Annotated in this window: 54 protein-coding genes and 4 pseudogenes; 7 read left to right on the top strand and 51 right to left on the bottom strand. The window is 41.7% G+C overall.

Annotation, left to right across the window (positions count from 1 at the left end):
• Nucleotides 1-22: 22 nt before the first annotated feature.
• From glyQ to HMPREF1125_RS07170, 3 genes and pseudogenes are all read right to left on the bottom strand, one after another.
• Complete coding sequence (gene glyQ / locus HMPREF1125_RS07180) at nt 23-940, bottom strand: glycine--tRNA ligase subunit alpha (protein ID WP_000038733.1); 918 nt, start codon at nt 938-940, stop codon at nt 23-25.
• Nucleotides 941-1,261: 321 nt separating this feature from the next.
• A complete protein-coding gene (locus HMPREF1125_RS07175; RefSeq protein WP_000375927.1) occupies nt 1,262-5,773 on the bottom strand; it encodes a S8 family serine peptidase in 4,512 nt (1,503 codons plus the stop codon).
• Between the two features lie 234 nt (nt 5,774-6,007).
• Nucleotides 6,008-6,990 (bottom strand): annotated as a pseudogene (locus HMPREF1125_RS07170) (IS30 family transposase).
• A gap of 129 nt (nt 6,991-7,119) precedes the next feature.
• Between HMPREF1125_RS07170 and HMPREF1125_RS07160 the strand changes: the two are divergent.
• Nucleotides 7,120-8,249: pseudogene (locus tag HMPREF1125_RS07160) on the top strand (IS3 family transposase).
• Nucleotides 8,250-8,498: 249 nt separating this feature from the next.
• Here the strand turns inward: HMPREF1125_RS07160 and rpsR are convergent.
• From rpsR to HMPREF1125_RS0102290, 7 genes are all read right to left on the bottom strand, one after another.
• Nucleotides 8,499-8,738: a 30S ribosomal protein S18 gene (gene rpsR / locus HMPREF1125_RS07155; protein ID WP_000068664.1), complete on the bottom strand. Its 240-nt coding sequence runs from the start codon at nt 8,736-8,738 to the stop codon at nt 8,499-8,501.
• A gap of 31 nt (nt 8,739-8,769) precedes the next feature.
• A complete protein-coding gene (gene ssbA / locus HMPREF1125_RS07150; protein WP_000609592.1) occupies nt 8,770-9,240 on the bottom strand; it encodes a single-stranded DNA-binding protein SsbA in 471 nt (156 codons plus the stop codon).
• A gap of 11 nt (nt 9,241-9,251) precedes the next feature.
• Nucleotides 9,252-9,542 carry a 30S ribosomal protein S6 gene (rpsF, locus tag HMPREF1125_RS07145; protein WP_001151782.1) on the bottom strand — a complete coding sequence of 97 codons (291 nt, stop codon included), beginning with the start codon at nt 9,540-9,542 and terminating at the stop codon, nt 9,252-9,254.
• Nucleotides 9,543-9,677: 135 nt separating this feature from the next.
• Nucleotides 9,678-10,883, bottom strand: coding sequence for an MFS transporter (locus HMPREF1125_RS07140; protein ID WP_000476805.1), 1,206 nt, complete (start codon nt 10,881-10,883; stop codon nt 9,678-9,680).
• A 125-nt stretch (nt 10,884-11,008) separates the two neighbouring features.
• Nucleotides 11,009-12,352 carry an asparagine--tRNA ligase gene (gene asnS, locus HMPREF1125_RS07135; protein WP_000167172.1) on the bottom strand — a complete coding sequence of 448 codons (1,344 nt, stop codon included), beginning with the start codon at nt 12,350-12,352 and terminating at the stop codon, nt 11,009-11,011.
• Between the two features lie 152 nt (nt 12,353-12,504).
• On the bottom strand, nt 12,505-13,683 hold the full coding sequence (locus HMPREF1125_RS07130) for a pyridoxal phosphate-dependent aminotransferase (RefSeq protein WP_000777442.1): 1,179 nt from the start codon (nt 13,681-13,683) through the stop codon (nt 12,505-12,507).
• Nucleotides 13,684-13,692: 9 nt separating this feature from the next.
• Nucleotides 13,693-14,169, bottom strand: coding sequence for a DUF5590 domain-containing protein (locus HMPREF1125_RS0102290; protein WP_025172344.1), 477 nt, complete (start codon nt 14,167-14,169; stop codon nt 13,693-13,695).
• Nucleotides 14,170-14,287: 118 nt separating this feature from the next.
• Here HMPREF1125_RS0102290 and HMPREF1125_RS07125 point away from each other — a divergent pair, with 118 nt between their 5' ends.
• Nucleotides 14,288-14,734, top strand: a complete 447-nt coding sequence (locus HMPREF1125_RS07125) for a MarR family winged helix-turn-helix transcriptional regulator (RefSeq protein ID WP_000816322.1) — start codon at nt 14,288-14,290, stop codon at nt 14,732-14,734.
• A 91-nt stretch (nt 14,735-14,825) separates the two neighbouring features.
• Nucleotides 14,826-15,374 carry an NADPH-dependent FMN reductase gene (locus HMPREF1125_RS07120; RefSeq protein ID WP_000039642.1) on the top strand — a complete coding sequence of 183 codons (549 nt, stop codon included), beginning with the start codon at nt 14,826-14,828 and terminating at the stop codon, nt 15,372-15,374.
• A 31-nt stretch (nt 15,375-15,405) separates the two neighbouring features.
• Here the strand turns inward: HMPREF1125_RS07120 and yaaA are convergent, their stop codons facing one another.
• The 4 genes from yaaA to HMPREF1125_RS07100 form a co-directional block, all read right to left on the bottom strand.
• On the bottom strand, nt 15,406-16,134 hold the full coding sequence (gene yaaA / locus HMPREF1125_RS07115; protein WP_000697803.1) for a peroxide stress protein YaaA: 729 nt from the start codon (nt 16,132-16,134) through the stop codon (nt 15,406-15,408).
• Between the two features lie 76 nt (nt 16,135-16,210).
• Nucleotides 16,211-17,806 (bottom strand): hypothetical protein, encoded by a 1,596-nt coding sequence (locus HMPREF1125_RS07110; protein ID WP_000821465.1) that lies wholly within the window; start codon nt 17,804-17,806, stop codon nt 16,211-16,213.
• A gap of 11 nt (nt 17,807-17,817) precedes the next feature.
• The gene (locus HMPREF1125_RS07105; RefSeq protein WP_000412248.1) at nt 17,818-18,228 is read right to left on the bottom strand and encodes a peptide deformylase; all 411 of its coding nucleotides are present in this window, start codon (nt 18,226-18,228) and stop codon (nt 17,818-17,820) included.
• A 103-nt stretch (nt 18,229-18,331) separates the two neighbouring features.
• On the bottom strand, nt 18,332-21,028 hold the full coding sequence (locus HMPREF1125_RS07100; RefSeq protein ID WP_000032441.1) for a cation-translocating P-type ATPase: 2,697 nt from the start codon (nt 21,026-21,028) through the stop codon (nt 18,332-18,334).
• A 307-nt stretch (nt 21,029-21,335) separates the two neighbouring features.
• Here HMPREF1125_RS07100 and mntE point away from each other — a divergent pair, with 307 nt between their 5' ends.
• Entirely contained in the window at nt 21,336-22,523 is a 1,188-nt protein-coding gene (gene mntE / locus HMPREF1125_RS07095; protein WP_000813905.1) for a CDF family manganese efflux transporter MntE, read from the top strand.
• Between the two features lie 37 nt (nt 22,524-22,560).
• Here mntE and HMPREF1125_RS07090 read toward each other — a convergent pair whose 3' ends face one another.
• The 8 genes from HMPREF1125_RS07090 to cdaA all read right to left on the bottom strand — a co-directional run bounded on the left by HMPREF1125_RS07090 (nt 22,561) and on the right by cdaA (nt 30,961).
• Nucleotides 22,561-24,432, bottom strand: coding sequence for an ABC-F family ATP-binding cassette domain-containing protein (locus tag HMPREF1125_RS07090; RefSeq protein WP_001279088.1), 1,872 nt, complete (start codon nt 24,430-24,432; stop codon nt 22,561-22,563).
• Entirely contained in the window at nt 24,429-25,628 is a 1,200-nt protein-coding gene (locus HMPREF1125_RS07085) for a CCA tRNA nucleotidyltransferase (RefSeq protein WP_080585603.1), read from the bottom strand. Before HMPREF1125_RS07085 ends, HMPREF1125_RS07090 begins: the two co-directional genes overlap by 4 nt.
• A complete protein-coding gene (gene dapB, locus HMPREF1125_RS07080) occupies nt 25,625-26,392 on the bottom strand; it encodes a 4-hydroxy-tetrahydrodipicolinate reductase (protein ID WP_000027864.1) in 768 nt (255 codons plus the stop codon). Before dapB ends, HMPREF1125_RS07085 begins: the two co-directional genes overlap by 4 nt.
• 262 nt (nt 26,393-26,654) lie before the next feature.
• Nucleotides 26,655-27,503, bottom strand: a complete 849-nt coding sequence (locus HMPREF1125_RS07075; RefSeq protein ID WP_000762157.1) for a DegV family protein — start codon at nt 27,501-27,503, stop codon at nt 26,655-26,657.
• Between the two features lie 2 nt (nt 27,504-27,505).
• Entirely contained in the window at nt 27,506-27,880 is a 375-nt protein-coding gene (locus HMPREF1125_RS07070; protein WP_001050095.1) for a DUF1149 family protein, read from the bottom strand.
• Between the two features lie 73 nt (nt 27,881-27,953).
• Nucleotides 27,954-29,306, bottom strand: a complete 1,353-nt coding sequence (glmM, locus tag HMPREF1125_RS07065) for a phosphoglucosamine mutase (protein ID WP_000521460.1) — start codon at nt 29,304-29,306, stop codon at nt 27,954-27,956.
• A gap of 28 nt (nt 29,307-29,334) precedes the next feature.
• Nucleotides 29,335-30,117, bottom strand: coding sequence for a YbbR-like domain-containing protein (locus HMPREF1125_RS07060; RefSeq protein WP_001230923.1), 783 nt, complete (start codon nt 30,115-30,117; stop codon nt 29,335-29,337).
• Nucleotides 30,104-30,961 (bottom strand): diadenylate cyclase CdaA, encoded by an 858-nt coding sequence (cdaA, locus tag HMPREF1125_RS07055; RefSeq protein WP_001011079.1) that lies wholly within the window; start codon nt 30,959-30,961, stop codon nt 30,104-30,106. Before cdaA ends, HMPREF1125_RS07060 begins: the two co-directional genes overlap by 14 nt.
• Nucleotides 30,962-31,097: 136 nt before the next feature.
• Between cdaA and HMPREF1125_RS07045 the strand changes: the two genes are divergently transcribed.
• Nucleotides 31,098-32,066, top strand: a complete 969-nt coding sequence (locus tag HMPREF1125_RS07045) for an NAD(P)/FAD-dependent oxidoreductase (RefSeq protein ID WP_000081031.1) — start codon at nt 31,098-31,100, stop codon at nt 32,064-32,066.
• A gap of 91 nt (nt 32,067-32,157) precedes the next feature.
• Here the strand turns inward: HMPREF1125_RS07045 and HMPREF1125_RS07040 are convergent, their stop codons facing one another.
• The 13 genes from HMPREF1125_RS07040 to HMPREF1125_RS06975 all read right to left on the bottom strand — a co-directional run bounded on the left by HMPREF1125_RS07040 (nt 32,158) and on the right by HMPREF1125_RS06975 (nt 41,683).
• Nucleotides 32,158-32,469 carry a hypothetical protein gene (locus tag HMPREF1125_RS07040; protein WP_000024398.1) on the bottom strand — a complete coding sequence of 104 codons (312 nt, stop codon included), beginning with the start codon at nt 32,467-32,469 and terminating at the stop codon, nt 32,158-32,160.
• 5 nt (nt 32,470-32,474) lie between these two features.
• Nucleotides 32,475-32,861: a hypothetical protein gene (locus HMPREF1125_RS07035; RefSeq protein WP_000568688.1), complete on the bottom strand. Its 387-nt coding sequence runs from the start codon at nt 32,859-32,861 to the stop codon at nt 32,475-32,477.
• Nucleotides 32,858-34,102 carry a lipase family alpha/beta hydrolase gene (locus HMPREF1125_RS07030; protein WP_001234138.1) on the bottom strand — a complete coding sequence of 415 codons (1,245 nt, stop codon included), beginning with the start codon at nt 34,100-34,102 and terminating at the stop codon, nt 32,858-32,860. The genes HMPREF1125_RS07035 and HMPREF1125_RS07030 overlap by 4 nt, the downstream gene beginning before the upstream one ends.
• Nucleotides 34,099-34,494 carry a DUF1310 family protein gene (locus tag HMPREF1125_RS07025; protein WP_000858120.1) on the bottom strand — a complete coding sequence of 132 codons (396 nt, stop codon included), beginning with the start codon at nt 34,492-34,494 and terminating at the stop codon, nt 34,099-34,101. Before HMPREF1125_RS07025 ends, HMPREF1125_RS07030 begins: the two co-directional genes overlap by 4 nt.
• Nucleotides 34,495-34,623: 129 nt before the next feature.
• Entirely contained in the window at nt 34,624-35,535 is a 912-nt protein-coding gene (gene whiA / locus HMPREF1125_RS07020) for a DNA-binding protein WhiA (RefSeq protein ID WP_000011272.1), read from the bottom strand.
• Entirely contained in the window at nt 35,532-36,509 is a 978-nt protein-coding gene (locus tag HMPREF1125_RS07015) for a YvcK family protein (protein ID WP_001231054.1), read from the bottom strand. Before HMPREF1125_RS07015 ends, whiA begins: the two co-directional genes overlap by 4 nt.
• The gene (gene rapZ / locus HMPREF1125_RS07010) at nt 36,506-37,396 is read right to left on the bottom strand and encodes an RNase adapter RapZ (protein WP_000163044.1); all 891 of its coding nucleotides are present in this window, start codon (nt 37,394-37,396) and stop codon (nt 36,506-36,508) included. The genes HMPREF1125_RS07015 and rapZ overlap by 4 nt, the downstream gene beginning before the upstream one ends.
• Before the next feature lie 51 nt (nt 37,397-37,447).
• Nucleotides 37,448-37,828: a RidA family protein gene (locus tag HMPREF1125_RS07005; RefSeq protein WP_001140420.1), complete on the bottom strand. Its 381-nt coding sequence runs from the start codon at nt 37,826-37,828 to the stop codon at nt 37,448-37,450.
• 9 nt (nt 37,829-37,837) lie between these two features.
• Complete coding sequence (yihA, locus tag HMPREF1125_RS07000) at nt 37,838-38,425, bottom strand: ribosome biogenesis GTP-binding protein YihA/YsxC (protein ID WP_000422602.1); 588 nt, start codon at nt 38,423-38,425, stop codon at nt 37,838-37,840.
• Nucleotides 38,426-38,433: 8 nt separating this feature from the next.
• On the bottom strand, nt 38,434-39,666 hold the full coding sequence (gene clpX / locus HMPREF1125_RS06995) for an ATP-dependent Clp protease ATP-binding subunit ClpX (RefSeq protein WP_025172342.1): 1,233 nt from the start codon (nt 39,664-39,666) through the stop codon (nt 38,434-38,436).
• 201 nt (nt 39,667-39,867) lie between these two features.
• Complete coding sequence (locus tag HMPREF1125_RS06985; protein ID WP_000162307.1) at nt 39,868-40,374, bottom strand: dihydrofolate reductase; 507 nt, start codon at nt 40,372-40,374, stop codon at nt 39,868-39,870.
• A gap of 118 nt (nt 40,375-40,492) precedes the next feature.
• On the bottom strand, nt 40,493-41,167 hold the full coding sequence (gene cmk / locus HMPREF1125_RS06980; protein WP_000849409.1) for a (d)CMP kinase: 675 nt from the start codon (nt 41,165-41,167) through the stop codon (nt 40,493-40,495).
• Nucleotides 41,168-41,176: 9 nt separating this feature from the next.
• Entirely contained in the window at nt 41,177-41,683 is a 507-nt protein-coding gene (locus HMPREF1125_RS06975; protein WP_001040923.1) for an SAG1386/EF1546 family surface-associated protein, read from the bottom strand.
• A 45-nt stretch (nt 41,684-41,728) separates the two neighbouring features.
• Here HMPREF1125_RS06975 and HMPREF1125_RS12575 point away from each other — a divergent pair, with 45 nt between their 5' ends.
• Nucleotides 41,729-41,932, top strand: a complete 204-nt coding sequence (locus HMPREF1125_RS12575; protein ID WP_007517026.1) for a ferredoxin — start codon at nt 41,729-41,731, stop codon at nt 41,930-41,932.
• An 82-nt stretch (nt 41,933-42,014) separates the two neighbouring features.
• On the opposite strand, the gene HMPREF1125_RS06970 is transcribed toward HMPREF1125_RS12575, so the two are convergent.
• The 7 genes from HMPREF1125_RS06970 to HMPREF1125_RS06945 form a co-directional block, all read right to left on the bottom strand.
• A complete protein-coding gene (locus HMPREF1125_RS06970) occupies nt 42,015-42,998 on the bottom strand; it encodes a glycosyltransferase family 2 protein (RefSeq protein WP_000364632.1) in 984 nt (327 codons plus the stop codon).
• Entirely contained in the window at nt 42,982-44,001 is a 1,020-nt protein-coding gene (galE, locus tag HMPREF1125_RS06965) for a UDP-glucose 4-epimerase GalE (RefSeq protein WP_001156520.1), read from the bottom strand. The genes HMPREF1125_RS06970 and galE overlap by 17 nt, the downstream gene beginning before the upstream one ends.
• Nucleotides 43,980-44,294, bottom strand: coding sequence for a hypothetical protein (locus tag HMPREF1125_RS12570; protein WP_000693205.1), 315 nt, complete (start codon nt 44,292-44,294; stop codon nt 43,980-43,982). Before HMPREF1125_RS12570 ends, galE begins: the two co-directional genes overlap by 22 nt.
• Before the next feature lie 6 nt (nt 44,295-44,300).
• Complete coding sequence (locus HMPREF1125_RS06960) at nt 44,301-45,404, bottom strand: NAD(P)/FAD-dependent oxidoreductase (RefSeq protein ID WP_000754625.1); 1,104 nt, start codon at nt 45,402-45,404, stop codon at nt 44,301-44,303.
• A 16-nt stretch (nt 45,405-45,420) separates the two neighbouring features.
• Nucleotides 45,421-46,218 carry a Nif3-like dinuclear metal center hexameric protein gene (locus tag HMPREF1125_RS06955; protein ID WP_000881134.1) on the bottom strand — a complete coding sequence of 266 codons (798 nt, stop codon included), beginning with the start codon at nt 46,216-46,218 and terminating at the stop codon, nt 45,421-45,423.
• Nucleotides 46,205-46,882: a tRNA (adenine(22)-N(1))-methyltransferase gene (locus HMPREF1125_RS06950; protein ID WP_000624079.1), complete on the bottom strand. Its 678-nt coding sequence runs from the start codon at nt 46,880-46,882 to the stop codon at nt 46,205-46,207. The genes HMPREF1125_RS06955 and HMPREF1125_RS06950 overlap by 14 nt, the downstream gene beginning before the upstream one ends.
• 101 nt (nt 46,883-46,983) lie before the next feature.
• Nucleotides 46,984-49,320, bottom strand: coding sequence for a cation-translocating P-type ATPase (locus tag HMPREF1125_RS06945; RefSeq protein ID WP_002883187.1), 2,337 nt, complete (start codon nt 49,318-49,320; stop codon nt 46,984-46,986).
• Between the two features lie 133 nt (nt 49,321-49,453).
• On the opposite strand from HMPREF1125_RS06945, the gene HMPREF1125_RS06940 reads away from it, so the two are divergent.
• On the top strand, nt 49,454-50,203 hold the full coding sequence (locus HMPREF1125_RS06940; RefSeq protein WP_000500166.1) for a lysophospholipid acyltransferase family protein: 750 nt from the start codon (nt 49,454-49,456) through the stop codon (nt 50,201-50,203).
• A gap of 42 nt (nt 50,204-50,245) precedes the next feature.
• On the opposite strand, the gene HMPREF1125_RS06935 is transcribed toward HMPREF1125_RS06940, so the two are convergent.
• The 9 genes and pseudogenes from HMPREF1125_RS06935 to HMPREF1125_RS06900 all read right to left on the bottom strand — a co-directional run bounded on the left by HMPREF1125_RS06935 (nt 50,246) and on the right by HMPREF1125_RS06900 (nt 57,354).
• A complete protein-coding gene (locus tag HMPREF1125_RS06935) occupies nt 50,246-50,938 on the bottom strand; it encodes an alpha/beta hydrolase (protein WP_000175770.1) in 693 nt (230 codons plus the stop codon).
• Nucleotides 50,919-51,929 (bottom strand): ABC transporter substrate-binding protein, encoded by a 1,011-nt coding sequence (locus tag HMPREF1125_RS06930; protein ID WP_000753263.1) that lies wholly within the window; start codon nt 51,927-51,929, stop codon nt 50,919-50,921. Before HMPREF1125_RS06930 ends, HMPREF1125_RS06935 begins: the two co-directional genes overlap by 20 nt.
• Before the next feature lie 19 nt (nt 51,930-51,948).
• Nucleotides 51,949-52,704 (bottom strand): ABC transporter ATP-binding protein, encoded by a 756-nt coding sequence (locus HMPREF1125_RS06925; protein WP_000364123.1) that lies wholly within the window; start codon nt 52,702-52,704, stop codon nt 51,949-51,951.
• Between the two features lies 1 nt (nt 52,705).
• Entirely contained in the window at nt 52,706-53,752 is a 1,047-nt protein-coding gene (locus tag HMPREF1125_RS06920; RefSeq protein ID WP_000949323.1) for a FecCD family ABC transporter permease, read from the bottom strand.
• Between the two features lie 154 nt (nt 53,753-53,906).
• A pseudogene (locus HMPREF1125_RS12755) lies at nt 53,907-54,038 on the bottom strand (TipC family immunity protein); the annotation flags it as partial.
• A gap of 135 nt (nt 54,039-54,173) precedes the next feature.
• The gene (locus HMPREF1125_RS06915) at nt 54,174-55,394 is read right to left on the bottom strand and encodes a hypothetical protein (protein WP_230454489.1); all 1,221 of its coding nucleotides are present in this window, start codon (nt 55,392-55,394) and stop codon (nt 54,174-54,176) included.
• A 264-nt stretch (nt 55,395-55,658) separates the two neighbouring features.
• The gene (locus tag HMPREF1125_RS06910) at nt 55,659-56,270 is read right to left on the bottom strand and encodes a TipC family immunity protein (RefSeq protein ID WP_000739857.1); all 612 of its coding nucleotides are present in this window, start codon (nt 56,268-56,270) and stop codon (nt 55,659-55,661) included.
• A 12-nt stretch (nt 56,271-56,282) separates the two neighbouring features.
• Nucleotides 56,283-56,750, bottom strand: coding sequence for a hypothetical protein (locus tag HMPREF1125_RS06905; protein WP_002883193.1), 468 nt, complete (start codon nt 56,748-56,750; stop codon nt 56,283-56,285).
• Nucleotides 56,747-57,354 (bottom strand): annotated as a pseudogene (locus HMPREF1125_RS06900) (TipC family immunity protein). The gene HMPREF1125_RS06905 and the pseudogene HMPREF1125_RS06900 overlap by 4 nt, the downstream one beginning before the upstream one ends.
• Nucleotide 57,355 lies beyond the last annotated feature (1 nt).

The raw sequence follows: 57,355 nt of genomic DNA, 5'->3' as shown, positions 1-57,355 counted from the left end.
TTTTCGTAATTTGTCACTCTCTTTATTCTGCGTCTTCTGCTAAGAGTTTAGCTCGTGTCGCCTCATCCAAAAGTGGGTAGCCTAGGCGTTTGCGTTCCGCAACAAAGGTTTTAGCTACGACACGGGCCAAGTTACGGATACGAGCGATATAGCCCGCACGCTCGGTTACAGATACGGCACCACGCGCGTCAAGCAGGTTAAAAGTGTGTGAACATTTGAGAACATAGTCATAGGCAGGATGAACCAAGCCCTCTTCCAAGGCACGACCAGCTTCCTTTTCAAACTTATCAAAGTTTTCAAGCAACATTTCTTGATCCGAAATTTCAAATGAATATTTTGAGTGCTCGTACTCAGGCTGGATGAAGATTTCTCCATATTTTACGCCATCGGCCCACTCGATATCATAGACAGAGTCCACTTCTTGAATGTAAGAAGCCAAACGTTCCAAACCATAGGTAACTTCCGCAGTCACAGGGCCAGTTGCCAATCCACCAACTTGTTGGAAATAAGTGAACTGAGTGATTTCCATCCCATCAAGCCAAACTTCCCATCCAAGACCAGCTGAACCAGTCGATGGATTTTCCCAGTTATCCTCAACGAAACGAATATCGTGTTCCAAAGGATTGATTCCCAATTTTTCCAAAGACTCAAGGTAAAGTTCCTGAATATTTGATGGAGATGGCTTCATAACCACCTGGAATTGGTGGTGTTGGTAAAGACGGTTAGGATTTTCTCCATAACGACCGTCAGCAGGACGGCGTGATGGCTCCACATAAGCCGCATTCCATGGCTCAGGACCGATAGCACGAAGGAAAGTGTAAGGACTCATTGTTCCCGCACCTTTTTCATTATCATAAGCCTGCATAAGCATACAACCTTGGTCATTCCAAAATTGTTGCAAAGTAAGGATGATTTCCTGGAAAGTCAATTTTTTAGACATTATTTACTCCTTTTTATAAATTCTTGTGACTTTGGATACAAAAAGAACCGTGTCTTTACTCCTAAGTCTGTGACCTAGGGGCGTCAGAAACGCGGTTCCACCCTAATTTATTACTTCATTGTTTTTTAAAATACGACAGAAAGCGCCAGTTTCTTACCTTGTCCTACTTGGCTCCCACTATCCCAAGCTCGCTTGAAGAACGCCATAAGACTTTCTTTCCTAGCTAGTATTATAGCAGATTTCCTAGCTAGTGTAAACCAAAAATGAGTCTGAAAACAAAGTTTCAGACTCATTTATCAGTAAAGCTTCAGAAACTCCTGTTTAAGGATGTCTTCTTGCTTTTGGTTTTTTGCCATGCAGATTTCTCTTGGCTTGTTTCAAGACTGTAATGGCATCTTTGACATCTTCTTGGCTCGCTCCTGGATCATTAAGGAGTTCCTGAGCTTCTTTAAAGGCTAAAAGATAAGCTGCTTTTTCTTTCTTGTCTGCATAGATAAATCTCGCATTCTTTTCTTGGAAAAGACGTTCATCCTTGACCAGTTTCTTCAGACTAGAGAAGTCAGTAGCTTTGCCATTCAGTTTACTTTTAGCTGTTGCAAGGGCAATGAGAGATTGGTCAATTTGATCCTGTTTGACTTTAGGATCCACAGCAAGTAAGGCGATTTCTTGGAAGGCACGATCATAAGCTCGACGTACTTTTTCCTTGGAATTAGCATATCGTCCAGTTTTAGTCGTTGCATAGTAAGCTTTCATGGCTTCTTTCAAGGCTGCCACGTTCGAATCTTTTCCATCCAAAGCCTTACCAGCAGCTTCAAGACTAGCGAGAACTCCATCAATCAATTCTTGCTTCAACTTACTTGACAAGGCTGACCTCGCCACTTGGAAAGCTTGGTCATAAGCTTTTCTCTTATCTGCACTACTATTAAAGTAACGAGACGTTTCTACCAGTTCTTTTTGTTGATTTACCGCAGCAATCAAGGCCAACTTAGACACAACAGATAGGCGCAAAGCATTATTTCGACCTGGATGAACGAGCAAGGAAACGAGATTTTCAAGGAGTTCATATCCAGTCGGTAAGCCGATCTCTACAGTATAACGACCTATAGCAACTTTCTTACCGAAGGCGTATTGACCGTATTTTTCAGCAGGAAGAGTGATACTTGTCCCATCTTCTCCTTTCAGAACTACTGTAGTTGTCTTTGGAACTGCTTGATTGAAGGAAACAGATACTGGTGCATACTCTAGGAGTTTTGCTAGGAAGGTAATGGTTTGGAAACTATTTTCTTCCGTCAGGTCAAACTCTTGGGACAAGGCACTGATAAATTTCAATTCTGTTCGGTCATAACTGAAAATTTCTGCTGTATAATGACCAAATTGTAAGAAATGAATCGCTTTTGTCTTGTCAACATCAACATATTGCCCCTTGCTATTTTTGATTCGATAGACGTAGAGGGTATCAATATCCTGGTTTGTTTTTGCATCCTTCAAGGCAATTTTCACTCGACCACTATTTTGATCGCGCACAAGTTCAGCAAGTGAGATATAGTCTACATTTCCTGCATAGTCCTCTACAAGATAGTAAATATTAGCCTTGTCAACATCCTTAGGAAGTGTATAACTACCGTCAGCATTGGCCTTAATCAGATGGGTGTTCTCAAGCGCACGCGTTCCAGACTGGTCCTTTCCAGTTAGAACCATGGTCCCTTTCTTGTCAAATGGTGTGATATAGAAAACTTTTTCTGAAAGAATACCACCTTGACCAACATCTTTTGGTTTGCGAGCTACGAATTCTTGATTTCCATCTTTAAAGCGAATATAACCGCTCGTGATGACAGGTTTTTGAGTATCAATTTGAATTTTAAAGGTCGTGTATTGTTCTTTGGCACCTGGAACGTCTGGTGTATAACTGATAACATAGTCATATAAACCATCCGCTACGGTATTGCCATTAAAATCCTGACCTCTCCAAGCAGTATTATCTAGAATATAACTCTTCAGATTTCTACTGTCTCCATCAAAATAATTCTTACGGAGATCCTTTGCATCGCCCTCCCAAATAGGATGTTCATGTTTGGTATCCGTAGCCGCATAAACTGTAGCCCGAAGATTTACAAGATTTCTCAAAGCAACCGTTTTGTATTCAACTAGGTCTTTGTTTCCATCATCGTTTGGAGAAATAGCAATACGGACATTCCCTTTTTCGTCCAACTGAAGAACATGCTTACCTTCAGCATTTTGTTCGATTCCAAGAACGGTAATTCTGCGTCCTTGGCGTTGGCCTTGAGAAACAAGAAGGTCATTTTGCAAGGTTGCTAGATAGGTCGCATCATTAGAGTAGTTAACTGCAGGATTTTCCTTGTCTACTTCTGTGTAAAATCCATTTTTTCCTTCTCGGACAAGATTGTAAATTGGTTTTTCGACAGCGGGGAGATTTTGGAACTCTCCACGGAAGCCCATAAATGCAAGACTCACAATATCCCCATCATCTGCTGGATCTACAAATCGAACAAAACCTTCAAGGAAATAGCCATTTGGCATTTGTTTGCTGAGTTCAGCAGCAAATTTTCGAACATCCACTTTAACAGTGACTGTTTGACTGCTGTGGGCTTTGACCGTCACTTCAGGCCAGACTGTCTCCGTTAGTTTTCGAGGTCGAAGGGGGAATTTTCCATCCTGGACTTCGTCTGTATTGGTATTCACTACCATCTTGAGAGTACGGTCAGTATCTGAAATATTGTGTACAGTGACCTTAAAAGTAAATTGATCTCCCACATTTCCTAAAGTCACACTTGGATAACCATTTTCACCCGTTACATAGAGATCTGTTGACACTGCAGCAGCTGTATCCACAATACCAGAACCCTGCTGACGAGGAGAGGTATAAGTGCCTGTATCCTTATTAACATGTGGTTTTGCAGTTGACATGATCAAGGCCTTGACAGTCTCTGATACTTGCTCAGGAGTCAATTCTGGATGGTGTTTTTGAAGGTATTCCTTAACCAGAACTGCAACACCCGTAACGTGAGGAGCCGCCATACTGGTTCCGCTGATACTACCGTAGGTATTGTCATTAAAGGATGAGTAGATATTGCCGCCAGGAGCTGTCACGTCTGGTTTCAATTGTCCATCAGTAGTCACTCCCCAACTTGAAAAGTCAGATAACTGATTGGCTACATCAGAAGGGCGATTATCCATCTTGTCATTAAAAACAATCTTATATTTTCCTGATTTTAAGGCTTCACCATACTGTTTAGAAATAAATACAGAAGGAATTTTCTTTGCTTCATCATCAATAGACATATTGATGTTTGCGCCTTCTACATTATTGTAGATCAAAGCACCAACTGCACCGTGTTTTCGTGCATTTTTGATCTTCTCTGAAAAGTTCATGGCTCCACGCTGAATGAGGGCAAGTTTCCCAGTTAAATCCAACTTCGCAAAGTCTTCTTCACGACCTAACCCTGCTTCGACGTATTCGTACTCTTTTCCCTTTTCAAAATCCTTATCTGACTCAGGTTGATTATAATCAAATTTTCCGTTATGAAGGCCGGCATTTCCCTCTAGACCTTTGACTTCAAAAACCGCTGTTGTCAATGTTTTGTTGTTGACAGAAGCAACTGAAATTGAGTCTTCAACAGTGGATGGATTTCCAACCAAGCCATAGTCTGGGTTTTCGGCTAGCGGTTTTGAATAACCATTTCCGAATGTATTGCTATTTCCTGCTGAGATAAGAACAGAAACTCCCTTGGCACGAGCCCGTTTGATGGCATCCACGATATCGGAACCAGCATCCACCATAGAACCTGTGCTAGATCCCAAACTCATATTAATGGCATCTGCTCCCAAGGCAACTGCGTCATCAATCGCCTTTACATAAAGGGCAGAACTGGTCGTTTTTTGGCGGTCTGAAAAGACACGCATAAACATAACTTGAGCTTCTGGCGCCACACCATAGACCTTTTCACCATTTGGTGCTTCTTTATCAGGGTTTCCAGCAGCAATCCCTGTTACGTGCATCCCATGAGAAGTTCTTTCTGCTTCTTTGATTTTATCCGTTCCGTCAAAGTAATCATAGGCATAGACAACCTTATCACTATACCATTTACCGTAGTCGATTCCAGCAGCCTTTTTAGCTGCTTCGATGGCTTCCTTGTTTTTAAATTTTGCTTTTGATGGATCCGAAATTCGAAGAACCTCATGATTCAAATCAAGTCCAGAGTCAATAATGGCAACAACGGTCCCTGTTCCCTTGTAACCAGCCTTCCAAGTTTTCGGCACTGTGATGATATCATTGCTTGAAAGACTATTGGGTTTTGCAGACTCAGCTTTTTCTTGTTCTTTTTCAGTAGTTGCTGTTTGTCCAGTAGTTTTAAGAACTGTCGTTGCTTGAGCCTCTTTGTTCTCTATGTTAGAAGCCTTCTCAGTGGCAGGCGCTGGACTGGTAGCGACTGTTGTTTCTTTTTGGACGACACCTTGATTTTCTTCTTTTGCAACTGCGCTATCTTTTCCTGATTCTTGAGATTCGACAGTTTTATCAACTGGGGCTTCTACCCTAGCATCTTGTTTACTAGCATCCTCTTTAGAAGTTTCAACTTCCTGTTTCTCTCCAGCTACTGGAGCTATCACATTAGTATTGGTTTGGTCAGTTGAAGAGCTTGAGTGTTTATCGTCTTTTAGCCCTGTCTTGATTTCCTGAGTTTGAGCTTGATTTTCACCTGTACTCTGCTCATTGGCATTAACTTGACTTGCTCCAAAAACCAAAGCAGTCCCCAGCAAAACTGAAGCAAGACCAAATTTGTATTTCCGTAATGAAAAACGTTGTCGTCTATCCATAAATAATCTCCTTTTTCTTTAAAGTATACCCATTATAACGCAAATAATCAAAAATTTTCATAAAAATCTGAATTGTCACAAAAATGTAATATTTGCGTATGTAATGTTCTTATTTAGTTTTATTGTTCGTGTTATTTGCTATATCAAACCGATATTTTCTGGATTCATTCATTTATTTCAACTTCTGAAACTATTTTATTATACAAATAATTTGGATTTTTCTACCTTGAATTATCAAATTAAGTGCACATTTTCTTCATAGAAGACTTCATAAGGAGTTTTCCAGTTAAGACATTTGCGTGGCCTATTATTAAGTTTGTTCTCCCACAGCTGAATGGTGTGCTCATCAACGAATGTTAAATCACTTCCTTTTGGAAAATATTCTCTTAGTAGCCCATTCGTATTCTCATTAGTCACTAGTTGCCAAGGTGCATGAGGGTCAGGAAAATAGGCCTATACCTTTAATTTGTCAGCCAAGTCTTGATGATTCGTGAATTCTTTTCCTCTATCTGGAGTGACGGTTTCTTCCGGTAAGGGCTCCAACATTTGTACCATAGCCTCTATGACAAGTTTGCTTTTCTTGACAGCTACCTTCTGAATTTTTAGAAAACGAGAATAGCGATCCGTTAGAGTCACTAAGCAAGCTTTTCCAGTTTTACCTGTAACCGTATCTACTTCCCAATCACCGACCCTAGCTCGCTTGTTTGCTTCTTCGGGTTTTTCGTGAATGGTATGAGAAATAGAAATTCGCCCTCTTTTTCGACATAACCTTTTGTATGACGTGTTTTCCCACGATGGCGGAGCTTGCGAAGGACACCACGAGCACCATGTGAAAGCCTGTTGTCAAAGTGACCGCGATAGATGGCTCTATAGATTGTTTGATAACTAATAACAGCTTTTCCATACTCTAATCGTAACCGACCTTCTATTTCTTAAGGATGCCATTGATAATCGAGAAATAGATGTTTGATGGTATTACTCAAATTGTGGTCTATTTCAAGCATCCGTTTCCGCCCACAGTGTGATTTAGCAATATGGTAAGATTCCTGTGCTTGATTGGGAGAATAACTTCCTGATTTTGTATGTCGTTTCCACTCGCAACTAATACTAGACGGATGACGATGAAGCAACTTAGCAATTTGAGAAAAATTTAGGCCTTGCATACGGTAAATGAGAATACTCTCACGCTCATCTATGGTAAAATGATGGTAGCTCATAAGATTTCCTTTCGTAACTAGTTCGTTCAATTCTATTTTACTAGAAAATCGGCACTACCCCCGTAAAATGAGACACAAGAAAAACACTCCTGTTGAAATCTGGTAAACTAGAAACAGGAGTGTTTTGTTATGGTCAAAAAAGCCTATTCAGTAGAAACTAAGTTAGCCTGTATCGAAATGAAGAAGATAGGTAAATCAAATAAGGTTATCATGGATACCCTCGGTATTAAAAATGTCAGTCAGGTGAAGACTTGGTGGAGATGGTATCAGAATGATGAATTGTACCGTTTCTACCAACCTGTGGGGAAACAATATACTTACGGTAAAGGGATGAAACAGTTATCTGAAGTCGAACAGTTACGTTTGCAGGTAGAATTACTAAAAAAGTATCTGATCTTGGTAAGAGAATCGACAAAGTAAGTCTTATCAAGCTAGTGGAAGAGTATCAGAAAACCTACCCTGTATCTCTTATTTTAGAGTATTTCAGCGTCAAACGCTCAACCTTTTATCGCTGGAAACAGGAGCGTAAGAATTCTCAAAAAAGAGACGAAATAGCAGATAAAATCGAAAAACTCTGTATGGAAAATCACTTTATTTACGGCTATCGAATCATCACTCGCTTGCTCAAGAAAGTTTATAACCTCGTCGTAAATCGCAAGAAAATCTATCGTATCATGAAGGAAAAAGGCTGTCTCTGCCGTGTACGGCCCAAGAAGGGGACTGAATTAGGAAAGCCTTACCATGTAACAAACAATAAGTTGGATCGTGATTTTCAGGCAGACAAGCCTATGGAGAAGCTGGTAACGGATATCTCCTACCTCTACTTTGGCAACTGTAGGCTCTATCTATCCTCTATCATGGAACTCTATAATCGTGAAATTGTGGCTTATACCATCTCAGATTGCCAGGATACGGATTTTGTGCTTGACACGCTTCATCAACTCGAATTACCTCAAAGGACACTCTTACACAGTGATCAGGGGGTCTGTCTACACCTCCAAAGCATACTATCAGGCTTGTACTGAAAAAGGCATCACCCGCTCCATGTCCCGTAAAGGAACGCCAGCAGCTAATGCCTATATCGAATGATTCCATTTTGTTCTCAAGTCTGAAACCTTCTATCTCCATAAGTGGAGAAACTTAACCAAAGATAGTATAACAGATATTGTCAAAAATTACATCCTATTTATAATGAAACTAGAATTCAACAGAAATTAAATGACCAGTCTCCTGTAGAGTACAGAAAACTGGTCGCATAAGAGGAGTTTTCTCTTGTCCCAGTACGGAGTGCAGTGCCGGTTTTTTTCGCTCTCTCATTTCCATGCTCGTAAAAAAAGACCCGTAAGGGTCTTAATTCGCTTTCTTGTTTCCGAGCTCATGAAAAAGAGGTCCACTGGACCCAACTCGCTCCCTCGTTTCAAAGCTCGTGAAAAAAAGACCCGTTGGGGTCTTAATTCGCTTTCTAGTTTTCAAGCTCATGAAAAAGAGGTCCACCCGGACCCCTTTTTTTAATCTTCGTTTACGAAAGGCATCAAAGCCATTACGCGAGCGCGTTTGATAGCTGTTGTTACTTTACGTTGGTTTTTAGCTGAAGTTCCTGTTACACGACGAGGAAGGATTTTCCCACGTTCTGAAACGAAACGGCTAAGAAGCTCAGTATCTTTGTAATCAACATATTCAATTTTGTTTGCTGCGATGTAATCAACTTTTTTACGGCGTTTGAATCCGCCACGACGTTGTTGAGCCATGTTTTTTCTCCTTTATAGTATTAATTGTCCATTAGAATGGTAAATCATCATCTGAAATGTCCAATGGATTTGTTGCTCCAAATGGATTTTCAGAACGTGAAAAGTCTGGTACTGGGTTTGCAGGTGCTGATTGACCAGCAGTTGGTGCAGAATAAGCTCCACCTGAATGTCCTTCACGCACTCCGCGGCTTTCCAACATTTGGAAATTATCCGCCACGACTTCTGTTACGTAGACACGTTGTCCTTGCTGGTTATCGTAACTACGAGTCTGGATACGACCAGTGATCCCGATAAGAGAGCCTTTTTTAGCCCAGTTAGCAAGATTTTCAGCCTGTTGGCGCCACATAACGACATTGATGAAATCAGCCTCACGTTCGCCATTTTGACTCTTGAATGTACGGTTTACTGCAAGAGTAAAAGTCGCAACTGCTACATTTGATGGGGTATAACGCAACTCAGCGTCACGTGTCATACGCCCTACAAGTACAACATTGTTAATCATAATTTACCTTCTTACGCGTCAAGTTTGACGATCATGTGACGAAGAATGTCAGCGTTGATTTTTGAAAGACGGTCAAACTCTTTAAGAGCTGCGTCGTCGTTAGCTTCAACGTTAACGATGTGGTAAAGTCCTTCGCGGAAATCTTGGATTTCGTATGCAAGACGACGTTTTTCCCATGATTTTGATTCAACAACAGTTGCACCGTTGTCAGTCAAGATAGAGTCAAAACGTGCTACCAAAGCGTTTTTCGCTTCTTCTTCAATGTTTGGACGAATGATATAAAGAATTTCGTATTTAGCCATTGATATGTTCCTCCTTTTGGTCTAATGACCCCCAGTCTTTGCAAGGGGTAAGTGAGGTTTGCTCACAATAAACCATTATACTAGAAAAACTGATAGATAGCAAGTAAAAAAGATAAAAGTGAAAAAATAACTTTATTACTTAGAAATAACGTCCTCTTTGAGCTCCAAAGCTCTGGCCATCTCTTTCAAAATGAAAAATAGCAAAAAGCTGGCTAGCACTAAAACGAGCCCTAAGCAAAGGAAGGCTACTACAAATCCTAGATAGTCAATCAACCATCCCGTCAGAGGAAAAATGATGATCATACTTAGGCTGAACATCATAGAGTAGACACTTAGCATGGTTGCCCGTACCTCGCTTGGGAGTCGCTTTTGTAAATCATTATCAAAAATCGGCTGAAAGAGAGCATATAAGGCGTTACTGAGCCAATAAATCAAAATGTAAATCAGTGGCGTACCAAAATAGGAAAGCAAATAAGTTCCTCCCGTCAAGAGTACAAGAATTGGAAAGAGTTTTAAGGCTGAATACCTCTTTCCAATCTTACTTGCTAGATAAACTGCACAGATATTCAAAACACTGCCGATCAGCATGACTATCGAAATCTGCCACCCTTCTAAGTCAGGCAGTTGATTTTGATAGTAAAAATAAAACATGCACATCAGTGTCCCGATGATTTGGGAAAGAATCATCCAACTAAAAAGACTGGGGTTTCTCCGCAACTCCTCTTTGACAGTCCAGATTATTTTTTTCATTGTCAGACGCTCAGATTTTTGTGCTTTAACACTAGGCTCTTTTAGCATCCAAGTTAGGAAAAGAACGATTATCGAAGTAACAATCATGATATAGTAGGTCAAGTGCAATTGACCATGGACAAAAAATCCCGCTAAAACAGTCCCCAAAGACCGAGTTCCTTCTGCTACTCCTGACGTAAAACTGGAGATAGACAAGTAGCGCTCTTTTAATCCAGCCTCCACGGCCGAATCATAAACCATAGCTGCACTCGTCCCCGAATCAAAATTATAAGACAAGGCACTCACCACCATAGCGAGTGCGTAAATCCAAAAATTACCTTGTCCTAGTAACATGAGAATAGACGACGCGATTCCAGCTATTCGACTTAAATATAGATTGGTTTTATAGGAATAGCGGTCAGCTAACATTCCAGAGGGAATTTCACAGATGACACTGGTGGCATGAAAAATACTTTCCAATAAGCCAATCTGCCAAAGCGACATCCCGTTTTGACTGAGAAATAGAATCCAAAAGCTGGTAATGCCCAGAAAGGCAAAAAATTCCACACCAGCCATGAGACCGATATTCTTCCGGTAATTTCGTTTAAACATAGTTTCTCCTTTAACAAGTGTATTTGTATCTTTGTGTTTATCACTTGTTAAACTGTGCTTTACATGTTCTCCACCTCTTCTTTCTTCTACTTTGAAAAAACGCCCCTAGGGCGTTTTGATTTATTTTATGGTTTGATACGGTGCAACATACGTGGGAATGGAATAGCTTCACGGATGTGTTTAGTTCCTGCTGCGAAAGTTACCATACGCTCGATACCAATCCCAAATCCACCGTGTGGAACAGTACCGTATTTACGAAGGTCAAGGTAGAATTCATACTCTGTACGGTCCATTCCAAGTTCTTCCATCTTAGCGACAAGGGCATCGTAATCTTCCTCACGCATAGAACCACCGATGATTTCTCCATAGCCTTCCGGTGCCAGCAAGTCTGCACAAAGCACGCGTTCTGGATTTCCAGGAACTGGTTTCATGTAGAAGGCCTTGATAGCTGCTGGGTAGTTCATGACAAATGTTGGCACACCAAAGTGGTTTGAAATCCAGGTTTCATGTGGTGAACCGAAGTCATCTCCATGCTCCAAATGCTCGTAGTCAGCATCTTCATCGTTTTCATGCTCTTGCAAGAGGTCAATGGCTTGATCGTAAGTGATACGTTTAAATGGCTCAGCAATGTAGCGTTTCAAAAGTTCTGTATCACGCTCCAATGTTTCCAAGGCTTGGGGAGCACGGTCCAATACACCTTGGAGCAAAGCTTTTACATAAGCTTCTTGCAAGTCAAGTGACTCATCATGTGTCAAGTAGGAGTACTCAGCATCCATCATCCAGAACTCTGTCAAGTGACGGCGTGTTTTTGATTTTTCAGCACGGAATACTGGACCAAAGTCAAAGACACGACCAAGAGCCATAGCTCCCGCTTCTAGGTAAAGCTGACCTGATTGACTCAAGTAGGCTGGCGTTCCGAAGTAATCTGTTTCAAAAAGTTCTGTAGAATCTTCTGCTGCGTTTCCTGAAAGAATTGGGCTATCAAACTTCATAAAACCGTTCTTGTCAAAGAACTCATAAGTTGCATAAATGATAGCGTTACGGATTTGCATAACAGCCACTTGCTTACGAGAACGAAGCCACAAGTGACGGTTGTCCATCAAAAAGTCTGTTCCGTGTTCTTTTGGTGTGATTGGATAATCTTGAGATTCACCGATGACTTCGATATCTGTGATATCGAGCTCATAACCAAACTTAGAACGTTCGTCTTCTTTGACAATTCCTGTCACATAAACAGACGTTTCTTGGCTCAAGTGTTTGATCGTTTCAAATTTTTCAAGACCTACCTCTTCACCAAATTTTTCAATAAAGTTTGGTTTGAAGGCGACTCCTTGGAAAAAGGCTGTTCCGTCACGCAATTGTAAGAAGGCAATTTTCCCTTTTCCTGATTTATTGGCAACCCAGGATCCGATGGTCACTTCTTGACCAACGTAGTCTTTTACTTCGATGATTGTTACACGTTTTGTCATAATCTATCTTCCTTTTTTCGTTTAACTTGTCCGAAGACGTCATTACCCACTATTTTACCATAAATAGACTGCGATAGCTAGGTTCGACTAGAGAAAATTCGCGAGATTTTCGTTACAAAAAATCTTCGCCAAAAAGGCGAAGACTTTGAGTTTTAGTTTTCCATAAATTGATGCAAACGGCGAATAGCTTCTTTCAAGGTATCCAAGTCAGTTGCATAACTGAGACGAACATTTTCTGGTGCTCCAAATCCAGCTCCTGTAATCAAGGCAAGACCGACTTCTTCGAGAATAGCCGTTGTAAACTCTGTCACATCGGTATAACCCTTCATCTCCATCGCTTTTTTAACATTTGGGAAAAGATAGAAGGCTCCTTGGGGCTTGACAACTTCAAATCCTGGCACTTGGCACAAGAGAGGATAAATGGTATTCAAACGTTCCTCAAATGCTTGGCGCATGGTTTCGACAGAGTCCTGAGGTCCAGTTAGGGCTTCAATGGTAGCATATTGTGATACGGCAGTCAAGTTAGAAGTTGTTTGTCCTGTCAATTTGCTCATAGCAGCGATAATTTCAGGATTTCCCACCGCATAACCTACCCGCCAACCAGTCATGGCATAGGCCTTAGATACACCGTTAATCACGATGGTTTGCTTGCGAATGGCTTCTGACAGACTAGAGATTGGAACAAATTCATTTCCGTTATAGACCAGACGTCCGTAGATATCATCTGCTAGGATGAGGACATCATGTTCAACTGCCCAATTTCCGATAGCCATCAATTCCTCACGAGTGTAAATCATACCGGTCGGATTCGATGGCGAATTGAGAACCAAGACCTTGGTCTTATCTGTTCGGGCCGCTTCTAGCTGCTCGACTGTCACCTTAAAGTGATTGTCTTCCTTGGCTTGGACAAAGACTGGCACACCTTCTGCCATCTTGACTTGGTCTCCATAACTGACCCAGTATGGTGTAGGGATGATGACCTCATCACCTGGATTGACCACGGCCATAAAGAAGGTGTAGAGAGAAAACTTGGCACCAGTGGCAAAGGTAACCTCATTGGCTGCTACAGAATAGCCATAATAGCGTTCAAAGTAGGTATTAACCGCAGCCTTTAAGTCTGGCAAACCTGAAGCAACTGTATAGAAGGAAGCACGTCCATCACGAATCGCTTCTACCGCTGCATCCTGAATGTTTTCAGGAGTATGAAAATCTGGCTGTCCCAAGGTTAAGAAAAGAACATCTTTTCCTTGAGCTTTTAACGCTTTGGCTCTCGCATCACTGGCTAGAGTGACACTCTCTTCCATTTCTAGTACACGCTTGGATAGTTTCATATGCCCTCCTTATTGGATCACTGCTCCAGTTTCAAAATCTATCAGATAGTAGTGGTTTCCTGACTTAACTTCCCAAATCGGCTTGTCCTGATAGCGACCAAAGGTGACTTTGTCAATATCGCTAGCTCCTTTTTCCCTCGAAATCGTCGCTGCCTTGTCTTGAGAAATCCCCTTATCTAGCTGATAAACGTAAATCTTGTGGTCATTCTTTTCAATCAGTACGGCAATGGCCTCTTGCTTTTTATTATGCCCCAGAAGGCTGTAATAAGCTTCCGAACCATTAAAAAAATCAACCTGATCTGCCTTCTCCAATTCTGCATACTGCTTGGCCAGTTTTTCTCCTTCAACCCTAGCATCTTGATAGGGTTTCATGCTGAGTGATATCAGATAAAGGAACGAAGTCGTCATGACTAGCAGTACCAGAGAAATGCCGATTCCATATTGTATAAGTAGCTTGTTTTTTGCTTTTTTCTGTCTTAGTTTCACTTGTCTATTTTACCATCTCTCCTCCTTTATTACAAGTGATGACAGAAACATTCTGAGAATCATTTCCTATAAAATATAAGTTCTTGTTTTTCTCTCTCATTATTGATAAAATATCCTTATGAAACAGTATTTAAAAGAGCAAATTTCCGATAATCAATTAGACTTAAAAACGGCTATCGTCCTCAATAAGGCCATACGAACTTTTAAACCCTATGAAGCCAAGGCAGCTAAAGAACACGGATTAACACCAACTCAATTTTCTGTTCTGGAAACTCTCTATAGCAAGGGAGAACTGCGCATTCAGGATTTGATTGAAAAAATGTTGGCCACTTCTGGAAACATGACTGTTGTTATTCGAAATATGGTTCGAGATGGATGGATTTCTAGAACCTGTGATCCCAAGGATCGCCGTTCCTTTTTCCTGAAATTAACACCTGCAGGCCGCAGAAAAATTGAAGAGGTTCTTCCTGATCATATTAACTCTGTTGTAGATGCTTTTAGTATCTTGGAAGATGGAGAAAAGGAAGACTTAATCCGCATTTTAAAAAAATTTAAAAATTTGTGAGCAAAATTGTTGCTAATTAGTATCACTTGTTGTAACATAGATGGTAACAAAAGGGTTCGCTCTTTGAATTTTAAACTAAAGGAGACACATCATGTCTAAAAAAGTACTATTTATCGTCGGTTCACTTCGCCAAGGTTCTTTCAACCACCAAATGGCCCTCGAAGCTGAAAAAGCACTTGCCGGAAAAGCGGAAGTCAGCTATCTTGATTACTCAACTGTTCCTCTCTTCAGCCAAGATTTGGAAGTTCCAACTCATCCAGCTGTAGCTGCTGCTCGTGAAGCAGTCCTTGCTGCAGATGCCATCTGGATCTTCTCTCCAGTCTACAACTTCTCTATCCCTGGAACCGTGAAGAACTTACTGGACTGGCTCTCTCGTGCCCTTGACTTGTCTGATACACGTAGCGCTTCTGCCCTCCAAGACAAGTCTGTCACAGTATCATCTGTAGCCAATGCAGGTCACGATCAACTCTTCGCTATTTACAAAGATCTCTTGCCATTTATCCGTACACAAGTGGTTGGTGATTTCACTGCTGCACGTGTTAATGACTCTGCTTGGGCAGACGGAAAATTGGTGTTAGAAGAAGCAACTGCTTCATCACTTGAAAAACAAGCTGACAACCTTCTTGCAGCCATCAACTAATCCAGCAAAAACCAGCTCGAATGAGCTGGTTTTATGCTTGTTTCACAAAGACGAGTTCTAAGTCACTTGATAAATCAGTTCGGTAGTCAAAGCCTGCGAAGCGGAGCTTGCGAGCTTGTTCGACTGTTTGGACTTGCCCTTCTATCAAGGCTGTCAAAAAGGCCCCACGCGCTTTCTTTGAAATAGTTGAGTGTATTTTCAACTGACCACGCTTGTCCTCCATAAATTTGAAGGTCACCATCTTTTCTCTGATTTCCTTAGAAAATACTGTTTCAAACTCTGATGACAAGAGAGAAAATATCAAGTCCTCATCCTCTAGCGCCTCATCGTAGGCTGACTTCCAATGACTCTTTAAAGTCTTACCAGTGACTTTTAACTTCATCAAGAAGTCCAAACGGTGAGGAGCTATTGGAGATAGGGCTGGAACTACGCCATACAAAGCTGATGTAATTAAAACATGATCTTCAAGATAGGTTTGTTCAGCCTCGGTCAACTCATCTCGTTTAATATGGCGATACATGAGACCATCAAAAAGTTTCAAGGCTGGATAATTCTTAGCGCTCTGATCTTTTAGAGCTTGAATATGAGCGTACTCTTCTTCTGCTTTCTCGGCAGATACCTTATAAAAACTTTCTAATTCACTAGCTGAGTAGTGTGCCAGTGAGTCAAGGACTGCCTGACTTTCTTCCCTCAAAGGGAGCGCTTCGACAAGAGGAAGGTTTGTGTTCATTTCTTTGGCTGTTGGGATTAAAATTTTCATATTGTTAGTGTAGCATATTTTTCAATCACGACCAAGAATTTCATCTGAAAAACCTCGGTTAATACCGAGGTTTCTTTTACTTGACTTTAAAGGTCTTGAGATAGTTATCTTTTCCAACTTGACCTTCAAAGGATTGGCCATTTTCGAGGTAAGGAAGGTCGTCTGACACTGAAGCCTTGACCTTATATATCTTGCCGTCAACTTTAAAGAAGTAGACGGTGTCACCCTTGATAACAGCTGATTTAAGGTCTGAGACGATACCTTTAATGTTTTCTACCGTTTCATTATCCAGCTCTAGGTCATTTTTATTGGCATATTTGCCGAGGAGTTCATCTACCGTAGTTGCTACGATAACGTTTTGGTACTCCACGGCATCGACCAATGCATACTCCTTGACCAATCCTGCGTTGTCCTTCAAGCCCATGATATAGAGTGGTTTGTCATTGAGATTAACAAGGATAGGGAAGGTAGCCTTGTAGGCCTTCTCCTGAACGGCTCCTTCAGCTGAAGCACGGGCAGATTCTTCGGTTGCTGAAGCTAGGTTGTACTTGGTGATTTCACCAGTGCGCATGTTTTCAAGGATAAATCCTAGATTACTTTCGTCAGCATTTGCTGAAGTCACACCCGTGTAGAGATAAATGTCATTTCCGATAGAAAGATAGTTATAGCCCTCTGTCGTTTGGGTAACATTTTTCTTAGAAATCAAGGCATTCCAGAAGCCATCTTTATATTTGCCGTTGTAGTTGATTTGCTCGATGGTTTCTTCGGCTGGATATACACGATCCACCCATTCTGGCACTTCATCCAAGCTGTATTCCTTAGTTTCTCCATTGGTGGCGTCTAAGATAATAACAGATGAAGGACGAGGCACTCCTAGACCAAACTGTTTTTGATAAACGGTTGCTACATAGAAGGGATTGCCTTCATCATCCACCTCAAAGGATGGCGTTTTAAAAATCTTGGTCGGATACTTGATCCGAAGATGGCGTTTGACGTCTCGGTTAAAATACTCGGAGTCTGAATACTTCATCGGTGTTTTTAAATCTACCAATTCCGCATTTCCTGTCACCATATCAACCTTGATATACTCGCCAATCCCCTTGGACTGATTATTAAACCATTTAATCGGGTCGGCATATTCCAAAGGTGTCACCCGATAGGGCTTGCCATCAACTGTCAGCTGGGTATAAGTATCTGCTGCTACGTACTGGGAGACCTTATCCGTCAGAGACCCCAGGTAACGGTCACCAATCTTTTCTGCAGTGCTCCGATCTAGGATTGGAACCTTACTGGTATCACTCTTAGGAAAATCTTTAAAGTCTTTTTCTGTGATGGACACCACATTAGCATAATTTTTTGCTTGGAAAAAGCTAGAAGTTACTAGGCTTACCAGACCAGCAAGGGCAAAGATGAGTCCCGCGGCCAGCAACAATCCTCCACCTAGTCTATTAAAATGAATCCCTTCTAGATTGAGTTCGTTGGCAACCTTGCCATGACGTAGGTGAACTGTCTTGAGAAGATTGGTATCCTTGCGGAAGCTAAACAAAATTCCCATCACCACCAAATGTCCGCATAGGAAAAAGATAAATTCCCAACTCGTAAGATTAAGTGGTGGTAAAAAGATATACCAGGTCGTTGCGATAAAAACAAGTTCAAAGAGTATGCGTTTCATCTGAGTTCCTCCTAAATAATTCGTCCTTCCAAATGATCCAGTTCATGTTGGCAGATCTGAGCTGGAAAACCTGTCAGCGTAATGGTCTGTTCCTGCCACTTGCTATCGCGATAGGAAACCGTAATCGTTTCATAGCGAGTCGTTGACCGTACCCCAGTCAAAGACAAACAACCTTCCTCTGTCTCGTAAGGATCTTCAGAGGAAAGGAGAATGGGGTTAAACATAACTATGGGAACCAAGCCAAGATTAAAGATAATCACGCGCTTCTGCACCCCAATCATATTTGCCGCCAGACCAACACAGGTCTCGCGATTGGCTAGCAGGGTATCCTGTAAATCTCTAACCAGATAAAGGTCTTCCTGACTTGCAGCTTTCGAAACTTGCGACAGGAATAAGACATCTCGGACAATTTTCTTTTCCATTTCTTTCGCTCCTTGCCATTTTACTTTATTATAGCATAAAAGTGGATAACTCCTAACTATTCTCCTCAAATGCAAAAAAAGCCATCCGAAGATGACTTTCTTTTTAAATCGCGTTCTTATCAAAACCAAGCTTGCGTTGAACAAACTTAACGATTTCGACAATAAGTATCATTGAGAAGCTTCCGCCCATAACGATTCCCCATTGTGATAAGTCTAGTTTGGTTACGTGGAAGATGCTTTCTAATGGGTCGATAACAATAGTTGATGCTAGTAAAATAAATGAAACCAAGATTGACCAGTTGAAAGTTTTAGATTTAAATGGACCAACAGTCAAAATAGACTGGTAAACAGATTTTACATTGTAGGCATGGAAGAGCTGGATCAAACCAAGTGTTGCAAAGGCCATAGTAAGAGCATCAGCGTGGATAGCTTGATTGTCACCCACATGAACTGGGTAAAGAAGGGCAAGACCATAAACGGACAGAACAAGGGCGCCTTGAAGGAGACCTTGATAGATAATGGAACTCATGACCCCACCTGAGAAGAAGCTTGACTTGCGTCCACGTGGTTTGTGGGTCATAACACCTGGCTCAGCTGGCTCAACGCCAAGAGCGATAGCTGGGAAGGTATCCGTTACCAGGTTAATCCACAAGAGATGAACTGGCTGTAGGACATCCCAACCAAACAAGGTTGACAGGAAGATGGTTAATACTTCAGCCGTATTGGCAGAAAGAAGGTACTGAATAGTCTTTTGAATGTTTGAGAAGACCTTACGTCCTTCTTCAACTGCGACGATAATAGTCGCAAAGTTATCATCTGCAAGAATCATATCAGAAGCCCCCTTAGAAACCTCTGTACCAGTGATTCCCATACCGATACCGATATCAGCTGTTTTCAGAGCTGGCGCATCATTAACACCATCACCTGTCATGGCAACGACCTTACCTTGATTTTGCCAAGCTTTCACGATACGAACCTTGTGTTCTGGAGATACACGCGCGTAAACAGAGTATTGACCAACGACTTTTTCAAATTCTTCATCAGAAAGTTCGTTCAATTCCGCACCTGTCAGAACATGGTCCGCCGTATCTTTTTCATCAATGATTCCCAGACGTTTGGCAATGGCTTCCGCTGTGTCTTGGTGGTCACCAGTGATCATGATTGGACGGATTCCTGCTTCTTTAGCCACACGAACGGCTTCTGCTGCTTCGGCACGTTCAGGGTCAATCATCCCAATCAAACCAGTAAAGATCAAGTTGTTTTCAAGCTCTTCAGAAATGAGGTTTTCTGGAATGCTGTCTACAATCTTATAAGCACCTGCAAGGACACGCAAAGCTTGGTGAGCCATGTCAGAGTTGTTTGTATGGATTAATTCAGTGACTTTCTCATCGATCGGAGCGACATCACCAGCTTTATCACGAGCAACACAACGTTTCAAAAGTTGATCTGGAGCCCCTTTGACTGCTACGAGGAATTTACCATCTGGCAATGGATGAACCGTTGACATGAGTTTACGATCTGAGTCAAACGGCAATTCAGCTACACGAGGATATTTCTCTAAAAATCCTTTAACATCATAGCCCTTGTCCAAGGCATACTGGATGAAGGCTGTTTCGGTTGGGTCACCAATCAGGTTTCCCTCAGCATCAATCTTGGTATCATTAGCCAATACAACTGAACGAAGTAGTGGCATGTCCAAGCCAAGTTCAATGTCATCAGCAGAATCATGTAGGACTGCATCGTAGAAGACTTTTTCGACTGTCATCTTGTTCATAGTAAGCGTACCAGTCTTATCAGAAGCGATGATCTCAGTCGAACCAAGCGTTTCAACTGCTGGCAACTTACGAACGATAGAGTTTCGTTTTGCCAAAACTTGAGTACCAAGGGCAAGAACAATGGTCACGATAGCAGGAAGTCCTTCTGGGATGGCTGCAACAGCAAGCGCAACAGAGGTCATCAACTCACCAAGTGGATCTTTGCCTTGGATGAAGACTCCCACTACAAAAGTAACAAGGGCAATGACCAAAATTGCATAGGTCAAGACCTTAGAAAGGTTGTTCAAGTTTTGTTTAAGAGGTGTATCCGTCTCATCAGCATCTTGGAGCATGCCAGCGATATGACCTACTTCAGTATACATACCTGTATTGACAACAACACCAAGACCACGACCATAAGTCACGTTTGAGTTTTGGAAGGCCATGTTGACACGGTCACCAATACCAGCATCTGCAGCGAGTTCTACGGTCAAATCTTTTTCAACTGGCACAGACTCACCTGTTAGAGCTGCTTCTTCAATTTTAAGAGAATTGGCTTCTAGCAAACGTAGGTCTGCTGGTACTACATCGCCAGCTTCAAGGGCAACGATATCTCCTGGCACCAATTCTTTGGAATCAATCTCTGCCATGTGCCCATCACGAATAACGCGAGCAGCTGGACTGGACATAGACTTGAGGGCCTTGATAGCTTCTTCTGCTTTTCCTTCTTGGTAAACACCAAAGGCAGCGTTGATGATAACCACGGCTAGGATAATGATGGCATCTGCGATATCTTCCCCACCAGAAGTTATGACTGATAAGATAGCTGCAGCAATTAGGATGATAATCATCAAATCCTTAAACTGTTCAATGAATTTAACCAAGAGAGATTTTTTCTCACCCTCTTCCAGTTCATTGCGTCCATATTCAGCTAGGCGTTTTTGCACTTCGCTTGACGAAAGGCCTTGCTCAGTTGCTTCAACTGACTTCAAGACCTCTTCAGGACTTTGAGTATAAAACGCTTGGCGTTTTTGTTCTTTTGACATGCGTCTCCTCCTTGACATTGTGTGCAAAACAAGTTCTCTTTTTGTTTTATGACAAACAAAAAGAGACTTGTTAATCATAACAAGTCTCGCTGTTTAAGATAGGGCCGGAAGGTATACTTTGCAGTACACAATTCGGAATGACGACACTATCACAGGTTTCTGCCAGCTACTCCCTTGAGTAGTACTATTATATCAAAATTTGAAAAGTTTTCAATCATTAAAATTCGATGAAGGTGGACTAAATTTGAATTTTCCCGCAAAAACCAGTATAATGAAAGAATATTACTTATACTGAAAAGGAAGTTTGATGAAACAATCAATCTCAAATCTCAAGTTAGCTGAGCGTGGTGCCATTATCAGTATCTCGACCTACTTATTCTTGTCTGCGGCAAAATTAGCAACTGGTCATCTACTTCATTCATCCAGTTTGGTAGCGGATGGTTTCAATAACGTATCCGATATTATCGGAAATGTTGCTCTTCTGATTGGCATTCGGATGGCTCGCCAGCCTGCAGACCGTGACCACCGCTTTGGACACTGGAAGATTGAAGATTTAGCTAGTTTGATCACTTCCATCATCATGTTCTACGTTGGCTTTGATGTGCTTCGGGATACCATTCAGAAAATTCTCAGTCGGGAACAAACGATTATCGATCCTCTGGGAGCATTTCTAGGAATCATTTCTGCAGCGGTTATGTTTGTCGTTTATCTCTATAACACACGCCTCAGTAAGAAATCCAAATCCAAAGCTCTAAAGGCAGCAGCTAAAGATAATCTTTCCGATGCAGTCACCTCGCTTGGTACTTCCATTGCTATCCTAGCCAGCAGTTTTAATTATCCGATTGTGGATAAATTAGTCGCTATCATCATCACTTTCTTTATCTTAAAGACAGCCTATGATATCTTTATCGAATCGTCCTTCAGTCTTTCAGATGGTTTTGATGATCAGCTACTAGAAGACTACCAAAAGGCCATAATGGAAATTCCAAAGATTAGTAAGGTCAAGTCCCAAAGAGGGCGTACCTATGGTAGCAATATCTACCTTGATATCACGCTGGAGATGAATCCTGATTTATCAGTCTATGAAAGTCACGAAATTGCAGACCAGGTCGAATCCATGCTAGAAGAGCGTTTTGGAGTATTTGACACCGATGTCCATATCGAACCTGCTCCTATACCTGAAGATGAAATTTTAGACAATGTCTACAAAAAACTACTCATGCGCGAGCAATTGATTGACCAAGGAAACCAACTAGAAGAACTCCTTGCTGAGGACTTTATCTATATCCGTCAAGATGGAGAGCAGATGGATAAAGAGGCCTATAAGGCTGAAAAAGAACTTAAAGCTGCAATTAAGGACATTCAGATTACCTCCATTAGTCAGAAAACCAAGCTCATTTGCTATAAGCTAGATGGCATCGTCCACACCAGTATCTGGCGTCGCCATGAGACTTGGCAAAATATCTTTCATCAAGAGACTAAAAAAGAAGAATAGAAAAATCCTGTCGTAATAACAGGATTTTTCTATTCACCTAACTATCAAAGTCACTTAGGTATTCATAGCGTTCGTATTTTTCAAGGAGTTCTTCGTTTTTCTCGTCTAGCTCTTTCTGAAGCGTCGCCAGTTTGCCAAAGTCAGAGCCATTTGCCTGCATCTCTTCTTCAATAGCAGCGATACGATTTTCCAAGGCTTCAATATCCCCTTCAATGCTTGCCCACTCCTGCTTTTCTTGGTAGGTCATGCGTTTCTTGTCTTCACGGACTTTGACTACTTTTTCCTTTTCAGCCTTTTGAACTTGATTGACCATCTCTGTTTCAAAGGCTTTTTCATCAAGGTAGTCAGTGTAATGACCAAAGAAGGGACGAATCTTGCCATCCTCAAAGGCGAGAATCTTAGTCGCTACCTTATCCAGGAAATAACGGTCGTGGCTAACTGTCAAGACAGGGCCTGCAAAGCTCTGCAAGAAATTCTCCAAAACTGTCAAAGTTGCAATGTCCAAGTCATTTGTCGGCTCATCCAATAGAAGAACATTTGGTTTTTCCAAGAGCAATTTGAGAAGATAGAGGCGTTTTTTCTCGCCACCAGACAATTTCTCAATCAAGGTTCCATGCGTCGAACGCGGAAAGAGGAACTGCTCCAGCAACTCAGCGATGGAAGTCGTGGAACCACCACTAGTCTTAACCTCCTCTGCCACTTCCTGCAGGTAATTGATAACGCGCTTGCTTTCATCCAGGCCATCAATTTGTTGAGAGAAATAGGCGATACGAATGGTTTCCCCTCTCACAACTTGCCCTGCTGTCGGCTCAAGACTTCCTGCGATGAGGTTAAGCAGGGTTGACTTCCCAACACCGTTGTCCCCAACGATACCGATACGGTCTTTAGCTTGCACCAAAAGGTTAAAATCTTGCAAAATAGGCTTGTTCTCATAGGCGAAGGAAACATTCTGAAACTCGATAACTTTTTTCCCAATCCGACTGGTTTCAAAGTTCATGGTCAAGTCTGCCTCAGCAACGCCGCCTGAAACTTCTTTTTTCAAGTCATGGAAACGATTGATACGAGCCTGCTGCTTGGTCGCACGCGCTTGCGGTTGTCTGCGCATCCAGGCTAATTCTTGCTTATAGAGTTGTTCTTTTTTGTGGAGCATAGCTGCGTCACGCTCATCCTGCTCTGCTTTGAGGCGAACATAGTCCTGATAATTTCCCTGATATTCCGTCAAACTAGCTTGGCCCAACTCGAAAATCCGCGTTGACAGTGCATCTAGGAAATAGCGATCATGTGTGATAAAGAGAACGGTCTTCTTGGAATTTTTCAAAAAGAGGGTCAGCCACTCAATAGTCGCAATATCTAAGTGGTTGGTTGGCTCATCCAGTAGCAAGAGATCGTGGTCTCCAAGAAGAACTTGCGCCAACTGAACCCGTCTTCTCAGACCACCTGACAATTCACCAACTGGAGTCGACAAGTCCTGAATACCCAACTTGCTGAGAACCGTCTTGACCTGACTCTCGATTTCCCAAGCTTGGAGAGAGTCCATCTCTGCCATGACCCGTTCCAAACGAGCCTGCTTGTCCTCGCTGTAGTTGAGCATGATCAACTCATACTCACGAATCAGCTGAATTTCCTTGAAGTCGCTGGAAAGAACCGTATCCAAGACCGTCTGGCTATCATCAAAGTCTGGATTCTGGGTCAAGTAACCAATCTTATAATCATTCTTAGCTGAAAAGGGGCTAACGTCCCCATCAAAGCCAGAAGTGCCAGAAAGGACGTCCAAAAGGGTTGTCTTACCCGTTCCATTAACACCAATCAGACCAATTCTATCCAAATCATGGATAATAAAGGAAATATCCTTAAAAACGGTCTTGTCTCCGACGGATTTGCTTAGTTTTTCAACGATAAAATCACTCATTCTTTCTCCCTCAGGTAAGCATGGATGGCTTGACGATCATTTTCCAACTCTCCATCGACAATGGCATACTCAATCTCTGTTAAAATTTCTCCCAAGTCTGGACCTGGCTGATAGCCATATTCTTTGATCAGAATACCACCGTTGATTTGCATCTCTTTCTTATCATGAATGGTCAAACTATGGTAAGTTTCTTTGATGGCTTGTGGGTTGACTTCTTTCCCTTGAGCCTGACGAAGACTTTCAGCTTGTAGAAGGGAATCCAAGTCAAAGCGGTAACAATCGCGCTTGCTCAGCTCTCCTTCTTCTCGCAAAGCCAAAATAGTCAGCAAATCCTGTACTTGATTGGCAAACTGGCGTGAGGTTTTCCAAGCTTTCAAAAATGGCTGTGCATCTTTAATCTCCAAAGCCCACAACAGAGCTGCCCAGGCTTGTTCAGAAGATTCAAAAGTGAAATCAGTCTCCAAAACAAACAGTCTGTTGAGCCTGTCTTGGCTTCCTCCCATATCTGGAAGATAGTCATAAGCTTGACTCTCAATCATGGAAGACAAGCCAACACGCCAGAAAGGTGCAAGCAAGAGTTTATCAAACTCAACGAAGGTTCGCTCCACAGAAATTTTCTCCAAGAGTGGTGTCAAAGTCTTCATCGCCACAAAAGTTTCTGGCTCAAGTTTAAAACCAAGACTGGCCTGAAAACGGAAACCACGCATAATACGTAGAGCATCTTCATTGAAACGTTCACTAGCCACTCCAACTGCTCGCAAGACTTGGTTTTTCAAATCTTCTAAACCATGGAACAAATCAATGATTTCGCCTGTTTCATCCAAGGCAAAAGCATTAACTGTAAAATCACGACGCTTGAGGTCCTCTTCTAGCGAACGCACAAAGGAAACCGCACTGGGTCTACGATAGTCCACATAGACATCCTCTGTTCGAAAGGTTGTTACCTCATACTCCTCGTCCCCATCTAGGACCAAGACCGTTCCGTGCTCGATTCCGATATCGGCTGTTCGCGGAAAAATCTGCTTGGTTTCTTCTGGATAAGAAGATGTCGCAATATCCACATCATGGATAGGGCGATTGAGAAGGGCATCTCGAACAGAACCCCCAACAAAATAGGCCTCAAAACCTGCTTCTTTAATTTTTTCTAATACTGGTAAAGCCTTCTGAAATTCAGAAGGCATTTGCGTTAATCTCATAATAAGTGTTCTAATCCATAGACAAGCTCATGACGCTTGACAACTTCTTTGATTCCCAAATTGACCCCTGTCATGAAGGAGCTGCGATCATAGGAGTCATGACGAAGGGTCAATCCTTCCCCCTGATTGCCAAAGATGACTTCCTGATGGGCTACCAAGCCTGGTAGACGGACTGAGTGTATGCGCATGCCATCAAAGTTAGCACCACGAGCACCTGCAATCAATTCTTCCTCATCAGGCGCACCTTGCTGAATAGACTCTCGAACTTCCGCCATTAACTCGGCAGTTTTGATAGCTGTTCCACTCGGAGCATCCTTTTTCTTGTCATGATGGAGCTCGATAATCTCCACATTTGGGAAATATTTGGCAGCCTGCGCTACAAATTGCATCAGCAAGACAGCTCCCAAGGCAAAGTTAGGGGCAATCAAGCCACCCAAATCTTGTTCACGGGAAAATGCTTTGAGTTCTGCAATTTCTTCACTGGTGAATCCTGTTGTTCCTACGACTGGAGCAAAGCCATTTTCAAGAGCAAAGCGTGTATTTTCGTAAGCAACGGCTGGTGTAGTAAAATCTACCCAGACATCTGCTTCAAAACCAGCCAAGTCAACCTTATCATTGAAGACAGGAATTCCCTGCCACTCTGACGCAGACTCAAACGGATCCAAAACCGCTACTAGGTCCAGATCTGGATCAGCCAAGACCATCTGACAAGCAGCTTGGCCCATCTTTCCCTTAAACCCGGCAATAATTACTCGAATACTCATCTCTACTCCTGTCTAAGATACAAAACCTGTAAGAACATAAAGTGAAAATAGGAGTTCTGATCAAGGAGTGTCTACTCCTTGGAAGAACTATCTTTTTCACACAGGGTTCTAGGCATGTTCAATTATCAAGATACAAAGGGCGTTAGTTGCCCATGAAAAATGGGGAATGACGCTGACTTTCCACGAAAGGCAAGACAGGCATCTTTTTCAAGAGGCAATAGTCCGTGTTCAATTACTAAGATATAAAGCTTGTAAGAACAATCTAGACGATTGGTGTATAGCTCAATGCGATACTACCTTCTCCAAGGTGGGTTCCAATGACACTACCAAAGGTTGCAATTGGAATCTCAGAAGTCACACCACTCTCCATCAAAAGCTGACGTAAGTCCGCTGCCTTTTGAGGAGCATTGCCATGTATGACTGTGATACGGTAATTCCCATCTTTTGTCAACTCTTTGATGATTTCCACCAAACGTTTGATTGCCTTCTTTTCTGTACGAACTTTTTCGTAAACTTCAATCACACCCTGGTCATTGAAGTAAAGAATAGGCTTGATACTAAGGAGATTCCCTAGGATGGCTGCCCCATTTGACAGACGTCCCCCCTTAACCAAGTGGTCGAGGTCATCTACTATGATAAAGGCTGAATTATCAGCAATTTGAAGAGCTAATTTCTCCTGAATCTGAGCAAAATCATCGCCCTGTTCTGCCCATTCAAAGGCACTCTCTACCATAAATCCTAGAGGGGAGCTTGTGATATGGGTATCAGGAAAGGCAATGGTCAAACCTTCATACTCGTCTAACATATATTGGATATTCTGATAAAAACCTGAAATCCCTGACGAAAGAAAGAGTCCCAAGACATGGCTATAGCCCTCTTCTTTCAAGGAACTTAGAATCTCATCCAATTTGGCAATACTTGGTTGACTGGTTTTAGGCAATTCTGCAGACTGAGCCATTTTTTGATAAAATTCCTCAGCAGTCAGATTGACACCTTCAACATACTCCTCCCCATCAATATTGACAGGAATATCCAAGATAAATAGATTCTCTCTTTGCAGCGTCTTCTCCTCTAAATAGGCTGAAGAATCTGTAATGACAGCTAATTTCATGACTAAAACTCCAAATTGATCCCTGGAAGATCCAAGGCGATTTCTGTTACTTCATACGTCAAACGGTTGAGCATGTTCAAGCATGGACGTGCCAAGGTTTCAACTTCTTCTTGGTTAAATTCACTTGGTTCGTTAACAATACGACCTTCCACATGGTTAACTTGAGAAATCGTTCCACTGATAACAAATTTGTCAAAGACAATCATAAAGCTCAAGATAACAACTAGCGAGGTTACTTGGTTTTCTTGGTCGTATTGGAGCAACTGGAAATTCACGTCTACCTTAGTTTCAGGAGCCCCATTTTCATTTTCCCATTCAAAGTTACGAGCATCAAAGTGATACTGGCTAACAAATTCTTGTTCTCGTTTAAGATTCATTTCTCTCTCCCATTGCTACAATTTACTATGCAATTGTACCACATTTTTATCATTTCATCTAGTTTTCTAGGCTTTAGTCAATACCGATCTCATCTTTAACAACAGTAGCAATCGTATCTACATAGTAATTGACTTCTTCTATTGTAGGTGCCTCTGCCATAACTCGCAAGAGAGGTTCGGTACCACTTGGGCGGACAAGGATACGGCCGTTCCCTGCCATCTCTTCTTCCATCTTTTCGATGATTGTCTTGATGGCTGGTACTTCCATGGCCTTTTCTTTCATGGAATTTTCCACTCGGATATTGACCAGTTTTTGTGGGTAAATCGTCACTTCTGATGCTAGTTGAGACAAGGTTTTACCGGTTTCCCGTATAACTTTTGTTAATTGAACGGCAGTTAACTGTCCATCACCTGTCGTATTGTAATCCATCAAGATAACGTGACCAGACTGTTCACCACCAAGGTTATAGCCTGATTTTCTCATTTCTTCGACGACATAGCGGTCACCAACTGCAGTGACAACCTTGTTGATACCTTCACGGTCCAAAGCCTTGTGGAAGCCGAGATTAGACATAACGGTTGTCACGATGGTGTTTTGAGCTAACTGGCCTTTTTCAGAAAGGTATTTCCCGATGATGTACATGATCTTATCACCATCAACAATGTCGCCATTTTCATCAACAGCAATCAAACGGTCACTGTCTCCGTCAAAAGCCAAACCGATAGCTGATTGGCTTTCTTTGACTACTTCTTGAAGAGCTTCTGGGTGAGTTGAACCAACATTCAAGTTGATATTAAGACCATCTGGTGTCTCACCGATAACTGTCAACTGAGCACCAAGATCAGCGAAAATCTGGCGAGCACTTGTAGACGCTGCACCGTTCGCTGTGTCCAAAGTCACTTTCATTCCCTCAAGAGGCGTTCCAGTTGAAACAAGGTAGCCTTCATACTTACGCAAACCTTCTGGATAGTCCACCAAGGTTCCTAAACCTTCTGCACTTGGACGAGGAAGAGTATCTTCGGTAGCATCTAGCAGGGCTTCGATTTCAGCTTCTTTTTCATCATCAAGTTTGAAACCATCCCCACCAAAGAACTTAATTCCATTATCAAGGGCTGGGTTGTGGCTAGCGGAAATCATGACACCTGCACTGGCTCCCTCGGTTTTGACTAAGTAAGCTACTGCTGGTGTTGCAAGGACACCAAGTTTGTAGACGTGAATCCCTACAGAGAGAAGACCTGCCACCAAGGCTGATTCTAACATTTCTCCTGAGATACGTGTATCACGTCCTACAAAGACTTTAGGGGCTTCTGTTTCGTGTTGGCTAAGAACATATCCACCAAAACGTCCCAGTTTAAAGGCCAATTCTGGTGTCAGTTCTACGTTTGCTTCTCCACGGACTCCATCGGTCCCAAAATATTTACCCATTTTATTTATCATCCTTTTCTATTATTTATTATTGTTTAGACGAATCTGATTTTGTTTCTGAACTCGTTGAAGACGAACTGCCTTCTGAGGAACTTGTTGACGAGTTACTTGAACTAGACGTTGCTGTTTTTGTTGTAATTTTCATAGTTGTGTCAAACGGCATAATGACGCTTGGTAAGACATTTCCATTTTTATCGACTGCTTGTAGAGGAACAGAGGACGAGTAGTTTCTAGTTATCCGTTCACTCGTCGGTAAGATGGCAATGACACGATCTACTTTGGAGAGGGTTTCCTCATCACTAATAACCGTTACTTTTTCATCTGATACAGTAACTGTATCGATTTTCACGCGAGAATCAATCTGACTAGGGTCAATCTCCGGCACAACAATGACATTGTCTCGTTTTGCTTTTTTACCGACCTTGACTGTTATCTTTTGCGGAGTTGCAACAGCCGTCAACCCACTCGGTAAATTTTCAATGGTTAGAGGAACTTCGATGGTTCCTACACTGGCATCAGAAAGATCAGCCGTCACCTTAAATTTGCGGGTACTTTCCTGCATCTCACTCGCCAAAGCAACTCTGTTTGACCCTGTTAGAAAGACCGTCACCTCAGATGTAAAACCACTGATAAAATACTGATCGCTGTCATACTGAATATCAATTGGGACATTAAGAACTGTGTTTGTATAAGTCTCCGTCCGCACCTGTCTGGCACTGTTGCTATTCTGATAGTTTGTCAATGTTGCATAGATAAAGAGAATGCAGGCGAAAAAGAAGGAAGAAATGATGTATAGACTATTTTTTCTCATGTTTCAATCCTCCTAGCAAGCGCTCTTTCAGACCTTGCTTTTTCTCTGATGTTGGAAGTAAGATTCTTCTCAATTCAGCTTCAAACTCTTCCAAGGTCAAATCATGCTTAAAGACTCCATTATAGGTGATGGAGATTCCGCCTGTTTCCTCCGAAACCACAAAGGTAAGAGCATCTGATACTTCCGACAAACCAATCGCCGCCCTGTGACGCGTTCCAAACTCCTTGGAAATCCCAGTATCTTCAGTCAGGGGTAGATAGGCTGAAGTTACGGCAATCCGGTCTTCCTTGATAATGACAGCACCATCATGCAAGGGAGTATTGGGAATGAAAATATTGATAAGCAATTCAGCCGAAATTTTAGCATCTAAAGGGATCCCTGTCGAGATGTATTCCTGCAAGGTTCTCACTCTCTGAACTACTACAAGCGCCCCAATCTTACGAGGACTCATGTATTCAACTGATTTCACAAATGCACGAACCATTTGCTCTTCCGCACTGACTGGGGCATTGGAGAAGAAATCAGTAGCCCGGCCCAATCGCTCCAAACCAGTTCGAATCTCTGGTGAAAAGATAACCACCGCTGCAATCACCCCGTAGGTGATGATCTGATTGATCAACCAGGAAATAGTCGTTAAACCAATCATATTGGAAAGAATCTGGGCTAGAATAAAAACTAAGACTCCACGGACCAATATCATAATCTTGGTGCCTGCAATAGCTTTAGTAAAATGATATAAAATATAAGTCACAATGAGAATATCAATCAGATTGGTGACTATACTCCAAGGACTTGAAAACAAACTCGTCCAGTATTGTAAATTGGATAATTGTTGAAAATTCATCCTTGGCCTCCTCCCTGTCAAAACACTTTACTTATCATTATACCATTTTTTGCCCATTTTTTCCCTGTCCTACCTCATTTTAAATTAAGCAAAAATATGATAAAATAAACTGACTAGAAAAAACAAAGGAGAAATCATGTCTCAACTCTATGATATTACCATTGTAGGTGGCGGTCCTGTCGGGCTCTTTGCTGCCTTTTACGCCCACCTACGCCAAGCCAAAGTCCAAATCATCGACTCTCTTCCCCAGCTCGGTGGTCAACCAGCCATCCTCTACCCTGAAAAGCAAATCCTTGATGTGCCAGGTTTTCCAAACTTAACCGGAGAAGAGTTGACCAATCGCTTGATTGAACAGCTAAACGGATTTGAAACACCTGTTCACCTCAACGAAACCGTTCTTGAAATTGAGAAACAAGATCAAGGATTTACCATCACAACCAACAAAGGTAGCCACCTGACTAAAACAGTTATCATTGCCATGGGTGGTGGTGCCTTCAAACCACGTCCGCTCGAATTGGAAAACGTTGAAGACTATGAAAATATCCACTACCACGTTTCCAATATCCAACAATACGCTGGCAAGAAAGTAACCATCCTTGGTGGGGGAGACTCAGCTGTGGACTGGGCTCTAGCTTTTGAAAAGATTGCCCCAACTACTCTCGTTCACCGCAGAGATAATTTCCGCGCCTTGGAACATAGTGTGCAAGCCCTGCAAGAATCATCTGTAACCATCAAGACACCGTTCGTTCCTAGCCAACTTATCGGAGATGGAAAAACACTCGACAAACTAGAAATCAGCAAAGTCAAATCAGATGAAGCCGAAACTATCGAAGTAGACCATCTCTTTGTCAACTATGGTTTTAAATCATCTGTCGGCAATCTTAAAAATTGGGGTCTAGACCTCAACCGTCACAAGATTATCGTCAACAGCAAGCAAGAATCCAGCCAAGAGGGTATCTATGCCATTGGGGACTGCTGCTACTATGAAGGTAAGATTGATTTAATCGCTACAGGACTGGGTGAAGCTCCAACTGCTATTAACAATGCCATCAATTACATCGACCCTGACCAAAAAGTGCAACCAAAACACTCAACAAGTTTATAAGAAAAGAACCACGGATTGAACAATCCGTGGTTTTATAGTTCATCTGCTATAAAAAGCAACTTACTGGAGTTTTACTTTAAAAAGCAAAAGTCTACTTTGTACCATTTAAAGCTTTTGGATATTCTTTACTTTTCGTTTCTATAGTTTCAACTACTTTTGTAGAAAATTCTCCCTTCATCGAACTATCAATGTTTTTCGAAACTTCTTTCAAACTTTCTTGAGCACTTAATAGAGAAATCTTCATATATTTTTCTGTATCTTTTTCTATAGTGGAAATACGAGCTTTTTTTGCTGGAGCCAAGATGTTTTTTATAAATGATCGTTCCAGCTCTTTTTCTATATTTCTTAGAGCTTCCTCTCCCCCTGCGAAAAAATCATTAATGTAATCAAATACATTCGCCATGGTCCTTAACCTCGTTCTTCTAAGCGTCTTTTTTGCTCCTGAGCTCTGGCAAGCTCATCTTCTAAGAGACGATGTTGACGCTTGTAATCCTGTTCGAGCTTCAATTCTTCTTGTTCGAGTTGTCCTTGTCTATTTCTATACGCCATCTCGATTTGCTGACTAAAGTTGGATGCTAGTCGATTGGATTGATAACGCCATTCAGTTGTGTCTCCGCCTAGTTGGTCTAAGGAATGAGAAATAATTTGATGCTTTTCTTCAATCATATGACGCAACTGTTGAAACTTATAGTTTGCTTCTTCGTACTGATCTTCGATTTTTTTGAAAGAACGTCGATAGTCATCCTCACATTCTTCAATACGCTGCCGCTTTTTCCTAATTTCATCCTCTATCATATCAAACTCTCCCATTGCTTAAATTCATTAGCCAATTCTTCATCTTCATCTAATTTTTTCTGAATACCGTCTTTGATTTGCTTTTCTAAATCTGTAAAATCTTTCTCTAATTGTTTCGCAGTATCAAGAACTGGAGTAAACCTCTTTTGAATGACACCAACAGTTGTTTCATAAGTCACTCCTCCATCAGAATAGGCAACCTCTGTTTCGTACGGACTTAGGATAAAACCCCAAGGAATATTACTGCAAGATACAAGCACTTCACTCGCATCTTGAACACCTTCATTATATATTTTTTTGAGAACATCTAGTTCTTCTGTTACAATATGGCAAATACCTGACGCCGTAAGCTTAGCTTGTTCAGAGTCTAGAAAGATTCGCTCATCAGATGTAAAACCATCAGAAGATAGACTCTTCTTAAGCCTTTTGAAACTCTCCATTTTAATCAGAAAGCTATTATATGCGACTGTACTGGTATTGGAGAGAATTTTTATTTTCCCATCCTTATCCAAGCGATAACCATAGGTCATATGCTGATTTACAAAATCTTCTTGTTCACTATCTACATAATAAACCATACCTACAGAACCGATACTACCCTTGGCGGGATCTCTACCAACCATGCTAATCTTATCTTTAGGGTCAGCATAGTTGTAGATACGTCCTTTAATCTGATCGACAATTTTTCTCTGTTCAGGGCTAAGGATTCGGTAGACATCAGGGCCGTTGTAAATATAAGCCTGTTGGATTCGCTCAATTTGGGCCGCGTCTAGGTCAGCCATAGCATACTGAGCATCCATAGATCCAAGAGAATGCCCATAGATGTTAATCTTGGCATTTGGATATTTTTCCATGACATCTTTTAAAGCTCTGGCAGAAGCCTTTAGCTGCTCGGTAGAATTGTCTCGGTCGCTGGGATTGCTTTGCATTACAATTCTCTTGGCTATAACTGCATCATTTTCAGCCCAGTCATTCCAGACATCTGCTGTTTCTTTCAAAAAATGATCTGGGCCCGTAGAACCACGAAAAAGGACCGTTACTTCTTGTACATCCTCAGCTTTTTCATCAGGATTTTTTACAACTGCATAAACCTGCTCGCCCGCTCCTGTGGTATTGTCGTAGACTTGGGTGACAGTCCCAACGCTTCTATCATATTGGTCCTTAACCTCACGATTAATTGAGTTATCGTTATATTCAGTCATTGCAATCTGAAGATTTGAATCATCGACATATTTTCTCATTTTTTAGATTCCTTTAACATAGATGATAATTTAGGTGATACAGTATATCCATAAGATTCATAATTCCCTGAATTATCTTTTATTAAGCCAAAGTGAAAATCTAATTCCTTATCATTATTAAAATATATCCTTACCATTAGTCCTCCCATTGGATTATACTCTAAAGTTTCTGTATCAATATCATATGATTTAATGATTCCATCTTCTGTTAATGCTTTAGGATCATTTGCCCTCATATGATTTTCATAAACCTTCTTTGCCTCATCGCTTGTCGCGATGGCAATCATTTCTTGTTTCTTTTGGTATTGGTGCATGCTACAACCTCCTATTGTGATTCCAATTACTGCTAAAATACTGAATAAAATAATCATACTTTTTTTAGATGTTTTCATATTTCCTCCTTTATGCTACAGTATAACTTATCAATAGTATACCATAGATTATGGAGTTGGCTTCCTTTAAAATTCTTCTCATATATTTATTAACTTCAAGAAAAAACCACGGATCAACAATCCGTGGTTTTATAGTTCATCTGCAATTTTATTGATTTTTCGGAGTCTGTGGTTGACGCCACTTTTGGTTAGGGAATTGCTCAGGCTATCTGCCAACTGCTGGATAGAGTAATCTGGGTGCTGGATTCGCAACTGAGCCACCTCTTGCAAATCCACGGGTAAATTTTCCAAGCCCATTCTATCTTTGATTTTACTGATATTATTGATGGTTTTCATGCTGGCAGAAACCGTTCGAGCAATATTGGCTGTTTCAGCGTTATTGGCTCGATTGAGGTCGTTACGGGTTTCACGCAAAATCTTGACGCGCTCAAAGTTATCACGCGCCTGCATGGCCCCAATCACGATCAAGAAATCCATGATGTCTTCTGCACGCTGGAGATAGGTAACCGCACCTTTCTTTCGCTCAATGACCTTGGCATCCAGTAAAAATTGCTGGAGGAGAGAGGCCAGTCCTTGGGCGTGGTCCAGATAAACGGAACTGATTTCCAACTGGTATTTGCCAGACTCAGGATCTCGAATACTGCCATTTGCCAGAAAGGCCCCACATAAGTAGGCACGACCTGCTTCTTCATCTGCTAAAATATCAGGATCGATGCCCGTCTCCAAACCAAAGAAAGAATCCGCAAGCCGCAAATCAGCTAAAAGCTCCTGCACTCTCTCTTCAGTATAGACCGTATAGACACGGTTCTTGCGAAGATTACTCCTCTGATGGTGGCGAATCTCCGACTTGATATCATAAAAATGGAGAAAGGACTCATAGAGGTGCCGAGCCAACTTGGCATTTTCAGTCACAACAGACAAGGTCAAGCCCGAAGTCGAGAGACCAATACTACCAGACATCTTGATAATTGCCGACAGCTCATGACGACTGAGATGATGTTGACCAAGAATTTCCTCTTTTACTGCAACTGTAAAACTCATTTTCTCACCTGTATAATGCGCATCAATTCATCTACAATCAAATCGCCATCATGGAAGGCTCCTCCATTTTCCAAACGAAGGAAGTTGGATGAAATCACACGAGGAACCTGTTTGCAAAGACCAGCAAAGTCATGCTCTACCTGAACCAAATACTCATCAAAACGGTTGGTATCCATGTATTCTCTAGGTACCTTTTCGATATTGACCAAGACCGTATCAATAAAAGGCCGACCTAAGTGTCGATGGAGGACTTCTACGTGGTCACTGTCTGAAAAGTGCTCTGTTTCCCCACGCTGGGTCATGATATTGCAGACATAGGCTATCTCTGCCTTGGTCTCCAAGAGAGCCTGCCCAATCTCCTTAATGACAATATTTGGCAAAATTGATGTAAAGAGTGAACCAGGCCCCAAGACGATCATGTCACTCTCGAGAATAGTATTGACTACTCGACGGCTGGCTTGGGGTGTTTCATCATCCAAGGTATTGGTCACATAGACATGGTCGATCATGCCTGGATGATCAGCAATGTGGCTCTCACCTGCCACCTCAGAACCGTCTTTAAAGACTGCATGCAGTGTCAAAGGCTGATCGCTTGATGGATAAATTTTTCCTGTTGTGTGGAAAAAGAGACTTAGCAGCTGCATGGCATTATAAGTGGACCCTTGCATTTCAGAGAGTCCTGCTATGATGATATTTCCTAGTGGATGACCCGCAAAAGCACCAGCGTCTTCTGAGAATCGGTACTGAAAAACCTTCTCATAAAATTTAGGCATATCTGACATGGCTACCAGAACATTACGAAGATCACCTGGTGGTGTCAGCTGTTGGATATTCTTTCTGAGCTCACCAGAAGAACCACCATCATCAGCTACCGTTACGATGGCTGCGATATCAACATCCTTTTCCCGCAAGCTTTTCAAAATGACGGGGATACCTGTTCCTCCACCAATCACCGTTATTTTTGGTTTTCTCATGAACGGTTTACCGTTTCCTTTCTTCGGTCTTTGTCACGATGGCTTTCATTGACAGGCCAGTTTTTAGCAAGGTCCTCAGCAATTCGTTTGGCAAAGGCAACACTACGGTGTTGTCCACCTGTACATCCTACTGCAATAGTTAAAACAGACTTGCCTTCTTTTTTGTAACTTGGCAAAATGGGTTCAATCAAGGCGAGTAAGTGCTGATAGAAACTTTCAGACTCTTCATGATTCATCACATAGTCATAAACTGCTTGATCCTCACCTGTCTGATTACGGAGTTCAGGGAGGTAGTATGGATTTGGCAAGAAACGGACATCAAAGACCAAGTCTGCATCAATAGGGATACCATACTTGAATCCAAAAGACATGACTTCGATACGAAAAGACTGGGCTTGCTCTTGGTCTGAAAATTGCTGAGCAATGGTTTTACGAAGTTCACGCGGAGTGAGTTCGGTCGTATCCACCACATTTTGGCTCATGTTTTTCAAAGGTGCCAAGAGTTCACGTTCCAGCTTGATGCCATCTAAAATCCGACCATCTGCTGCTAGAGGGTGACTTCGTCTGGTTTCCTTGTAACGAGCGACCAATTCCTTATCTGCTGCGTCTAAAAAGAGAATTTTGAAATCCAAATCATCTTGGTTTTCCAATTCATCCAAGACAGCTTGAATCTCAGAAAAGAAAGAACGGCTACGCATGTCGACTACTAGGGCTAACTTGTGGTCATCATCCTTGGTCTCTACCAACTGTAAAAACTTTGGCAAGAGGGCTGGTGGCATATTGTCAATGGTAAAATATCCCAAATCTTCAAAAGACTGAATGGCTACCGTTTTCCCTGCACCACTCATCCCTGTCACAATCACCAGGTGAAGTTGTTTCTTTGTCATCTATCTCTCCTTATATCAAAAAAAGTTTGGCAGAGCCAAACTTCAACTAGCTTATCCAATCTCTGCGATTACTTCAATTTCGACTTTTACATCACGAGGAAGACGTGCAACCTCTACAGCTGAACGAGCTGGAAATTCCTCTTTAAAAGCAGTCTGGTAAACCTCATTAAAAGGAACAAAATCGTTCATATCGCTCAAGAAGCAAGTTGTTTTGACAACGTGGTCAAAGTCTGTTCCTGCTTCAGCCAAAATCGCACCGATGTTTTTCAAGACTTGTTCTGTCTGTTCTTGAATGGTCTCTCCTACGATTTCACCAGTTTCAGGAGATAGGGGAACTTGACCGCTAGCAAATAAAAGATTGCCAACGATTTTCCCTTGAACATAAGGTCCGATAGCCTTTGGAGCTTTATCTGTATGAATTGTTTTTGCCATTTCTTTCCCTCACAATTTTTCTAATATTGCATCCCAAGCCTGATCCATCCCCGCCTTGCTGACAGATGAAAAGAGGATGAAGTCGTCACTTGGGTCAAAGTTTAATTTCTTTTTGATTGCTGATTCGTGCTTGTTCCACTTACCACGAGGAATCTTGTCCGCCTTGGTCGCAACGATGATAACCGGAATCTCATAATACTTGAGAAATTCGTACATCTGCACATCATCTGCTGACGGGTCGTGACGGAAGTCCACCAGACTGACCACTGCACGAAGATTTTCCCGAGTGGTCAGATACTCCTCAATCATGCGCCCCCACTTTTCACGTTCCTTTTTAGAAACGCGGGCATAACCATAACCTGGTACATCCACAAAACGCATCTTGTCATCAATATTAAAGAAGTTGAGAAGCTGGGTTTTCCCAGGTTTCCCTGATGTACGGGCAAGATTCTTGCGGTTTAGCATGGTGTTGATAAAGCTAGACTTGCCAACATTGGATCGTCCTGCAAGGGCAATCTCTGGCAGTTCATCCTGCGGATAGTGAGACTTATTAGCCGCACTGAGCAAGATTTCAGCATTGTGTGTATTAAGTTCCATACTCACCTCTAGGCTGTTTCTAGGATTGGTTTTTCCGTTCCATCGACAGCTTCTTTTGTGATGCGGACCAATTTCACATTTTCCTGACTTGGTACTTCAAACATGACATCTAGCATGGTTTCTTCGATGATGGAGCGAAGACCACGAGCCCCTGTCTTCCGTTCAATGGCCTTATTGGCGATTTCTCGCAGGGCTTCGTCGTCAAATTCCAACTCAACGTCATCATAAGAAAGCAAGGTTTGGTATTGTTTCACCAAGGCATTTCTTGGTTCTTTCAAGATGCGAACCAAGTCATCGGCCGTCAATTGTTCAAGAGCAGCAAAGACAGGCAAGCGTCCAATCAACTCAGGGATAATCCCGAATTTTTGAATGTCTTCTGCGATGATTTCTTGCATGTAGGAGCTATTTTCGTCAATCGCCTTGTTATTTTGGCCAAAACCGATGACTTTTTCTCCCAGACGTTGTTTGACGATTTCTTCAATGCCATCAAAAGCACCACCCACAATGAAGAGGATGTTCTTGGTATCTACCTGAATCATCTCTTGTTGTGGATGTTTGCGTCCACCTTGAGGTGGCACACTAGCAACAGTTCCCTCGATAATCTTGAGAAGGGCTTGTTGTACCCCTTCACCCGAAACGTCACGTGTGATAGACACGTTCTCGCTCTTCTTGGCAATCTTGTCAATTTCATCCACGTAGATAATCCCACGCTCTGCACGTTCGATGTTAAAGTCAGCAGCCTGCAAGAGTTTGAGGAGGATATTTTCAACGTCCTCACCCACATACCCAGCCTCAGTCAGAGCTGTCGCATCTGCAATAGCAAAAGGCACGTTCAAGCTCTTAGCCAAGGTCTGAGCAAGGAAGGTTTTCCCAGAACCAGTTGGGCCAATCATCAAGATGTTTGACTTCTGCAAATCCACATCTTCTGACTCTTCACGCGTATCGTGGAAATTGATGCGTTTATAGTGATTGTATACAGCCACTGCCAAGGCACGTTTGGCACGATCCTGACCAATCACATAGTGGTTCAAGATATTGAGGAGCTCGATTGGTTTTGGCACTTCAGACAAGTCTGCCAAAACTTCTTCGGCCAACTCCTCCCGAATGATTTCCTGGGCCAACTCCACACATTCATTACAGATAAAAGCGTTGTTCCCAGCGATTATTTTCTTTACTTCTTCTTGGCTTTTGCCACAAAATGAGCAATAAACCATCATATCATTTTTCCTATTTGTAGGCATGATTTCCTTCCATTCTAATTTATCATTCTATCTAAAATAAGTTCATGTAAAAAGCATGAATACTGTTTACCAGATTGGTAAAAGCATTCAGCCAGAGTAAGGCAGACAGTCCATAGCGCTTCTTACGAAAAGCCTGTGCTCCAGTCAAAATACAGATCACACACAAAAAAGCTGTGAAAAATCCAAATATACTGCGCTCCATTAGACTTCCTTTCTATCTCGATATTCGATGGTAAAATCATAGTCGTTTTTCTCATCTCGCTCATAAGATTTGCTTGCGACTGTCTCAAAACGAGACAAGTCAAACTCCTCAGGGAAATAGGTATCTCCCTCCACCTGAGCATGAATCTGTGTCACAATGATTTCATCTAAATAAGGCTCAAAAGCCTGAAAAATCTGCTTTCCGCCAATGATATAGAGATTTTTTTCCTGACTCTGATACCACGCTAAAACAGACTCCACATCTTGAAATACGAGCGCCCCATCTATGACTTCTTCGCTATTGCGCGTTAAAATCAGGGTTTGCCGTTTTGGAAGCAGACGACGTCCCATGCCATCAAAGGTCACTCGCCCCATCAGTATAGCATGATTTAAAGTTGTTTCCTTAAAATGTTGCAACTCTGCCGGCAAATGCCAAGGGAGACGATCTTCCTTCCCAATCACACCTTTTTCATCTTGGGCCCAAATGGCTATGATTTTCTTTGTCATGCTTCCGTCCTTTTTATTGATACTACTATTTTATCAAAATTCTCCCAAAAAGGCTGTTTTGAAACGCGCGCAAAAGAGAGAAAAGGAGCAGGCTTCATTTAGCCTGCTCCTCTCGTCCCTAGGACATATATTTTTTTGCTTCTGATTCGATTTTTTCGACCACTTCCTGGATACTTAGTCCAGTTGTGTCAAGGTAAACTGCATCCTCAGCCTGTTTGAGAGGTGAGGTTTCACGATGACTATCTTTGTAGTCACGTGCCGCAATTTCCTCTTTCAAAGTTTCCAAGTCAGTTTCAATCCCTTTAGCAATATTTTCCTTGTAACGACGCTCTGCTCTTTCTTCAACAGAAGCCACTAGGAAAATCTTGAGTTCAGCTTGTGGTAAAACAACCGTCCCGATATCACGTCCATCCATGACGATACCACCTTGCTGAGCGATCTCTTGCTGGAGCGAAACCAACTTCTCACGCACCTCAGGAATTGCAGCAATGCTTGAAACCTTGTTGGTCACTTCATTTTCACGAATCGGATGCGTAATCTCAACATCCCCTACAAAAACAAGTTGCTCACCTGTTTCTGAACGACCAAAACTAATGGGGTGTTGGTTAAGAAGCTCAAGAAGTTGGTCTACATTTCCCGCATCCAACTGGTGCTTGAGCGCTATATAAGTCGCAGCACGATACATAGCACCTGTATCGAGATAAGTGTAACCAAAATCTTTAGCGACAATCTTTGCGACCGTACTCTTACCACTCGAAGCTGGACCATCGATAGCAATTTGAATTGTCTTCATGACCGACTCCTATCTTGTCTTAATCACATCACCTGGGTTGGCAAACCAAGATCCAGATGACATGTGAGAAGGATTTAGGGCTTCTAGCTGGGCAATGGAAATCCCTGCACGTTGAGCAAGAGCTGCCTCACCCTCTCCAGGATGCACTGTGATTGTTCCCTCTCCTTCTGTGTGTTCTTCTGAACTGCTCTCTGAAGGAGTTGTTTCAGAAGAAGATGTTTCTTCTACCTTGCTACTTGAAGATGACGATGCTTCTACTTTAGAACTTGAACTTGTAGAAGGAGACGATGTATCATAGAAGTCCTTCAAAGATGAAGTACGATTGCTTCCTCCGGTTGATAAGTAAATCAATACAACTACCATCGCTACAACGATCACAAAGAAGAGGCTAGCTAGAACTGTTAAGACACGATTGGCAACAGCCCCTTTTCCTTTTTGTTTACGGCGACGACGCTCTGACCTTGATTCTTCCTCACTATTTTCATAGATATCTTCTTGCCATGGTTCCTTTGCCATACCTTACTCCTTGTATTTTTTAAACTTTCTTATTACAATATAAATATGAAACTCACACTTATACCTGAACGGTGCATTGCCTGCGGGCTTTGCCAAACCTATTCTGAACTCTTTGATTACCATGATAATGGAATCGTTCGATTTTGCGATGATCCAGTTGAATTGCAAAGAGAAATCGCTGAGAGCAGCGATGTTCTAGAGGCCATCAAAAATTGTCCTACACGTGCACTTCTAAAAGATCCATCATAGTTTAAAAGGGAGATTGATTTTGTAGATTCTCTTTATCACTTTAATCCCTTCACCTACTAGTTTAGCATATTTCTAGGTAAAATTATAGTCTTTTCCGGTTATTTTTTCCTTCAACAATAGAAAGATCACTTTTTTCTTTGATGAGGTAGAGTGGTCTTTTTTTGGTCTCTAAATAAATCTTACTGATATACTTGCCCAGAATCCCAATGGTCAGGAGTTGAATCCCTCCAAGAAAGAGAATGACAGCCATCAGAGAGGTCCAGCCAGATGTCGGATTTCCCAAGATAAGGGTCCGAAACACCACAAAAACAGTCATCACAAAAGAAATAAAACAAGATAGAAGTCCCGCTACAAAGGCTATACTCAAGGGAAAATCTGAAAAGTTGAGAATCCCTTCAATCGAGTAGAAAAAGAGTTGCCTAAAACTCCAACTGGTCTTGCCAGCCTGTCGTTCAACGTTTGGATAATCAAGATAGTGCGTTTTAAAACCCACCCAGGCAAAGAGTCCCTTAGAAAAACGATTGGATTCAGTCAGGGTTAAAATAGCATCTACCACAGACCTTCTCATCATCCGGAAATCACGGACGCCTGAGGGCAGAGCTACTGGGCTGATTTTTTGCATGAGGCGATAAAAAAGATCAGCACAGAAACTGCGAAAGAAGGGTTCTCCCTCCCGACTGGTTCTCCGTGTCCCAACACAGTCTAAGTCTGCATTCTGGTCTAGTAAGGTCTTCATTTCGAGCAACATACTCGGAGGATCCTGGAGGTCTGCATCCATCACGACCACCAGATCTCCAGTTGCATGCTGCAAGCCTGCATACAGAGCTGCTTCTTTCCCAAAATTTCGCGAGAAAGAAATGTAATGTAGCGCAGGATTTTGCATCCGATAGGTCTTTAGCAAGTCTAAGGTTCCATCGCTAGACCCGTCATCCACAAAGACATACTCGATCTCTCCTCCCAATTCTGGAAGCAGTGCTTCAACAGACTGATAAAAAAGAGGAAGTACTTCCTCTTCGTTTAAACATGGGACAATGATTGAAATCATCATCTTAGTCTTCAAATCCATTTGGATGCTTGCTTTGCCAACGCCATGCGTCTTCACACATTTGGGTGATGCTAAGTTCTGCTTCCCAACCCAGTTCAGCTTTGGCTTTTGCAGGATCCGAATAGCAGGCAGCGATATCACCTGGGCGGCGTTCTACGATGCGGTAAGGAATGGGACGTCCCACCGCTTTTTCCATATTTTGGATAATTTCAAGAACTGAGTAGCCTTTACCCGTTCCAAGGTTGTAAATATTAAGGCCTGAACCTTTTTGGATCTTTTGTAGAGCTGCAACGTGACCTTTGGCTAGGTCTACAACGTGGATATAGTCACGAACACCAGTTCCGTCCTCAGTTTCATAGTCATCACCGAAAACTTGTACTTGCTCTAGTTTGCCCACTGCTACTTGTGCAACATAAGGTAAGAGATTGTTTGGAATTCCGTTTGGATTTTCTCCTAGGTCTCCACTTTCATGCGCTCCGATTGGATTAAAGTAACGAAGCAAGACCACGTTCCATTCTGAGTCTGCCTTGTAGATATCGGTCAAAATTTCCTCTAGCATGAGCTTAGTACGACCATACGGGTTGGTCACTGAAAGCGGGAAATCTTCTAGAATTGGTACAGTATGGGGATCACCGTAAACAGTCGCAGAAGAACTGAAGATGATGTTCTTACAGTTATTTTCTTCCATGACTTTCAAAAGGCTGACAGTTCCAGCGATATTATTGTCATAGTAGGCAAGAGGGATACGTGTTGATTCACCAACAGCCTTCAAACCAGCAAAGTGAATGACACCAGTCGGCTCTTCCTGCTTGAAAATATCTCTGAGGGTATCTGTATCACGGATATCTGCCTCATAGAAAGGGATCTCAACTCCTGTAATTTTTTCAACAACTTCTAAACTCTTACGATTGCTGTTGACAAGATTATCCACCACAACGACTTGATGGCCTGCTTGGATCAATTCAATAACAGTGTGGGTTCCGATAAATCCGGCACCGCCAGTTACCAAAATCTTTTCTTGCATCTTTTTTCCTCGATTCTCGGATTGTTTTTTCTTATTTTATCATTTTTGATAGGGAATGTCATTTGCCATCCTAGAGGGTAGGCTAAAATTTCAGTAAAATGCTTATACTCTTCGAAAATCTCTTCAAACCACGTTAGCTTCGCCTTGCCGTGGGTATGGTTACTGACTTCGTCAGTTCTATCCACAACCTCAAAACAGTGTTTTGAGCTGACTTCATCAGTTCTGTCCACAGCCTCAAAGCCGTGCTTTGAGCAGCCTGCGGCTAGCTTCCTAGTTTGCTCTTTGATTTTCATTGAGTATCATTCGCTTTTTACTCGTTTGACATAGTTTGCGATTGGATAGTTTACTGGGTCCAGAGTCAATTCCTTGTCTTTGATCAGTTGAGCTAAATGGTAACCGATGATAGGACCCGTTGTGAGGCCTGATGACCCTAGTCCGCTAGCCGCATAGACACCTGCTAAACCTGGGACTTGCCCAAAAAATGGCGAAAAATCACTGGTATAGGCACGGATCCCTACTCGCTCACCTCTTATAGTAGCTTCAGCCAAGGCTGGGTAGTGAGGCAAGGCCGCATCCTCCATTTGCTGGATCAAGGTTTCATCCACCGTCAAGTCAAACCCCATGTCGTTTTCATGGGTAGCTCCTAAGGACAATTTCCCACCTGCAAAAGGAATCAAATCCCACTCCCCTTCTGGCATGACAACAGGGTAATATTCCATATCTTGGGTAAGTTGATAGTCTCGGAGTTGCCCCTTTTGGGAACGAACATCTACCTCATATCCTAAAGGCTCCAAAAGGTCCCCCAACCAAGCTCCTGTCGCCAAAATAACTTGATCAAACACTTCTTCACCAATCTGGTAACCTGCTGATACAGGATTCAGAGTCACTTTTTCTTTGACCAGCTTGACTTTACTGGCTTCCAGCAAACGAGTCACTAATAGTTGACCGTCTACTCTCGCTCCACCAGAAGCATAGAGCAAGTGGTCAAATCCCTGCAAACCAGGGAATAATTCATTTGCAGACGCTTGGTCCAGAATAGCTAACTGGCCTATCAAGGGAGATTCTTCCCTGCGCTGAAGGGCTAGCTCATAGAGTTCTGCCAACTTGGACTCATCCTTTTTCAAGAGAAAAACTCCTGAGCGTTGGTAAAAGTCGATTTCCTGACCAGACTTTTCTAAATCAGCCAACAAATCCACATAAAAGTCAGCCCCCAAGCGTGCCTTCTTGTACCAAGCTTTATTACGTCGTTTGGAAAACCAAGGACTGATAATTCCCGCCGCTGCCTTGGTAGCCTGACCTTGTCCATGGTCAAAAACTGTCACCTTTAAATCTGCTTCTTTTGAGAGGTAGTAGGCGGCTGTGGCACCTACAATTCCTGCTCCAATAATAGCAACTTTTTTCATTATCTTCACTTCCTAACTAGATATGGTGGAAAGGATTAGTTGATGCCTGACTAGGCAAGATATCAATAGTCCAGCCCTTTTCTGACTTCCATTTAGTAAGTAGTGCTGCGATTCTTTCCACAAAGAGAACTTCAATATAGTGGCCTGGGTCCAATGCCAACAAGCTATCAGACAGCATATCCTGAGCAGTGTGGTAGTAGATATCACCAGTGATGTAGACATCTGCCCCCTTTGCCAAAGCATCAGGATAGAAAGACTGACCACTACCACCGCAAATGGCAACTCTTGAAATAGGCTTCTGCAAATCAGTCTCTTGATAATGCACCATTCGAAGACTATCTAGACCAAAGACTTGCTTGACATGACTGGCAAATTCTTCATATGTTTGAGGTTGAATGTCACCAATACGACCAATTCCACGTTCAGGGCCTGTTTCCTGCAGATAAGTCGTCTCCTCAATGCCTAGCATCTGGCAGAACCAGTCATTGAGACCATTTTCAACGATGTCAATATTGGTATGGCTGACATAAACTGCGATGTCATGCTTGATGAGATCAATGTAAATCTGATTTTGCGGACGGCTAGCAACCAAGTCTTTGATGGGACGAAAAATCGGCGCGTGCTTGGCGATAATCAAATCCACACCCTTTTCAATAGCCTCTGCCACCGTGTCTTCACGAATATCAAGGGCAACCATGACCCTTTGGATATCCTTGTCTAGAGTCCCGATTTGCAGACCACGACTGTCTCCCTCCATAGAAAATTCTTGCGGACAAAAGGCTTCATAACGTTTAATCACTTCACTTGCTAGCATGGAGAACCTCCTTGATGGCTTGAATTTTATCTGCTAGGACTTGACGTTCCTCCAGATTTTTTTCTGGGATTTGGTTAAGGGCAAATTCTAGCTTAGTAGCTTCTTTTTGCCATTTTTTGATAAAGACTGGGCTGACTTCTTTGGACAAGAAGGGACCAAAGCGAACATCACTGGCAGATAACTTCATTTGTCCTGCTTCCACAACTAGAATTTCATAAAACTTGCCTGCTTCTTCTAGGATGCTTTCTGCTACGATTTGAAAACCGTGGTCTTGTAGCCAGATGCGCAAGTCGTCTTCACGATTATTTGGCTGGAGGATTAAACGTTCTACACTCGCAAGCTTATCCAATCCTTCTTCCAATATCCTAGCAATCAAACGACCACCCATACCTGCAATGGTGATAACCGATACTTGGTCGACATCTTCAAAGGCTGCTAAGCCATTGGCTAAACGAACTTGGATTTTCTCCTTTAGACCGTGAGCCTCAACATTTTTGACCGCAGACTGGTAGGGACCTTCCACCACTTCACCTGCAATAGCACTTTTAATTTGGCCTCTTTCGACCAACTCGATAGGCAGATAAGCATGGTCACTCCCCACATCAAGTAACACAGCACCTTGGGGCACAAAGGACGCCACCAATTCTAATCTCTTTGAAATCATCTTCTCTCGCTTTCCAAAACTCTATTACCTTTTATTATACCATATTTCAGCTAGCAATCTTGCACCTAAAAAAACCGCAATCCACAGATTGCAGTCTTTCTTTATTTTCTAGCTTGATAACGACTAGTTAGAATGAAAATCAGGGTAAAGACCAGCATCATAGTTCCATAAACAGGCAGTGTTTGTCCAGTTAAGGTTGATATTTCAAGCAGTTTCTGGATTCTTGGGAAGAGAGCTGTAGTCAGGAAGCCTCCTACTGACCAAACAATCAAGAGAACACGCCAGAGGGTAAATGGCATGCAGGCTCTAAATACGGATAAGAAACCGATAGACCCAAGGAGATAATAGAGGAGAGTTGACATTTCTAACTCAGACCAACCTTGACTCGCTCCAAATATTTTCACAAAAAGAACGCTGAAGACGACCATAAGGGCACTTGGTAGGGCACGAAGCATGGATCTTCTGAGGAAATTTGGCTCAACAGGTTTGATATTTCGCTCAAAAGTCAGAACGAATGGTGGGAAACCTTCCACGAATTGGTCGATCATGGTAATCTGGATCGGGATGAAAGGGAAAATCAAGATCCACTCAGACCGTCCCAGAAGAACACTGGCGATACAAATCACCGCTAACAGGAAGGAATAGATGGTCTTAATCAAGAAAATCGGTGCGATATGAGCGATGTTATTGACCACGCGACGGCCTTCAAAGAGAATCTCAGGAACATCATTAAAGTCTGAGTTCAAGAGAACCAGATTAGCAATCTGACGTGTCGCCGGATCTCCTTCAGCCATCACGATAGAACAATCCGCCTCACGAAGGGCCAGGATATCATTGACTCCGTCCCCTGTCATTGCTGTTGTATGCCCTACTTTTTTCAGCGTTTGGATGATGAGTTTCTTTTGATGAGGGGAAACACGTCCGAAAATAGCTGTTTCTTCAGCCATGGCAATCAATTCCTCATCCGTGATTTTTGAACAGTCTACATAGCTTTGATAGTCTGCAAAGCCAGCCTTCTGGGCAATGCTGGATACAGTGACAGGATTGTCTCCAGAGATAATCTTGAGTCCCACTTCCTGGGAACGGAGGTAGTCTAGTGTCTCAGCTGCTCCTTCTCGAATGGGGTCCAAGATTTCCAGCAAGGCAAGGGCTTGAATATCAGATGGTTTTTGTGGCTTGTGGTGGTCTAGTTTTTCGTGACTGAGAGCCAAGACCAAGACACGAGAACCTCGCTCCAAGGCCTCTCTGGCTTCTGGTACTTCAGAGTCCAACAACATCTCAGGCGCCCCTAAGAAAACTGTCCCTAGCCCTTCCAACTCCATAGCTCCCCACTTGCGGTCGCTAGAGAAAGGCAGATTGGAAAGCATAGGATAAGCAACTTCTCCCACAAAACGCTGGCGAATGGCTTGAGCTGTAGGATTTTTATCCTCACTATGATATATATAGCTGGTCAGAATGCTTGCAATAGTCTCTTCACCATACGTTTCCGTCAGAGGAAGAACCGCCTCCACCTGCATCTTTCCTTGGGTGATGGTCCCCGTCTTGTCCAGACAGAGCATATCCACGCGCGCCAAGGTCTCGACAGAGTACATCTCCTGCACCAAGACCTTTTTCAAGCCCAGCTTGATCACCGCAGTCAAGAGCGAAGTGATAGTCAAAAGAGCAATTCCCTTAGGCAACATTCCTAAAAGGGCTGTCGATGAATTTACAACGGATGACTTAAGAGGCAAGCCTTTTAACATCAAGGCTTCTAGCAGGAGAGCTAGACCAAAGGGAATGATAATCTTCCCAGTAAAACCAGCTAGCTTGTCCAGCGATTTCATGATACGGGAGTTGATCGGTTTCACTGTCTTAGCTTCCAGCATGAGTTTGGAAGCATAGTTTTCTGCCCCGACATGATGGACACGAGCCAAAACTGCGCCACTGGCTAGGAAACTCCCTGATAAAAGCAAGGCATCCACTTCCTTTTGTACTAAATCACTCTCCCCCGTCAACATGGCTTCATTGACTTCCGCAAATCCTTCTAAAACCCGCGCATCACTAGGAATCTGCTCTCCAGCAGACAAACGAATGACATCTCCTAGAACCAATTCTTCAGGATCGAGAGCGACTTCTTGACCATCACGGATGGTTTTGACCTTTTCCTTGGTCATGAGGTTGAGCTTGTCCACCATGTGTTTGGCCCGTAGCTCGGTCACAATTCCTGAAAAAGCGTTAAAGCAAATAACAGCAAAGAAGACCAGATTGCTCCAAGCCTGCACAAAGGCAAGCGCTAGGGCAATAACAAAGTTTAATGCGTTAAAAAGTGTAAAAACATTTCGTTTAACGATTTGCCAAGTACTGGTACTGGCCGAAGCGGTAAAGTCATTGACCAAACCTTGAGCCTGTCTTTCCTTTACTTCTCTTTGGGTTAATCCCATAATCTTATTTTTATCCATGAATTCTATCATATCATTTTTTCTAGAAGAATTCTAATCTCATCCAAAAACTGTTGGTTGATAACTGAAAAAGTTTGCCAGTAGTCTTTTGATAAGGTATAATAATAAAAGCAATACAATTGAAGGAGTTCTCATGTTCTATACTTATTTGCGTGGACTAGTCATGCTGATCTTGTGGTCCATCAATGGCAATGCCCACTACCACAATACTGATAAAATCCCTAGTAAAGATGAAAACTATATCCTAGTAGCACCTCATCGGACTTGGTGGGATCCAGTTTACATGGCTTTTGCGACCAAACCAAAACAATTCATCTTTATGGCCAAAAAAGAGCTGTTTAACAACCGCATCTTTGGCTGGTGGATCCGTATGTGTGGCGCCTTTCCTATTGACCGGGAAAAACCTAGTGCCTCTGCCATCAAGTACCCTATCAACGTCCTCAAAAAAAGCGATTGCTCTCTCATCATGTTCCCAAGTGGGAGCCGTCACTCAAATGATGTCAAGGGTGGAGTTGCCTTGATTGCCAAAATGGCCAAGGTCCGTATCATGCCTGTCACCTACACAGGTCCCATGACCTTAAAAGGTTTGGTTAGCCGTGAACGTGTGGATATGAACTTTGGAAATCCAATCGATATCTCAGACATTAAGAAAATGAATGATGAAGGGATTGAAATGGTTGCAGACCGTATCCAAGCAGAATTCCAACGTTTGGACGAAGAAACCAAACAATGGCACAACGATAAAAAACCAAACCCACTCTGGTGGTTTGTCCGCATCCCTGCCCTCATCCTTGCTGTGGTTGTTGGTATCCTAACAATTATCTTTACCTTCATCGCAAGCTTTATCTGGAATCCAGATAAGAAGAGAGAGGCTCTTGGTTAAAAAATACAATTATCCCTTGGCTTTTGCCAAGGGATATTTCTTTTATTCGATTTTCCATTTTTGGGACAACCAGTTGGAAAAGGCTAGAAATCGCTCAGCCACTTGCTCATGATGCCCATAGGGATCAAAGACAAACTGACCAGTCGGATAACGTTTCTGAAGACTAGTATGGATCTGCTCAGCATAGGCTGGTGCTTGAGCCAAGCGATTGGTATGATGGGTTCCTTCTGTTTGACCATTCTGTAAATACAGTAAACAGTCCAAATTTTTCACCTTTTCATCCCTGCAATAAATCGTAAAATCAGGATACCAAAAGGAACCGCAGATAGAGAAGATACAGGAGACCTTATCAAAATGGAAAAGACTGTATACTGCTGTCAAACCACCTAGTGAGTAACCTCCATAGGCAAGGCGATTTTTGTCCAGGCGATAAAGCGACTGCAGCTTGTCTAAAAGACCTCCAAATAAATGACCATGATAGGCATTTGCCTGACCGCCAAAATCCGGAGCTCCATCCCTTAAAGCAGATGCCTTCCAGGGAGTGTAGTCATCTAGGCGATTTTTAGAGGTCAAACCAACTAAAATCACAGATTCTGAAAGGGAAGATAGAAAATCCAAGTTTCCATCATTCAAGAGAATAACTGGATAGGTTTGATTGGGGTCATAGGTCGAAGGAAGGCTGATCTTAACTTGAATCCCTTCCCAATCAAACTCATTATTTATTGATAAAGTCATTGATTTTCTCAAGGGAATCAATCACTGCTGGACCATAGTCCATCAACTCATCGTAAGAAATGGTCATGATTTTTTGATTCTTAATTGCAGGAACGTTTTCCAAAACAGCTTTTTTCTTCATCAACTCTACTGCGTTGGCATCCAATTTTTTATTGCGGTCGCTGGTTACATAGATAATCAACTCAGGATCCATTGACACGAGATTTTCCAAGGTCAAGCCTGATGTTCCCGTTGCAACGTTGGTATAACCAAGTTGATTCAACAAGCTTTCTTGCAAAGCAGACTTGTAAGCACCAAAGGTTTCGTCATTATAAGCAACCATAATCAAAGCCTTTTTCTTTTCACCTTGGCTTGCTGGGTTTGCTTTCTTAACAGCGTCAATTTTAGCTTGTAATTGGGCTGCGTATTCATTAGCCTTGTCCCGAACATTAAAAATCATCCCCAGATTTTTAACGTCTTCTACAATATTTCCCAAATCTTGCTGAATCGTTGAGAGAGAAGCTTTTTGTGTATAGACTGGGATTTTATTTTCATTCCAAGTGCTAACTGTTCCCAAGGATTTTTCAGAAAACATCATGTTTCGACCCATCACAGCATCTGGTTCATAAGAAAGCACTGTCTCTTGTGAGACTGTTTTTTTATCACCGATTTGAGGAATCGTCGCAATCGCGTCCTTGTATTTGTCTGTTACAGCATTGTCAGGGTTGAGCATGCCAGCAATTTTATCCTTCAAGCCTAACTCCAATAAGATTTCAGTGGTTGAAAGATTGTTGGTGATAACTTTTTCAGGTTCCTTGTCAAAAACTTGTTCGACTTCATTTCCCTTAACATCATAGGTTTTAACCGTTAACGGATAAGTCGTCTCTGTGCTGGCCTTTTGACTTGTTTCTGTGCTAGACTGTGTGGTAGCTTTTTCTGTAGTAGTGTTACCACAAGCCGCCATGGTTAGGGTAGCTACTGTTACGAGTAAAATGCTTAGTGTTTTTTTCATCTTATTTTCCTTTTCATTTTTATAAATAGTGAAACATGGCTTGCTGATCCTCAGTCCAAGTCACCTGACTTTGAACTCCGTATACAGTTTGCAATGACTCAGGGGTGATGGTCTCCTTTGGAGTTCCTTGGTAAAGGATTTCTCCCTCTTTCATCAGATAGAGATAATCCGAATAGCGACAAGCAAGTTGAATATCATGTAGGACAGCTAGAACATTGATTTTGAGCTCCTTCACAATGGCCAACAAGTCTAGCTGGTACTTGATATCCAGGTGATTGGTTGGTTCGTCTAGGAGCAAGAGAGTCGGTTCTTGCGCCAAGGCGCGGGCTAATAAGACTCGTTGCTTTTCTCCCCCTGAAAGAGACGAATAGAGACGAGTTTTCTTCTCGAGCATATCCACCTTGACGAGAGCATCTTGAACGAGGGCATAATCTCTTTCCTTTTCCTTCTGTAAAAAAGAGAGGTGGGGAGTTCTTCCCAGCAAGACAATTTCCTCAACTGTACAATCAAACTGCAATTGATTAAACTGGGTTACAACTGCCATCTGCTTAGCCGTTTCTTTGAGTGACCAATGCTCCAGCGACTTTCCATCTAGGCTTATCAGGCCTTTGTCCGCCTTTTCCTGACGATAGAGGAGTTTAAGCAGACTGGTTTTCCCACTTCCATTTGGTCCCAGTATCGTGTGAAATTGATGCCCCTCAACCTTAAGAGAAACTCCTTTGAGGATTTTTTTCTCTCCTAGTCCAAAGTGGACATCCTGACAAATCAAGTCCATATCAGGCCCTCACCTCCCTTCGCCTACCTCCAACAATGTAGATAAAGAAGGGAGCACCCACTAAGGCTGTGAAAATACCAATAGGCAGCTCAGCATTTGGAATGATGACACGAGAAAGTACATCTGCCCAGACCACAAAGAGGGCACCCAGTAAGGTCGCAACGGGAAAAAGCCTCCTGTAATTCGTTCCTACTAACCCTCGAGCTAAATGGGGAGTAATCAGACCGACAAATCCAATAATCCCACAAGTTGCCACTAAGACTGCTGTCAGCACAGCCACCATGGTCACATAAAGATACCAATAAAAGCGTAAGGGAATCCCCAACGTTAAAGCAGCCTCATCTCCCATCATCATCGCATTAAAAACACGATACTGAGTAGCGAAAAATAGAAAGGCCAATCCTACTACTATAGTTGGCAAGACTAAGTCAGACCAGGTAGTTCCAGCAAGCGAACCCATGGTCCAAAACTTAATGGTCATCACACTGTCAGCATTAGCGCCAACAGAGATAATAAAGTTGGAAAATGCCAGAAAGAGAGCATTGACCACCGTTCCTGATAAGATCAGACTAGAAGTCGTCATCCTTCCCTGCATAGAGGCAATGATGAGGACAGCAATTGTTGCCAAAATAGCTCCTAAAAAAGCTCCAAGGCTAATCATCACTTTTAAACCTAGAATGATGCTTAAGGTTGCTCCTAGAGTTGCACCCGCAGAGATGCCTAAGACATAAGGCTCTGCGATGGGGTTGTTCACTGTGGACTGCATCACACTACCACACATAGAAAGACCAGCCCCTACTATCAAGCCTAACAATACTCGAGGGAATCTCATATTCCATACAATGGCAAGAGTGGACTTGGAAACCTCTCCTATCTCAAGAGGAAAACCCAACCTGCTCAAAATTATCCGATAGGTATCTCCTAAATCAATCGCTACGGACCCCATAGAAACAGTTAGAAAGAGGGAAATCCCTAAAATACCTAGCAAAACACCTAAAAGTAACACAAATTGTACGTTCTGTCGGCTTCCAGAAAATTTGGAAAGCATGCAAATCTCCTTTGATAGAATCTTAAAAATTTAGAAAATTCTCATAAAAAGTATACCATATTTCTATTAGATGAACAAGGATAGAGACATATATAGAAAAAGCCCTCTGATAACAGAGAGCCACCTGTTTATATAATCAGCAAGAATCTTTATATCACCAATTCTCCCACTGGGTCTCAACCTTCACATCGCCATAATTGCTTGGCGAGTACTTACTGTCATAAATCGAACACCAGTCCTTCAAAACTTTTTGATTGACGATTTCGTCGTAATAAGAATCCAAATCTGCCTTGTAGTCATCCCCTCCAATGCTTAGTACTTACCCAGAATTTCACTAGCAAATCTACACACTTGATGTATTTCTTCTATACTAATATACAAAATCAAAAGATTAACTCTGTAATTAAACCGTGAAACGTAACTACTTATCTTTATTCAATACTTTTAATATTAATCGCTCCATCCTTGAAGAATAAAGATAGGATCTTAATGAGTTTTTCATTCTCATTAACCTATATAATAACTCTAAATCAGAGTAAATAGAGCAAGATAAGCACAAACGCTCTTCTTGTCTCTTCTGTTCTAATGTATCTTTGGTGACATCATATGGATACGTGTAACCATTTGCTAATTTAGAAGCCATCCCTTTTTGGGTGTAGAATAATTTTTCGATTTCCTTTTCTTCGCTTAATGAATTAAAATCCCTCAAATAGAATTGCCAGATATCAAATCGATTAACCGAGAATATACGTGTAAATTTAATTAATCTATCACTCGTCAATTTAGTAACAATTTCTTCTAATTCATTTAAATTAGCTATATCTAAAAAACTAAATCCCTCAATTCCTTTTGGTCTATAATATTTTTTCTCAGTTAAAGACATATAATTAGGAATTTTCTTTTCTAAAAACATTTCAATAATCGAATCTTGACAATTAATAACATAATCAAAATTTTTAGATATCTGGTAAATATGATGATTGACCCAAATCAACAATTTTTCAAACAGTAAGATAACTTCTTCAAAATATTGACTATTTTCCTTATCAATCACTTTTCTAACATCACGTTTTTGACTATAGAAATAGAAGAAGAAAACTGTCGGTAATATTGTCACTAAAGCCACGATAGCTGGCAAACTCAAAAAGATATCACTAACATTTACTTTTATTTGCAATATACTTATCAAAATTTCTTGAAACTTAGATAAATAATAGGTAATATCTAACCTCAATATTTTTAATGAAAAGCAAGCGGATAAAAATGCCAACAGCATAGGTATACTTATTATAATCTTAAATATGTTAAGTATCAGTTTAGTCAATGTGAGTTTAGATATGCCTATCCATACCAAACTTTTTTCGTCACTATCATAAGTTACCCAACCTAATCGCAATAATCGGCTTAGTCTTAGAAAATAATAGTTCAATCTAATTATGTAAAGTGCACAGCTTACTTTTTTTGTTCTTACTGCCCATTCCCCCAGTTCTCTCAAATAATAACGTATAATACTATATAAGTTAAAAATTACTAGGTCATATATTACCAATAATAAAATTATTTCTAACCAAAATATAAAAGTTAATACAAATAAATTTCCTTGAGAAACTTTCAAATTAGTAGAAATAACTTCACTAATCATAATTTTCCAAAAGAATAGCAACAATATTACCGCTATAAGTAACGAGATATATTTAAATATTTGACTAATCTTCATAATAACTACAGTTTTAGATTTCTCCATTCTATTTTAATATCAACGTGATTTTATTCACATACAACCATCCAATCATCAAATCCATTATCATAATAATATTCATACTGTTTCCATATCTCAAAATTAGTTTCTTCAATAAATTTCTTCTCAACAGTAAACTTTGCCTATAAGTAAAACCTATACGACCTATCACCAATTCTCCCACTGGGTTTCAACTTTGACATCGCCATAGTTGCTCGGTGAATACTTGCTATCATAAATCGAGCACCAGTCTTTTAAGACTTTTTGATTGACGATTTCGTCGTAGTAAGAATCCAAATCCTTAGATGTGATACCGTACTGCTCTAGGTAGGATTTCACCTGAGCTTCGTCTTCGATAGATTTATCAGTTCCATCTTGGTTTATGAGTAACTGTACATTTTTTTGAAATAATTTTTCTTTTGTAAGATACCTACCAAAAATGAAAATTCTTAGCCCATTACTTAATTCCTTCTCAAAAGAAACAAAGACTGTATTTGTATCTTTTGTAAAATGAAATATTAAATCAATATTTTTATAGTCATATGGAGTTTTCTGTTTTTGATAAAGTACATAAGAATAAAATTTAGAATCATTACCATACTCTTGATATTTATGTACCTCAACATCTTTCAACTGATTAAAAATATTATTTCCTAAATAAGTTTTCTCAGTTTGTTGGTAGATTTCATCAAAAATGTTTTTAGGTTGACTAGTAAAAAAATAGAAACAGGATGATATGATTATCACGAATAATACTATTAGACCGAGGTTTTTCTTCATTAATTTTTCCTCCTAATCTGCCACAGCCTCTAAGCGATTTAAAAATGTTGATACATCTGAATGGTTTTTATCAATATACTCTTTAATAGATTTTTCACCCTTTTTCAGTATATCCGGGGGCACTACTCCTGCATAAATTGTAACTTTGACGTGTTTCCAATCCTTATTTTTCAAAAATTCTCTTTCTCTAAGAGTCGAATCCTTTTGAAGGTCAGCATAATAGGAAGATATCGCTTGGTCATAGGATTGCCCCTTCTGCATACGGCCGATAAGATTGACCGAGTCCAAATCTGCCTTGTAGTCGTCTTCACCAATGCTTGGTTTCTTATCCGTAGCGTTAAAGGTCGTGTCTCCCTCCCAGCCTGAAAGGTCCTTGACATGCTCTCTACCGCCATAGACGTCGGATAACTGAAAGCTACTAGGATTTAGATGAGTGGCCATAGTAATGGACTGGTGAGTAAAGTCTGCATGACCTATCACCAATTCTCCCACTGGGTTTCAACTTTGACATCGCCATAGTTGCTTGGCGAGTACTTGCTGTCATAAATCAAACACCAATCTTTCAAGACTTTCTGGTTAACGATTTCGTCATAGTCCTTCTCTAATTCTTCTTTGGAAATATTATTTTTTCTTAAATATTCTCTTACTTTTTCTTCATCATCAATAAATTGACCTGGTTTCCTTGGCTCTTCAAAAATCGCAAGCTCCTTTTTGAGTACTTTCTTTTGCATATTATAGTGCACCGAATACCATAGGGTAATATTCGAATTAGTCTTCCTTTCAAAAAGAATCAACACTCCCTTTATACCTTCTCCAAAATTAAGGTTAATGGTTATATCACTATAGCCTTTGGGAAGAGTTTTATACTTTCCAAAGGCTATAGTGATATATTTGGGTCATCACTTGGCCAACCGGCCCTGATTTTAAACCCATCTATGTTTCTTAAAATATTATTTGTCTGATAAGTTCTCTCAGTTTCCTGGTAGATTTCATCAAAAATGTTTTTAGGTTGATGCATAAAAAAGTAGAAACAGGATGATACAATTATCACGAATAAGGCTACTAAACCGAGGATTTTCTTCATA

Source organism: Streptococcus oralis SK304 (genome assembly GCF_000287715.1).
Lineage (GTDB): Bacteria > Bacillota > Bacilli > Lactobacillales > Streptococcaceae > Streptococcus > Streptococcus oralis_Y.
Note: the sequence above shows the minus strand (reverse complement) of the source record. Positions and strands in the feature narration are given on the sequence as shown.

Excerpts from the sequence above, each read along its gene's own strand:
- HMPREF1125_RS06970 (WP_000364632.1), bottom strand. The coding sequence starts at position 42,998 with ATGGATTTGAAGACTAAGATGATGATTTCAATCATTGTCCCATGTTTA.
- HMPREF1125_RS06950 (WP_000624079.1), bottom strand. The coding sequence starts at position 46,882 with ATGATTTCAAAGAGATTAGAATTGGTGGCGTCCTTTGTGCCCCAAGGT.
- HMPREF1125_RS06910 (WP_000739857.1), bottom strand. The coding sequence starts at position 56,270 with ATGAAGAAAAACCTCGGTCTAATAGTATTATTCGTGATAATCATATCA.
- mntE (WP_000813905.1), top strand. The coding sequence starts at position 21,336 with ATGAAACAATCAATCTCAAATCTCAAGTTAGCTGAGCGTGGTGCCATT.
- HMPREF1125_RS06920 (WP_000949323.1), bottom strand. The coding sequence starts at position 53,752 with ATGCTTTCCAAATTTTCTGGAAGCCGACAGAACGTACAATTTGTGTTA.
- HMPREF1125_RS07070 (WP_001050095.1), bottom strand. The coding sequence starts at position 27,880 with ATGAATCTTAAACGAGAACAAGAATTTGTTAGCCAGTATCACTTTGAT.
- yaaA (WP_000697803.1), bottom strand. The coding sequence starts at position 16,134 with ATGAAAATTTTAATCCCAACAGCCAAAGAAATGAACACAAACCTTCCT.
- HMPREF1125_RS06940 (WP_000500166.1), top strand. The coding sequence starts at position 49,454 with ATGTTCTATACTTATTTGCGTGGACTAGTCATGCTGATCTTGTGGTCC.
- HMPREF1125_RS07015 (WP_001231054.1), bottom strand. The coding sequence starts at position 36,509 with ATGAGAAAACCAAAAATAACGGTGATTGGTGGAGGAACAGGTATCCCC.
- HMPREF1125_RS07120 (WP_000039642.1), top strand. The coding sequence starts at position 14,826 with ATGTCTAAAAAAGTACTATTTATCGTCGGTTCACTTCGCCAAGGTTCT.
- HMPREF1125_RS07035 (WP_000568688.1), bottom strand. The coding sequence starts at position 32,861 with ATGATAGAGGATGAAATTAGGAAAAAGCGGCAGCGTATTGAAGAATGT.
- HMPREF1125_RS07110 (WP_000821465.1), bottom strand. The coding sequence starts at position 17,806 with ATGAAACGCATACTCTTTGAACTTGTTTTTATCGCAACGACCTGGTAT.
- HMPREF1125_RS06945 (WP_002883187.1), bottom strand. The coding sequence starts at position 49,320 with ATGGATAAAAATAAGATTATGGGATTAACCCAAAGAGAAGTAAAGGAA.
- HMPREF1125_RS07045 (WP_000081031.1), top strand. The coding sequence starts at position 31,098 with ATGTCTCAACTCTATGATATTACCATTGTAGGTGGCGGTCCTGTCGGG.
- HMPREF1125_RS07090 (WP_001279088.1), bottom strand. The coding sequence starts at position 24,432 with ATGAGTGATTTTATCGTTGAAAAACTAAGCAAATCCGTCGGAGACAAG.
- HMPREF1125_RS12575 (WP_007517026.1), top strand. The coding sequence starts at position 41,729 with ATGAAACTCACACTTATACCTGAACGGTGCATTGCCTGCGGGCTTTGC.
- HMPREF1125_RS07125 (WP_000816322.1), top strand. The coding sequence starts at position 14,288 with ATGAAACAGTATTTAAAAGAGCAAATTTCCGATAATCAATTAGACTTA.
- rpsR (WP_000068664.1), bottom strand. The coding sequence starts at position 8,738 with ATGGCTCAACAACGTCGTGGCGGATTCAAACGCCGTAAAAAAGTTGAT.
- HMPREF1125_RS07105 (WP_000412248.1), bottom strand. The coding sequence starts at position 18,228 with ATGGAAAAGAAAATTGTCCGAGATGTCTTATTCCTGTCGCAAGTTTCG.
- glyQ (WP_000038733.1), bottom strand. The coding sequence starts at position 940 with ATGTCTAAAAAATTGACTTTCCAGGAAATCATCCTTACTTTGCAACAA.
- HMPREF1125_RS06935 (WP_000175770.1), bottom strand. The coding sequence starts at position 50,938 with ATGACTTTATCAATAAATAATGAGTTTGATTGGGAAGGGATTCAAGTT.
- HMPREF1125_RS07100 (WP_000032441.1), bottom strand. The coding sequence starts at position 21,028 with ATGTCAAAAGAACAAAAACGCCAAGCGTTTTATACTCAAAGTCCTGAA.
- HMPREF1125_RS06930 (WP_000753263.1), bottom strand. The coding sequence starts at position 51,929 with ATGAAAAAAACACTAAGCATTTTACTCGTAACAGTAGCTACCCTAACC.
- HMPREF1125_RS12570 (WP_000693205.1), bottom strand. The coding sequence starts at position 44,294 with ATGAAAATCAAAGAGCAAACTAGGAAGCTAGCCGCAGGCTGCTCAAAG.
- HMPREF1125_RS07030 (WP_001234138.1), bottom strand. The coding sequence starts at position 34,102 with ATGAGAAAATATGTCGATGATTCAAATCTTCAGATTGCAATGACTGAA.
- HMPREF1125_RS07130 (WP_000777442.1), bottom strand. The coding sequence starts at position 13,683 with ATGAAACTATCCAAGCGTGTACTAGAAATGGAAGAGAGTGTCACTCTA.
- ssbA (WP_000609592.1), bottom strand. The coding sequence starts at position 9,240 with ATGATTAACAATGTTGTACTTGTAGGGCGTATGACACGTGACGCTGAG.
- HMPREF1125_RS07140 (WP_000476805.1), bottom strand. The coding sequence starts at position 10,883 with ATGTTTAAACGAAATTACCGGAAGAATATCGGTCTCATGGCTGGTGTG.
- HMPREF1125_RS07085 (WP_080585603.1), bottom strand. The coding sequence starts at position 25,628 with ATGAGATTAACGCAAATGCCTTCTGAATTTCAGAAGGCTTTACCAGTA.
- clpX (WP_025172342.1), bottom strand. The coding sequence starts at position 39,666 with ATGCCTACAAATAGGAAAAATGATATGATGGTTTATTGCTCATTTTGT.
- whiA (WP_000011272.1), bottom strand. The coding sequence starts at position 35,535 with ATGAGTTTTACAGTTGCAGTAAAAGAGGAAATTCTTGGTCAACATCAT.
- HMPREF1125_RS06985 (WP_000162307.1), bottom strand. The coding sequence starts at position 40,374 with ATGACAAAGAAAATCATAGCCATTTGGGCCCAAGATGAAAAAGGTGTG.
- HMPREF1125_RS07005 (WP_001140420.1), bottom strand. The coding sequence starts at position 37,828 with ATGGCAAAAACAATTCATACAGATAAAGCTCCAAAGGCTATCGGACCT.
- HMPREF1125_RS06915 (WP_230454489.1), bottom strand. The coding sequence starts at position 55,394 with ATGATTAGTGAAGTTATTTCTACTAATTTGAAAGTTTCTCAAGGAAAT.
- glmM (WP_000521460.1), bottom strand. The coding sequence starts at position 29,306 with ATGGGTAAATATTTTGGGACCGATGGAGTCCGTGGAGAAGCAAACGTA.
- yihA (WP_000422602.1), bottom strand. The coding sequence starts at position 38,425 with ATGGAACTTAATACACACAATGCTGAAATCTTGCTCAGTGCGGCTAAT.
- HMPREF1125_RS06975 (WP_001040923.1), bottom strand. The coding sequence starts at position 41,683 with ATGGCAAAGGAACCATGGCAAGAAGATATCTATGAAAATAGTGAGGAA.
- HMPREF1125_RS07175 (WP_000375927.1), bottom strand. The coding sequence starts at position 5,773 with ATGGATAGACGACAACGTTTTTCATTACGGAAATACAAATTTGGTCTT.
- rpsF (WP_001151782.1), bottom strand. The coding sequence starts at position 9,542 with ATGGCTAAATACGAAATTCTTTATATCATTCGTCCAAACATTGAAGAA.
- rapZ (WP_000163044.1), bottom strand. The coding sequence starts at position 37,396 with ATGACAAAGAAACAACTTCACCTGGTGATTGTGACAGGGATGAGTGGT.
- HMPREF1125_RS06960 (WP_000754625.1), bottom strand. The coding sequence starts at position 45,404 with ATGAAAAAAGTTGCTATTATTGGAGCAGGAATTGTAGGTGCCACAGCC.
- HMPREF1125_RS07075 (WP_000762157.1), bottom strand. The coding sequence starts at position 27,503 with ATGAAATTAGCTGTCATTACAGATTCTTCAGCCTATTTAGAGGAGAAG.
- dapB (WP_000027864.1), bottom strand. The coding sequence starts at position 26,392 with ATGAGTATTCGAGTAATTATTGCCGGGTTTAAGGGAAAGATGGGCCAA.
- HMPREF1125_RS07040 (WP_000024398.1), bottom strand. The coding sequence starts at position 32,469 with ATGGCGAATGTATTTGATTACATTAATGATTTTTTCGCAGGGGGAGAG.
- HMPREF1125_RS06925 (WP_000364123.1), bottom strand. The coding sequence starts at position 52,704 with ATGGACTTGATTTGTCAGGATGTCCACTTTGGACTAGGAGAGAAAAAA.
- cdaA (WP_001011079.1), bottom strand. The coding sequence starts at position 30,961 with ATGAATTTTCAACAATTATCCAATTTACAATACTGGACGAGTTTGTTT.
- HMPREF1125_RS07025 (WP_000858120.1), bottom strand. The coding sequence starts at position 34,494 with ATGAAAACATCTAAAAAAAGTATGATTATTTTATTCAGTATTTTAGCA.
- cmk (WP_000849409.1), bottom strand. The coding sequence starts at position 41,167 with ATGAAGACAATTCAAATTGCTATCGATGGTCCAGCTTCGAGTGGTAAG.
- galE (WP_001156520.1), bottom strand. The coding sequence starts at position 44,001 with ATGCAAGAAAAGATTTTGGTAACTGGCGGTGCCGGATTTATCGGAACC.
- asnS (WP_000167172.1), bottom strand. The coding sequence starts at position 12,352 with ATGACAAAACGTGTAACAATCATCGAAGTAAAAGACTACGTTGGTCAA.
- HMPREF1125_RS07060 (WP_001230923.1), bottom strand. The coding sequence starts at position 30,117 with ATGAGAAAAAATAGTCTATACATCATTTCTTCCTTCTTTTTCGCCTGC.
- HMPREF1125_RS06955 (WP_000881134.1), bottom strand. The coding sequence starts at position 46,218 with ATGCTAGCAAGTGAAGTGATTAAACGTTATGAAGCCTTTTGTCCGCAA.